Source organism: Acinetobacter sp. CIP-A165 (assembly GCF_000367985.1).
Lineage (GTDB): Bacteria > Pseudomonadota > Gammaproteobacteria > Pseudomonadales > Moraxellaceae > Acinetobacter.
Window position 1 is genome coordinate 1 of the sequence record NZ_KB849205.1, and the last position, 57,671, is coordinate 57,671.

Here is a 57,671-nt window from a genome sequence, read left to right on the forward strand (position 1 = left end):
CACCTGATCCCTTCCCGAACTCAGAAGTGAAACCTCTTCGCGCTGATGGTAGTGTGGCACTTGCCATGTGAGAGTAAGTCATCGCCAGCTTTTAAATACTAAACCTCCCAACTTATGTTGGGAGGTTTTTTATTGCGAAATGAAAAAAATATAAATTAAAGATTGAGTTCTCTTAAAACTGCTGCATTAAACTCAGGAATATCATCCGGGCAACGTGAGGTAATAAGCAGTTAATTGGAATGGTGGTTTAATGCATTTTACTTAGATTAATCTATCTATAGATAAAATTATTGTACGTCTGAAAGAATGAAAAAAATTAATCTATAATTATCAATTTTAATCAAAAGCTTGACTTGTTTCTCTTTAATTTTTTTTACTCATTAATAAAGTATATTTACAGAAAATTAATAGTATGGTTACATTAGGCATATTTTTTATAATGAAAAAAATCTTATTCCATATTGGGGTTGGGTTGGGGATATAAAGGAATGATGATGAATAAAAAACAGCTTATATCAAAGTTGTCTGTAATTGCTGTATCAATTTTATTAGCAAGTTGTGGTGGGGGAGATGGGTACTATGGTTCAAATAATAGTAATAACTCAGGTGGTGGAAATGGCCAAACTCCTGTAACTACTGTTAATATCGCAGATATTGTACTATATGATGCTAATAATTCAGTTGTGACCTCTATTACAGCAGCTGGTGTTACTGCGAAAGTTAAAGTGACAGATGCTTCAGGAAAGGGGCTAAGTAGCGCGATTGTTACATTTAGCGGTGATGGAGTTGTCTTTGGTACAAGCAATGGTGCTGTTCTTACAAATGCGGATGGCGAGGCGAGTATTTCAATCAAACCTCAAGATTTGAATGCTACGGGTGCATATCAAATTACTGCTATGGTGAGTTATAACGGTTTGTCAGCAACGACCAAACCTTATAACTTTGCTTTACAAGCAAGTAATATTGTTTTAGTCGGAATGATGGCTGCAAGTGGATCATTAGAATCTGGCGCTTCAACTAATATTACTTTAAAGACTCAAGATGCGATTACAAAAGTTAATCAAAATAATGTCACGGTAAATTTCAATGCGACATGTGGTACATTTGAGCCTGCAACAATCGTGTCCTCAAATCAAGGGGACGTGACAACTTCCTATAAGTCAATTGATTCTGCTGGTAAATTGTGTGAGGGTGAGCAAACCATTACAGCAACTGGCTCAAATATTCCAGAGTCTAAAGTTAAAGTTAGTATTGCTGCTATTGAGGCAAATTCAATCGTTTATACATCTGATGCAGTAAATTTAGGCATCAACAGCAGTGGTTCAGCTTCCTCTGGTCAAGTTGAATTTACACTTTATTCGAATGGTGTGCCTGCTGCAAATAAGGATGTTCAGATTGAGTTGTTACGTGCTCCTGAAGATTTAAGTTTTATATCTTTAGGAAATCAAAATATTAAGACAGTGAAAAGTGATCCAAATGGTAAAGTGATCGTCACTTTATATCCAGGCGATAAGCCTGGGCCGGTGGAAATAAAGGCAACATTAGTCTCTAATATAAATGTATTTGCACTATCTAAAAATGTTGCTGTATCAACAGGGCGTGCAACTCAAGATGGTTTTAGCTTATCAGTAAGTAAAAACTCTTTACAGAATAGAGTGGATGGCGACAGTGCAAATATTCAAGTTATGTTGCGAGATCGTAATGGTAATCCAGTACCAAATGGCACTGTTGTTAGCTTCGTAAGTGAGGGTGGGGTCGTTACGCCTAATTGTTCTACCGCTAATGGGCGTTGTTCGGTAACTCTATCCGTACAAAACCCTCGCCCTTTAGATAATCGCGTAACGGTATTAGCATATGTCGAAGGCGATAAGTCTTACAAAGATAAAAATGGTGATAATCGTTATACAGTAGATACTGATGAGCTCGTAAGTAATATTGGTGACTTCTTCTTAGATAATAATGAAGATGAAGCATATAATGCAAATGATGGCGAGTTTGTTTATAGACGTAATGCTGGAACAGAAGCATGTGCAGCATCTACTATTGTTCAACCAAACATTGCAAATACATGTAGTAAAAATTTAGATGCTATCCTTCGTCAACAATTATTATTTGCATTTGCTGAAAATACAGCAACCTTTACCAATGTAGGTGCTAGCGGTAATTTATTATCTTTTAATCTGTATGGGAATAGCGCTCAAAGTGTTCCTATGCCTACAGGTTCAACTGTGAATGTGACGGCTGAAGATAATACCAAAAACAATGATTTGTCTTGTGTGGCAGAGTTTGTTCAAGGTAGTTCACCAGTTGCAAGTGTATTTAATCTCTTAACACCGACAACATTTAAGAACAGTACGCAGACATTATATGGATATCGCTTAAAAGAATGTGCAGTAGGTGATACTTTCAAAGTTGCGGTGACATCCCCAGATGGTAAGGTTTCAACTATTTTTGTTGATTATCAATAAAAATTTAAATTTATTATAAAAAAACAGTGCTACGGCACTGTTTTTTTGTATCAATTACAGATTAATCATCTAACAAATCCATTTGTTTCGCTAATTGGTATAAATTATTTGAACGATTACCTGTACGACAAAACATTAAAATAGGTTTTGGTAATTCGTTGTAGTGGTTTGCAAAAGTACGAACATCTAATTCGCTAATTTGACCTGCAACGACAGGTTGATAGACATAATCTAATCCTGCATTACGTGCAGACTCCTCGATTTGAGCACTCGTCGGCTGTTCAGGACCGCCTTCCATATCTGGGCGATTATTGATAATGGATTTGAATCCTTTCTCTACGACCTGCTCGACGTGATCTGGTCCAATTTGACCTGCAAAACCAATATTCTCTGACATCTTGTCACTCCAAAAACAAACAAAACATTTTATGCTCTATCATAGCATTAAGCTTAATGTTGAGTTTAAATGTCTATAGTAAATAAACGATGAACCTAAAAAAGATAACGTAATGGAGCGCGCATGCACACCTACACTGTTGAGCCGTTGTATGTTCCAAGTGGTGATGAAACGATCGCCGCTGATTTTTATCTTCCTAAGACAAATATTAAACCTGCCGTAATTTTAATGGCACATGGCTTTGCAGGATTGCGTCAATTTAAATTAGTGCAATATGCACAACGTTTTGCTCAAGCGGGTTATGCCGTCATTCTATTCGACTATCGTTTTTGGGGGGGGAGTACGGGAAAACCAAGAGAATTGGTTTCCTTAACCGCTCAATTAGATGATTGGAAAACCATGATTCAACATGCATCTAACTGTAAGTTGATTGACAGCCGGCGAATTATTCTTTGGGGAACATCCTTGAGTGGTGGTTATGCACTGAGTTTGGCAAGTGACCTCAAAAACATCCAAGCAGTGATGGTACAGGTGCCCTATGTAGATGGTGCAGAGACGGCCAAGCATTACCCACTTCAGCGTTATCCTGAGGCTTTAAAGCGCTCTAGTCAGGACTACATGGGGTCTAAGATGGGGTTGGTACCTAAGACTCTACCTGTTGTTGATCAATATAGACTGTGTTTCTTACCGACATCTGATAGTTATTATGGTTATCATTCGATTATAAATCCTGACTATTACTGGAGTGGCGAAGTCCCAGCACGGGTATTTTTTAATTTGATGCGTTATCGCCCTATTCAGTTCGTACGTAAGATTAATATTCCTGTTTTATTTATTGCAGCGAAGCATGATACATTGATTCCGATTGAGTCGAGTCGTGAAGCTGCAACCAATATTGCTCCTTTTGTGAGCTACCATGAGTGGGATATGAAGCATTTTGATATTTATCACGGTTCTTGGTTTGAAAAAGCAGTCACAACCCAATTAGAATTTTTACATCAACATATTGGAGTGATGTAAATGATGATTGTCTGTGCATCATGTGGTGCAAAAAATCGCGTACCCGAAGAAAAATTAGCAGTTCATCCGAATTGTGGTCAATGTCATCAGGCATTATTACCTCAAGCGCCAATTGAGTTAAATGAACAAAATTTTAGTCACTTTATTAGTAATACCGATTTACCGGTTTTGATTGATTTATGGGCTGAGTGGTGTGGTCCATGTAAGATGATGGCACCACATTTTGCTCAAGTTGCTAAGCAGAATCCATATGTGATCTTTGCGAAGATTGATACTGAGGCAAATCCACGCTTAAGTGCTGCATTTAATGTCCGAAGTATTCCGACCTTGGTCTTGATGAATAAAACCACCGAGTTAGCAAGAATCAGCGGTGCATTACGTACGCCTGAGTTACAGCAATGGTTAGATCAGCAATTACAGCAACATTAAGAGAATGAATATGACGGAACGCTTGAATCATCCAGAGGGTACTTTATCACTGCAAAATATTGCAATGCCAGCTGATACCAATTGGAGTGGTGATGTTTTTGGGGGCTGGATTGTCTCTCAAATGGATTTAGCGGGTGCGATTCATGTTGAACGTCTGAGTAAAGGTCGTTGTGCCACAATCGCGATTAATCAGATGACTTTTTTGGTTCCAGTCAAAGTCGGAAATGTAATTAGCTGCTACACCAAAATCCTGAAAATCGGAAATAGTTCGGTGCAGGTACAAATTGAAGTTTGGAATAGTCATGATGACTCTCGAGATCCTGTGCGGATTACGGAAGGGGTCTTTACTTTTGTTGCTGTTGATGTGAATGGCAATAAACGTGTGATTTCTGATGAGGTTAAACAAGCTTATTTAGCGAACTTGTAAAATATAACGCAAACGGATATGAGCTTGATTATGTATGCTCTATCTTTTTGTTTTATATCATATTGGCATTTGGAGTGTAGATCATGGCTGAAGAACTCGTTTTGCAACAAGGTCATAAAGCTGAACAATATCAAAGTCTAGTGCCGCAGATTCAAGCGATTGTTGATGGTGAATCTGATGTGATTGCCAATCTCGCGAATATTTGTGCAGCATTAAAACAGCAATTTGATTGGCTATGGGTTGGTTTCTATCTTGTGAAAGACGATGAGCTGGTGCTAGGACCCTTTCAAGGGCCGATTGCCTGTACACGTATTGCAAAAGGCCGTGGTGTCTGTGGAACAGCATGGCAACAACAGCAAGTGATGATTGTGCCCGATGTGGATCAATTCCCCGGACATATCGCATGTAGTTCGGCTTCTAAATCTGAGATTGTATTGCCGATCATGAAAAATAGTGAGTGTGTTGGGGTTTTAGATATTGATAGCGATGAACTGGATCAATTTGATGATGTCGATGCTGAGTATCTTCAGCAGCTAATTTTAATCATTGAAAAGTTCATTTAGGGCAGGACACTGCAAAAAAATAAAGCCCAAATCATTTGGGCTTTATTTTTATCATTCAAAAAATTATTTTTTGCGTTTTGGCAGCCAAGCCCAAAGCATTTGGCATTGGATTGGTTGATTGCCAGCATCATCAATGACAGTGACAGGAATCAATAACTCGCCTTTTTCATTTTCAGCGATAAACTTTTGTTGATCAGCTGATAATGTTGCTGTCGCTGTTAAGCCACCTTGAGCAACTTTTAAATAATCGACATGCAAAGATTTAATCAACAAAATGCGACTATCTGGAACATGTAGACCAGTTAAAAAACCCGTTGCTGTTTCAGCCAATAGCGCCATTGCTGCGGCATGAACCCCTTTAATATGGTTTTGCATATTACGTTGGTTTTCAATACGCACAGTCACATGGTCTTTATCCACTTCTAAATAGCGAATATTTGCTGTTCCCACCATTGGAACAACGCGGCCAAAAGCTTTGCTCCATAGCGTGCTACGAATGCCTTTAGGAAACTTAGACGTGGTTTTAACCAGCGTATAAAGACGGTTATCTTTTGCCATAGTGAACCTATTGCTTAGTCTTTGAAATTATTAAATTGGAGTGGCAGACCAAATTGTTGTTCACGTAAAAAGTTCATGACTTGTTGCAAAGTATCGCGTTTTTTATCCGTGACACGAATTTTGTCGCCTTGGATAGAAGATTGCGCTTTGATGCCGCTTTCTTTAATGGCTTTATTAATTTTTTTTGCGGTATCTGAGTCAAGTCCATCTTTAAGCTTGACGACTTGAACCACATTTTTACCAGATGCGGTGGCTTTTTGAGGATCTAATGCTTGTACGTCAATCTTGCGTTTATAAAAATGGTTTTCGAGCATGCTATAGACTTGTTCACATTGGAAATCACTTTCAGTTGAGATTTTGATCTCCTTATTTTTTTCATTTAGCTCAATAGAAACATCCTGTCCACGGAAGTCAAAACGTGTCGCAATCTCTTTTTGAGTGTTTTGTACGGCATGATTGACTTCAAATAACTCTAATTCAGAAACAATATCAAAAGAAGGCATAGTTAGACCTTTACAAAGGGAAAGAATATTTGAGATGCTAAGGGGGTTTTCTTCATTTGCCAAGTGTTGTTTACATCAAAGGAGTGCGCAATGATCCGTAAACAAGAAATTACAACATTTGAGTTCCCAAAAGACGCTGTCATTTGGGATGTCCGAGATACCAAAGCGTATACAGAGGCTCATGTCAAAGGGGCAGTAAATCGCCCAATTGCTGAATTAACTGCGGATAGTTTGACTCAGGTTGCAGCGGATCAGCCGATTTATATTCTATGCGGGGGTGGCAGTAAAGCACCTCGAGCAGCAGAACTTTTAGAAGGTATTGATGGTTCTCGTGAATATGTTGTCTTGATGGGTGGCACACGTGCAGCACGTGATGCAGGCTTAGCTTTAGAGCAAGGTGCTTAATCGCTAAGAAAATTTGCCAAAATACTTCGGTATTTTGGCAAATTTAAAAAAATAAGAATCTGATTAAAATAATTTTTCTTAAAACGATAGTTTAGCCAGAATAATAAGGTTTTTTTACTTTAACTTTCTTTTGGAAACGTTGAGGATTGAGTTTATCTAATAAGCTTTGTGGAATTGGACAAAGCTCACCTAAAACCAATGCAGCTAATACTTCACTGCACAGCGGCGCAAACAAGAAACCTTTAGAACCTAAACCTGCAAAGGTATAGCACTCATTTGTATTTTGCATTTTGCCGACTAAAGGAAAGTAATCTAAGCTTTGTGCGCGCACAGATGCTCGACCTTGCCATAAGTCTGTCGATGGGAGCTGTTGCGCATATTCGGGAAAGACACTGTGGATAAGTTCATGGTTATGCACATGGTCTTCTGGTAATACTTCGGTATCGTCTCGATTTGGAAAAAAGGATGCGCCTAAGATCAGTTGAGTCGCTTCAAGCTGCATACAATAACCGCCATAGCTATAAGCTTGATCAAGAGGAAGCGGTTGATTGCTGTTATTTACCCAACTGACTTGTCCACGAATCGGTTTAAGTACTGGATAGTTTTCAAACAGATCGGCACTTTGTTTGGCACAACACACAATCACATGATCAGCCGATGCAAGTCGTTCTTGATCTTGCCATAGCTCGGTTTGGTTTTCTGATGGCTTTAAATCTGAGATCTTGGCTTTTAGTATCGTGATATTGGGATGCTGCAAAATCTCATCACGGAGTTGATGTGGGGAAACTGCGCCTGCTTGTCGTAATTTTAAACTGGAAAACTCAGTTTCAGGGAGAGTCTCTAGCGAAGAGTGAGCAGATAAAACATGATCAGGGTATTGTTCAACCAATCCTAAAAGTTCATCAGGATTTTTTAAAGCAATTTGTTGAACCTGAATCGGTCTAAACGCTTTGAAACGTGGATAAAAATTCAAAGCATGTTGCCAGCTTAAAGTCATCAAGTGTTCATGTGCTTGTTCAATTGGGCATAGCTTTGGGTTGAGTAAGGCGAGAGGGTTGCCTGATGCCCCTGAGAGTGGCTCATTTTGCTCGTAGATCGTGATTTGATGCCCACGTTGAGCAAATGCCCATGCACTACTTAAACCCGCGATTCCTGCGCCAATGATGGCGATATTTCGCTGCGTTGTTGTTTTGGATTCCGGTTGTTGTATCACCACATTTTCTTGGGCATTTCGCGATGCTTTTTCAGGTGGTGCAGCAGCATCAAGCCAAATGGCTTTAAGCATTTCTCGTTTATGACCAAAACCACGTGGGCGACTGATTTGAATACCCTGTTGCTTGAGTCCACGTTTCAGTACACCCGCAACACTAAATGAGGCAAAGGTTGTGCCCAAGTCAGATAAACGAACAATATGATTGAGTACATTTTCTTGCCACATATCTGGATTACACGAAGGGGCAAAGCCATCCAGAAACCAAGCATTTACAGCTTGGGTTTTAGGAATACTTGGAAAAATGTCCTGTGCATCGCCTAGCCACAAATCAAGACTAAAGCGCTCTTCAGGAAAATCAAGACGATGACAGCCAGCGATCGGTAATGGGTATTGTGCAATCAGCTTTTCGGCTAGCGGTTGTAGTTCAGTCCAAACATTGAGGGCACGGATGAGATCGGCTTTGCTGAGAGGAAACTTTTCTACGCTGATGGCATGTAAATGGCTGTGGTTATCAGGACGAACTTGTCGCCAAAGTTGCCATACCGCTAAAATATTTAAGCCTGTACCAAAGCCTGTTTCACCCACGCAAAAATATTGATAATCGTTGAGTTGGGAAAGACGCTCAGTGAGATCATTGCCATTTAAAAAGACGTGGCGTGTTTCTAATAAGCCATTGTCTTTGGAAAAGTAGACATCGCCGAATTGTTTAGAAATGGGAACTTCAATACCATCGATGAGTTCCCAGTCCAATGCAGCTGTTTGTAGTTTTGATGACTCAGACATAAATAAGTGTGTTGCGGTTTACCACTGACGACGGCGTTTAGTATAAACATAACTTGCGATAAAAAAGCCAAGAATGACACCGACCGCAATGGTCATCGCACCGTAGAGGAACATTTGTGCACTACGTTCACTTTGCAATACTTGGACTTGCACAATTAAACTGTCATTTTTTAACTGTAATTCTTGGTTTTGAGTCAGGGCTTCAAGATTGGCATTTTCAAGTTGCTTTAAACGACTGGCTTGATCTTGAATAAGCGCCTTATTTTTTGCTTCTTGTTGCTGTTTGGCTTTGGCAATTTGTTCTGCTGTCAACGGTTTGGTTACTGCGCTTGCAGTGGTTTGAACCGTTGATGATTCAACAGCCCAAACACTAGAAGTGAGTAAACAAAGAGCAAATAAGCTTTGGAATGCAATACGCATGGTTTACCCTTTTGGAAACGCTTTGTTAAAAGGTTTTACATCAATCTTGGCGTAAATCCCTTCTTTTAAAAAAGGTTCTTCTTCAATCCACGCATCAAGTGCTTCTCGACTATCAAACTCGACAATGATGGTGCTGCCAATAAAACCAGCTTGTAGGTCATCTGGGTCTTTGGGGTGTGCGCCAGCGGCAATTAAACGCCCTTCATCATCCAGTTTCTGTAGACGTGCTACATGTTGTGGACGAGTCGCTAGACGTTTCTCCAAAGTACCTTCACAATCAGTACAAGTGAGTACAAAATAGGGCATAGCAGTTGCTCAGTGATTCAGAATTTAGTCTGTGGTTTTAAAACGTTTTCTTAAGCAAAAGAGTATAACAGCAAGGTAACTGAGCGACACGATAATATCGCCAAAAGCGGTGAATTCTCCCCAATATTTTCCTTGTAAGAACATAAAACCAAAGAAGAAATGTAAAGCAGCTAACAAAAAGAACTGACCACACCACGCCCAGTTCAATCGTATCCATTCCTTTTTGTTTAACTCTAATACTGAACCGAGCATTTTTTGAATAATTGGCATTCGTTCTTTATTAAATAAAGGCGTAACCAAAAAGCCAATGCCGATACCGACATTGATAATGACCGCTTTCATTTTGATATAGGTGACGTCGCTGAAAACTAAGGTGATCCCACCAAAAATAACCGACATGACCACGATAAACCATTGCATCTTTTCCAGTTTAAATTTTTGGAAAATGAACAAACAGCCGTAAACAACCAGTGTGGAAATGAGTAAGGCACAGGTTGCAACAAGAATATGATTTTGATCCGTATTTCCTGCACTACCCACTAATTCTAATAATGGGTGATGATTATCTTTCGGGTCGGTAGTTTTATAAAAATAAAAGAAGATAATAATCGGAAGATAGTCGAGCAACGCTTTCATGTTACAGTACGGCAATGAAATAGGTCAGATAGCATAATACAAACCATGTTCGGTGTCGATTTACATACCCATAGCCTTATCTCAGATGGTACTTTGTCTCCAGAGCAATTGGTGCAGGCTGCTGTGGATGTAAAAATTCATACTTTGGCTTTAACCGATCATGACACCATGGATGGCTTGGCGCAGGCTCGAATGTATGCTCAAGACTATGATATTCAGATTGTTTCGGGCGTTGAAGTTTCTAGTCAATGGGCGAGAGAAAATACCAAAAAGAGTTATGGTGTACATATTGTTGCATTGAATATGCAAGACGAAACACCGATAAAGATCATGCTCGAGAAGCAGAAAAAAATACGCGCGGAGCGAGCAAAGGTGATCTGTTGTTTATTAGAGAAATGTATCAATTTTGATATTTACCCAGATGTAGTCGCCAAAGTGGATGGTCATGCGGATCGAGTGACTCGAACCCATATTGCAAAAACACTGGTGGAAAAGAATATCGTGAGTCGCCCACAGCAAGCATTTGATCGTTTTCTAAAAGAAGGCAAGAAGGCTTTTGTGAAATTTGATGGGGTGGGTTTAAAAGAAACCATTGAGGTGATTCATGCCAGTCAAGGTTTTGCCGTTTTGGCACATCCGACACGTTATGATTTATCTGCTACCAATATTCGCTATTTGATTGAGTTATTTGCTCAGAGTGGCGGTGATGCAGTCGAACTGCCACCGAGTATAGAGCCTGCTTCAACACGGCAAATGGTGGATCGAATGATTCAGCAGTTTGATTTGGCGGTTTCCATTGGCAGTGATTTTCATGGTGACAATATGCCTTGGATCAAGCTTGGACACACGCCGAAAGTAAATGAAGGGCAGCGAGGCATTTGGGAAAGTTTTAGATAAATTTTTAAAGCGAATTGTGCTTATATGATGGGTAATGGTTCTGAAAATAGTCCATTAAGTATTCTAAAAATAATTGAACTTTGGGTGGGATTAAATTTCTATTCGGAAAAACAGCATAAATTGAAGTGGGTTCAACTGGATACTGAGCGAGAACTTGAACAAGTTTTTCTGCTTTTAAGTCATCACTGACATGCCAAAGCGAATGATTGGATATGCCTAAACCTGATAAACAGGCTTGCCGAACGCCTTCACCTGAATTGGTTGTGAAATAACCAGCCACTTGGATGTGTTGCAGCTCTCCCATTTTTGTTATGAAATTCCAATGATCAGTTAAACCATGTTCATGTTGTTGCAAAATACAACGATGTAATTTGAGATCTGACAATGTTTGCGGCTGACCATATTTTTCTAAATATGTAGGCGAAGCGCAGAGTAAACGTGGATTTGATGTCAGTGCTTTGGCAATCAATGTTGAACTTTTTAATTTTCCAATGCGTATTGCTAAATCCATCCCATATTGAATCAGATCAATGTTTTGGTCATTTAAATCTAAGTGAATTTTCAGTTCAGGATGTAATAATGAAAATTCAGCGATCACTGGCATTAAAATTTTTGTGCCAAACGTGGCAGAGGTGGTGATTCTGAGCGTGCCAGAGAGGCATTTGTCTTGAACTTTTAGTGATTGCTGTAGGCTTGAAAATTCATGAAGCCAGATTCGACCATGTTCAAGTAAGGTTTTCCCTTCTTCGGTCAGACTGATTTTACGGGTGGTGCGATGCAACAAACGAAGTTGTAGATTTTGTTCTAATCGTTGAATTCGCTGACTGGCCACAGAAACAGAAATATTGGCTTCTTGAGCGGCTCTGCTGATGGAGCCTAAATCAGCAACTCGAATAAAAAATTGGAAATCTTCTGTATTCATTATCAATAAAACCAGAAAAGTATTTCTTGATTATCGTGGTTTTTTAAAAAATCTCATAGCGCTATTGTGATCTCAAGCGAATAAAACTTGATGAGAGAGGCGTAGGATGAAATATCATTTCTTAGGAAATTCAGGTTTAAAGGTATCCGAACTTGGATTTGGTGCAGGAACATTAGGCGGGAAAGGTCAGATTTTTTCAGCGTGGGGACAAGCCGATCAGGCAGAAGCCAATAGCATGATCCAACTTTGTCTAGATGCTGGTATTAACTACTTTGATACGGCGGATGTTTACTCTGATGGTGAGTCTGAGCGAATGTTGGGTCGGGCACTCACCTCAGAGCGACAGCATAATATTATTTCAACCAAGGTGGGAATTCGAAGTACTAATCAACTCAATGATGCAGGCTTTAGTCGAAATTATTTACAGCATGCCGTGGAACAATCATTGACGCGATTAGGAACAGATTATATTGATGTGTTGCAATTGCATCAGTTTGATAGCTTTACCTCCTTGCACCAATTGATGAAAACCCTCGATGAACTGGTGCGGAGTGGTAAGGTGCGTTATATCGGGGTGTCAAATTTCTCTGGTTGGCAACTCATGAAAGCTCAAGCGATTGCTGAACAATATGGTTATGAAAAATTTGTGGTGAATCAGGTCTATTATTCATTGATTGGGCGTGATTATGAGTGGGAACTGATGCCTTTAAATGATGACCAACACATTGGAGCTGTGGTTTGGAGTCCTTTAGGTTGGGGCCGTCTAACGGGTAAATTTGATCGGGAGCATCCGATTCCTGCTGAGAGTCGTTTGCATGATACGGCGCAGTTTGCTCCCCCAGTGAATGAAGCGCTGCTCTATGGTGTGATTGATATATTGACGGAAATCGCAGATGAAACAGGCCATTCGATTCCACAGATTGCATTAAATTGGTTATTGCAACGCCCAACGGTGTCCAGCGTACTGATAGGTGCTCGAAATGAAACACAGCTACGAGATAATTTAAAAGCTAAAGATATTCAATTGACGCAGGAACAGATGGATAGACTCGATCAGGTAAGTGCGATTTATCCACCTTATCCGTATTATCCTTATTGGAATGGACAATTTACTGAGCGCTTTAAATCCTTGGTTTCATCCCATTTTATTTAGTAGAGCATGACTGAGTTCATGATTAGAATGTAGCCCCCATGGCATCTTCGCGAAGGGGGCGATTTATTTTTTTATAATAAATTATGATCATGTGCCTGAATCGGCGGAGGTGTCGGACGACCGAGCGTACCGAGCAACTCAATTTCGATGTTTCGAACCATGGCATCAAGCGGTAGATCGTTACTTTGCGTGCCAAAAGGCTCTTCGATTTCGCTACTCAATGCATCTAAGCCTAAAAAGGTATAAGCCAAAATGCCAACCAAAAGTGGCGTTACCAGACCCAGTAAAGAACCTAAGCTAAAGGGTAACATCACACAGAAGAAATACACCGTACGGTTGAGCAGTACTGAATAAGCAAAAGGAATTGGGGTATTGGCAATACGATCACAGCCTGTTTGCATTTCACTTAACGCAACAACATGCTGGTTCATTTGCGTGTAAATAATATCTGAGATTTCACCGTCTTTGAGTGCTTGTAAAAGCTCCCACTGAATCAGGCTCAGCGTGTATTGAGGTGCATTATGTTGTTGATAAAGCTGTGTAAGCGCTTGTTGGCTTAAGCCACTGGTTTCGGTCAATTCCGTTGGATTTGCAGTTTGGTGGCGTAAGCGGTCACGCAGGACATTCGCAAATACAATTACATTTTGAATGACTCGTTCACGTCGGGCTTGGGTTAAAACGCGACAATCGCGATCAAAATGTCGTGCTGTGGCAATCAGAACACCCCATAGTTTACGTGCTTCCCACCAACGCTCATAACAGGCGCTGTTCTTAAAGCCTAAGAAAATGGAAAGCACAACACCGATCAAGGTGAAGCCAACTAAAGGAATCTCGGGGAAACGAAATAATTGTATATATTCAATGCCGCCAATGATGGCAGAGATGAGCATAACAAATCCGAGAGAAGGTAAAATTTTGGGTAAAATTGTCCCACGCCATGAGAATAAAACTTTAAAAATACTCGGCTGGTCACGAACAATCATGTTATTTGGATCATTAATTTTATCTGTCGATGTTCAGGCTTGCTTCAGCCTTTGTCAAGACGAGATTGTTTGATTTTAATAGGGTTGAGTAGTTGTTGTTCAGAAAATGAAAAATAGCCATCTGATGCAATAATAAAGTGATCAATGAGGTTAATTTCAAGTAATTTACACGCTTGCTTGAGTTGCTGTGTCAGGTAAATATCTTCTTGAGAAGGTTGAGCGATGCCATAGGGATGATTATGGGCAACCACGATTTGGCAGGCTTGCTGTTGTAAGGCATAACGCAAGGTCTGATTCAGTGAAACACTACATGAATGTTGCGAGCCAAAAAACAGTTTTTTGAAATGTAATTTTCTTAATTCAGCATCTAAACACAGCACCGCAAATACTTCTTGTTTTTCACCTTGCAGTTCATAGCGTAAATAATCAAGTACCAGGTTTGAGTGATCTAAACAAAGTCTTTGTTGATGAAAATGATTATTCAGATAACGCCGTCCAAGCTCTTTGACTGCCATGAGTTGTGCATATTTGGTTGAGGCGATGCCATTAAACTGGGACAAATCTTCAAGTGAAGCATCAAAAATTGGGTTTAAGCCGCCAAAATGTTGTATCAAAATACGAGATAATTCGACTGCAGAATGTTGCTTCGAGCCTGAGCGCAGAAAAATTGCCAGTAGTTCTGCATCGGATAAACTCTGTGCCCCTTGAAGTAATAAGCGTTCTCTTGGTCGTTCTTGTTCAGGCCATGCCTTGATGGACTGTTTAATCGATTGATTCATTGTTCAGTTCACTTTGATTTTATTGTGTTTATGACTTTTTTAAAAACCCATCACTTGGGTCTGATCGTATTTAATGCTATTGTGAGCGCCACTGCAACAGTAAGGTATCCTGTTTGTGAGCTTTGATCTAAGTGTTATTCCCCACAAAAACATTATATTAGCGGTCACGGGTGGCATTGCAGCCTATAAAAGTGCCATTTTAGTACGTCGTTTAAAAGACTTTGGTTTTGATGTCCGCGTGGTCATGACACATGGCGCACAAGCTTTTATTACGCCTTTGACCTTTCAAGCACTTTCTGGAAATCCAGTTCATACTGAATTGTTAAATCCAGAGGCAGAAGCAGGTATGGGGCATATCGAGTTGGCGCGTTGGGCTGATTTGATTTTAGTTGCGCCCGCAAGCTGTGACAGTATCGCTAAGTTTGCCAATGGCTTGGCCGATGATCTGCTCAGTACCTTGTATTTAGCGACCAAAGCACCTGTTTGGGTTGCACCCGCCATGAATCAACAAATGTGGGCTGCAAAAGCAACGCAGCGTAATTTGCAGACCTTGGTTGAAGATGGCGTGCATGTGATTATGCCTGACGCAGGTGAGCAAGCCTGTGGCGATGTTGGTTTGGGGCGTATGCCTGAGCCAGAAGATTTAGCCCGTCAAGTTGCAGCTTACTTTCATAAAGCACAGCGTGCGATCGCAGAGAAATTTGGTTTATTGGCGGGTAAGCGCGTCACGATTACAGCAGGTCCTACCCGCGAAGCAATTGATCCTGTCCGTTATATTTCAAACCATAGCACAGGTAAAATGGGCTTTGCGCTCGCAGCCGCTTGCTATGCAGCAGGTGCGAAAGTCACCTTGGTCGCAGGTCCTGTGAGTTTAGATACCCCCAATGGTGTGCAACGAATAAATGTCAGTTCTGCCATGCAAATGTTAGATGTCAGCATGAATCAACTGGCAGACGGTTGTGACATTTTTATCGCCACCGCTGCGGTTGCTGACTATCGCGTGGCGCAAGTGGCAGAACATAAGATTAAGAAAGCAGGTGATGAACTTGCGGTTGCTCTAGTGAAAAATCCAGATATTGTGGCAACCATCGCGCAGCAACAGGAACGTCCATTTATGGTCGGTTTTGCAGCAGAAACGCAAAATGTTGAAGAATATGCTGCGGGGAAATTGGTTGCGAAGAAGTTGGATATGATTGCGTGTAATGACGTCTCTCGTCCTGATATTGGTTTTGCTTCTGATGAAAATGCCATGACGGTATTCTTTGCCCAGTCTTACCATATGAAAAAGCGTGAATTAGAGAAAGCCTCTAAACAGGAAATTTCGCAGCAATTGGTTGAATCGATTGCTGACGCATTACGTCGCCGTTTGTAATTTATCATTGTTAGCATCTTTCGGATTTTCTTCTGACTGCAAGCTTGTTAATGTGGAGAAATAGCAACAAGAGGGCAGACAGATGCAACAGCAACGAAATTATGATCGTATTGCTCAAGCGATTGCCTATATACAGCAAAACTTCCAGCAACAGCCGCAACTAGATGAGGTCGCGGCTCATATTCATCTAAGCCCCGCCCATTTTCAGCGCTTGTTCAGTGAATGGGTAGGGACTAGTCCGAAAAAGTTTCTGCAATATATCAGTGTGGAATATGCCAAAAATATTTTAAAGCAACAGGGCAGTATCTTTGATGCAACTTTTGCAACAGGGCTTTCCAGCACCAGTCGGTTGCATGATCTTTTTATTCAAATCGAAGGTATGACACCTGCCGAATATAAACATGGTGGGCAAAACCTAAACATCCATTATCAGTTTGCAGAGACACTTTTTGGCGAGGTGTTGATCGCCTCAACGCATAAAGGGATTTGTGCACTCACCTTTGTGCAACATCAAACCGATGCGCTAGAACAATTAAAATCTCAATTTCCCCAAGCCATTTTTAAACAACAAGCTGACCAGTTTCAACAAAGTGCTTTAGTTCTTTTTCAAAAAGATCAGTGTCGATTGGCTGATATTAAATTGCATTTGAAAGGCACAGACTTCCAATTGAAAGTTTGGCAAAGTTTGCTCAAAATCCCAATGGGGCAACTTTCCACTTATGGCGCATTGGCCCAAGCCATTGAACATCCCAAAGCAGCGCGAGCAGTGGGTACCGCAATCGGCAATAATCCTGTGGCTTTTTTGATTCCTTGTCATCGGGTGATTCAGTCCACTGGAGCGTTTGGTGGCTATGAATGGGGAGCAACCCGAAAAATGGCAATGATTGGTTGGGAGGGAGTGCAAACACATGCAACTGTTTGATATCGAAGTTGATCCCAATCATAACCATTTACCTTATGACGGCACGGTACAGTATTATGGCAAAGTCGTTGAAGGTTTGAGTGCGGATGATTATTTTGAGAAGCTGATGCACAACATCGCATGGCAAAATGATCAGGCCATCATTTTTGGTCGGCAGATCACCACCAAAAGAAAAGTAGCGTGGTATGGTGATCGCGCATTTGAATACACCTATTCAAACATCAACAAATACGCTTTGCCTTGGACATCTGAGCTGATTGAACTAAAAGCATTAGTTGAACAATTAACAGGTGAAACATTTAATTCTTGTCTACTCAACCTTTACCATACAGGTGAAGAGGGAATGGCATGGCACAGCGATGCGGAAACAGATCTTAAAAAAGAAGGTGCGATTGCATCGTTAAGTTTTGGTGCGGAACGAAAGTTCGCTTTTAAACATAAGCAGACCAAGGAAAAAGTAGAATTGTATTTAGAGCATGGTAGTTTGTTGGTCATGAAAGATACCACGCAACATTATTGGTGGCATCGTTTGCCCCCGACTAAAAAAGTGAGTACGGCACGAGTCAATCTGACCTTTAGAACGATTATTAACTAACATTAAAAAAGGACTGAAAAATCAGTCCTTCTTTATATCGAAGCAATCGTTATAACGATTATGCTTGACCTTGTGCAGCACCTTCAGTTTGTAGGCGTTGCATATTCGCTTCAAACTCAGCATCAAAGTTGATTGGTGTAAGTAGCAATTGTGGGAAGCTACCTTTCGTCACTAAATCATTCACTGATTCACGTAAGAACGGGAATAGGATATTTGGGCAGTAAGCACCTAAGATGTATGGAAGACGATCTTCTTCTACACCATCAATCAAGAAGATACCTGATTGAGTAATATCAACGATGAACGCAGTTTCATTTTCGTTATTTGCTTGAACCACAACTTTTAAAGACACTTCATAGTGTGTTGGATCAATTTTTTCTGCGGCAGAAGATAAGTTGATATTCAGTTCTGGTTGCCATTGTTTAGTAAAGACATGTGCACCAGGAACTTCAAATGAAATATCTTTTGTATAAATACGTTCTAACGCGAGTTGTGGTTGAACTTGTTCTTCGCTCATCGTTTTTCCTTAAATTATGGAACTGTTGTTAATTAAGCCAATAATGGATCGAGTTTTCCTTCACGCTCTAAGGCATAAAGTTGATCAAAACCGCCAATAAACTGGTCGTTGATAAAAATTTGAGGCACTGTACGGTGATTGGTACGTTGCATTAACTCAATACGAACCTCAGGTGCTTCATTAGAAAGATTAATTTCTTTATAAGCAACACCTTTGCGCTCAAGCAATTGTTTGGCGCGTACGCAATATGGGCAAGAAAGCGTTGAATAAATAGTGACATTGGTTGTCATTTCATCTCTCCTTAAGCTTTGGTTTTACTTTTGACTAAAGGTAAGCCCTGAGCTTTCCAGTTGCTAATGCCACCGTCTAAGCGATAGCTGTCAGCATGACCCACTTTTTGCAATGCAGTGCCGGCCACTTGTCCTAAGTTACATATAAAGACCAATGGACGGTCACTTGCTTTGAGCTCATCAAGGTGGCTTGTGATCTGGCTATATGAAATGTTACGGCTACCACTGATGTGGCCTTCACGGAAATCTTTCGCATCACGTAAGTCGATCAAGATCGCGTTTTTCGCCTTGACTAAAATACCGAGAGATTGTGGTGAAATTTTACGACCATTGCGTTGTCCTTCTAAAACAAAGAACAATACGATGAGCACGGCAAGCGTACCAAATAAGAAGGGGTGATTCCCCATAAACTCAAACCAACGTTCCACAAGTCACCTAAAGTTAAAATCAAAACTGCCACTGAGTATAACTTATCTGTATGGTGATCAAAAACTTTAGTTCAAGGGCTCATTTGAATTAATGCTAATTTTTTTGCTGTGCTTCTTGAATCTCATCCAACAGTCGTAAGTAGCTATCTAAACGACGCGGTAAAATCTCACCTGCAACAACTGCTTGTTTCAAAGCACAATTTTTCTCATGGGTATGGGTGCAATTGCGGAACTGGCAAAGTCCTAAATGTGCCTCAATGTCAGGAAAACCAGTTCGTACTTTTTCTAGGCTTAAATGCCACAGCCCAAACTCACGAATTCCCGGTGAGTCGATCAATGCGCCGTTTGTTCCAAATTTAATCAAACGGGTTGATGTGGTGGTATGTTGTCCCAGCGCAGAGTTTTCAGAAATGATATTGGTTTTTTGCGCAGCGTCAGGAACGATGGTATTAATCAGTGAGCTTTTGCCGACACCTGACTGCCCAACGAAAGCGACCGTTTCATTGTCTATGCGAGCTGAAAGCGCAGATAAATCACCGTATGAGTGGCAGATAAGCGTTTCATAGCCCAAAGTCTCATATTCACTTAACAAGGTCAGAATCGGATCATTTTTTTTGAGTAAGTCGGATTTGTTTAGCACCAATAAGGCGGGAATATTGGCATCGGCACAAGCCACGAGATAGCGATCAATCAGTGTTGGCGCCGGTTCAGGTAGCGGTGAAAATACAATCACAATCAAGCTGATATTGGCAGCAACAGGTTTTACTTTGTGATAACGATCTGGACGTGTCAATAATGACTGTCTTGGATAGATCGCCGTGATAATACCAAGCCCCGTATTGGGATCCGCTTGCCACTTTACGCGATCACCTGTGACTAATAATTCGAGGTTGGTGCGAGTATGGCAGCGCCACACACTATCCATTTCAATCGATTTCCAAAATGGTGCAGGCTCACCTGCGTTCACTTGTGGGGATTCTGGGTGCTGTTCAGGCACAGATAAAGCTTGTACTTCGAGTTGACGACCATAATGTTGAACAACCAATCCATCAAGGTCTTGCGACGTATCAATGTCGTCTTGACGCGATTTGTGTTGTTTTTCAATACGACGTTGCTGCTGGTCAGTTAAACGACGCTTACGAATTAAAGCCATTCATATCCCAAAAATCCACATGTATAAGACCGCAAAAATAGCATGAAGTGATGAGAGAGTTACAGTCAAGTTCGCATTAATTTGCTACTATTGATGTTTTTCACACCTATTAGAAATATTATCCATGAGCAGCACCCCTGATACACGATTAATCTGGATTGACCTCGAAATGACGGGTTTAGATACGGATAATGACCAGATTATTGAAATTGCAACAATTATTACAGATGATCATTTAAATATTTTGGCTGAAGGCCCTGTGTTAGCGATCCATCAATCAGATCGCTTGCTCAACGCAATGGATGAGTGGAATACCAAACAACATGGTCAATCGGGGCTGATTGAGCGTGTCCGTCGCAGTAAATTGACTGCTGAGGATGCAGAACAGCAAACATTAGAATTTTTAATGAAATGGGTCAATGCAAAGACTTCACCGATGTGTGGCAATTCTATTTGCCAAGATCGCCGTTTCCTACATCGTTTAATGCCAGAGTTGGAACAATTTTTCCATTACCGTAATTTAGATGTCTCTTCAGTGAAAGAACTGGCTAAACGCTGGAGACCTGAAATTATGAGCGGTCTAAAGAAAAATGCATCACATCTAGCGATGGATGATATTCGTGATTCGATTGCAGAGTTGAAATATTATCGTGAATACTTTTTTATTATGAATAAATAAGCTTTCTCGAAGAATTTAAATAAAGGGGCGAAAGCCTCTTTTTTTATCGAACGTAAAAATTATTTGGGGGCGATGCTAAAATCGCTTAAACTCAGATTTTATTTTCGTGAACTATAAAAAGAGAGCAGACATGCAAAGCGATAATCCTATTTTAACTCGGGTAGAAACCTATAGTGATTTGGCCGAGCCGATGACCATTCAAGGCGCTATTCAAAAGTCAGTCCTGTTAACCGTGATCGCAGCGACACTTGGTATCGGACTATTTTTATATTGTGCCTTCACTGCTAATTTTTCAATTGCTTATGCCGCAACCATCGTGGGTATTGTAGGCAGCCTTATTCTTGGATTGCTCACAACTTTTAAACCGAATACGGCACCTCTATTGGCGATTCCCTTTGCTTTATTTGAAGGTGCATTTTTAGGTGGTGTTTCTTTCATTTTCCAAGTGAAATTTCCAGGTGTACCGTTACAAGCATTACTGGCGACCTTTGTCACTACATTGGTATTATTTGCCTTGTATAAGTTCCAAGTGATTCGTGCAACTGAGAAGTTTAAAGCAGTTGTGATTTCAGCTTCGATTGCGATTGCTTTGGTTTTTGTGGTGCAAATCTTTTTAAGTTTGGCATTGGGTTCTAGCATTCCTTATCTGTTTGAAAGTAATTGGTTAGGCATCGGTTTTGCGGCTTTTGTCGCGGTGATTGCATCGTTGAACCTGATCTTGGATTTTGATTTGATTGAACGTGCCACGGCGCAGGGCGCACCTAAAACATTTGAGTGGGTGTGTGGTATCGCATTGTTAGCCACTTTGGTCTGGATGTATTACTCATTTATGCGTTTATTGAGCCTGATCCAAAAGTAATGATCGTGCTTAGGTCAGTAAAAACACCAAACGCCTTCAATTGAGGGCGTTTTTTTATGCAAGATTGTAAAAAAGATGCATTATGCAATTTCGGAAAATGCTGAATATTGGCATTATGGGTGAAAATTTTTCGAGTGAGAATAAGATGTCACAAGGACTTTTAACTGGTAAGCGTTTTTTAATCGCAGGTGTTGCAAGTAAGTTGTCGATTGCTTATGGCATTGCGGCAGCTTTACACCGTGAGGGTGCAGAGCTGGCGTTTACTTATCCAAATGATAAGCTGAAAAAACGTGTTGATGATTTTGCCGCACAATTTGGTTCAGACTTGGTTTTCCCTTGTGATGTTGCTGTTGACGCAGAAATTGACAACACCTTTATTGAGTTAGCAAAACATTGGGATGGTTTGGATGGTGTAGTGCATTCAATTGGTTTCGCACCTGCACATACGCTAGATGGTGATTTCACTGACGTGACAGACCGTGACGGTTTCAAAATCGCGCATGACATCAGTGCTTATAGCTTTGTTGCGATGGCTCGTGCTGCTAAACCGTTGTTGCAAGCACGTCAAGGTTGTTTATTGACCTTAACTTATCAAGGTTCTGAGCGTGTGATGCCGAATTACAATGTCATGGGGATGGCGAAAGCATCTTTAGAAGCAGGTGTTCGTTATCTAGCATCTAGCTTGGGTGCTGATGGTATTCGTGTGAATGCAATTTCTGCTGGTCCAATCCGTACTTTGGCGGCGTCTGGTATTAAGTCTTTCCGTAAAATGCTTGATGCGAATGAAAAGATTGCACCTTTAAAACGTAATGTGACCATCGAAGAAGTGGGTAATGCTGCATTATTCCTTTGTTCACCGTGGGCTTCGGGTATTACGGGTGAAATCATGTATGTTGATGGCGGTTTCAATACTGTGGGTATGAGCCAATCAATGATGGATGATGAATAATTAGATTGATCTAAATCATATGATAAAGCCGCTTTGATAGCGGCTTTGTTTTTTTTTAAGAGATAATGCAATTCAAAATTTATAACGCCACAATAAATGACGAGTTTACGAGTCTGATTTGATTGCTAGGTTATGCAAGTCAATGCTATCTATAAATCTATACCCTGTATCAATAGACTCTTTCTCTAGATAATCGAAAGTCCCATCTGATAGGTATTTGTTTTGATATATATCGAAAAGCCCTGTTAATTTACAGATGTCATAGGTTATTTCAATACCTAATGCATTCAAAGTCTTCCTCTCAACACTATAACAGTCATCGAGAGCTTCATTTAAATGGTGTAAATGGAATTGAATGAAGTTTACATCGCCATCGCTCTTCAAAACGATATGGCGTAACATGTCATTATCTATAATGGTTGTTGTACTATCAGGGAAAAACATTCCCATACTCTGTGATGTAACTATTAAGTAATCAATCACACCACAAAAGCCAGTTGGAAACAGCTTTTTGATATCAAGATCTGGAAATGCTTGCATCGCCTTAGCTAGTAATAGATCTGCACCTTCATCAGTCTTTAAAAAATCAGAAATTTTCTTTGACTGCGTCAACGCTTTTTCAATAAAACCTTTTTTACCTGTTGCCTTCAAGTATTCTTTGGCCCAGCTTGCCGGGAGATTGTTTTTAACCTCACAAACGAAAAAATGAAACCCAAGAGAAGGCTCATAAGATACAATCAAGCAATCAATATCGGGTAAGTCTGAGCCATACAATTGTAATGAGATATCTTTAAATACGTGAAAGTTTTTATACTCATCAAAATAGCTGGCGACATTTTTGACTAGTGAGTTACCAATAACTGAGGCGCAGTTTGCCGAGAATAGATTGCTATTTTTTTGAGCATATTGCTTTAATAAAGCACTTACACCATCCTTTAGAGAAAAGCTAAACGGGAATAGAAAGTACTTATTATCCGAAGATAAATAGATAAATGTGCATCTAGATGAACTTGATATATCTCTAAGTATTCTCTTGCAGCTAATAGCGGAGATTTCAGTAGCCTGCTCAAGAGTATTTGCTAGCTCATTTTCTTGATATGTAATTACACAAGATAAATCGTTTGCTTTGGAATGATATCTTTCATACAAGGATAAAAATAGCAATTCTTTATATATCGAAATAAATTCTCGATATGAATATCCTCCCATATCAATATTACTGTCCTCAGGAATGTGAGAAAAGTAATGTCTTATCTTCCATTCTACTTCTAGCTTTATGGATTCTAAAGCCTGAACTAAATTTGAATTTTCGAAGTCCCATTGTTTAGCTCCTTTTAAAAGCGACACAATATCATCAATATCTAAGTGACTTTTAGCTTCAGAAACAGAGTTTAAAGCAAATGTTTGTCTTTCATAGACATACTGCCTAAATATAGTAGGGTCTTTGACAGAAACACTTATACTTCTTTCATTACCTGAGAACTCTATCGATGATTCGATTGAAAATGACATAAAGATATAATCTCTGAGTGAATGATAAGAATTTGAAAAATCAAAAACTCTCTCGAAAGGAATTTTATCAAGCTTATTTTCTGTAGAGCTCAATTTACTTAGCAGTTCTGGCACTAATATATCTAATACTGGCCTGAGGTTTTCGCCAGCTTCAAAATTTCCAGTTTTATACATGCCATCAATAAGCTCACCAATAAACATTATTGAAGATTCGCACGCTCCCACTTCAGCAACAATCCCCTTGAGCTCTTTTTCAATCACATCATCAACTATTTTTCTTAATTCTGGCTGCATTAGGGCTCTCTAATCAAACTTGAATTACTACAGTTATATCGCGAATTTGCTGCAAACCAACATAAAAATACTTAATAACCAATTGGATTTTCTATCTTATCTAGCTCAGCATATAAAACAGCAATATTTACGTCAACACAAAAGCTATGAACAACATCATTTTATAAGCTTTGATTTTATATTTAATTCAACAATGAGCGATCTATTGAAAATATACCAATAAGTATAATTAATCATTTGTCATCTCATACTTTATATGATAATTAATGCTGGTTTTTTGTTTAATCGAAAATTTTAAACAGAGTATCGATAAACATATTATTTTTATCGCTTCGGGGAAGGTCAGCATAACGTGAAGAAAATTGTAATTGTATTTGGTTTAGCAATGCTACTTTCGCTACAAGGCTGCGCAGCGGTTATGGCAAGTAACCAACCGCATAAAAAGAACTTGACCGTTTTAGAGGTCGGAAAACATCGTAATCACGTGATTTCTGAATTGGGTGCTCCTGTAGTATCAGAAACCCTCAATGGTGAACGAAAAGAAATTTATACCTTTCAGCAAGGCTATTCAAAAGCGGCAAGAATCAGCCGTACAATGTGGCATACCACTGCGGATATTGCCACGATTGGTCTATGGGAAATTATTGGTTCACCTACAGAGATCTACTTTAATGGTCAAAAACTCTCATATGAGGTTGTATTTGATGCCCATGATAAAGTGAAATCCTCTCAGTTGATTGATACCAATGTAAATGATCAAGCAGAATTAAAACAATAGCCTAGATAGACTATTGTTTGATCGGGCTTCCACCGAGTGCTTGCATCAAAGTGACATAGGCATTGTATTGATTTTGCTTGGTTTCGACCAAACTAAGTCGTGCATTACGGGTGGTTGCTTGAGCATCGAGTAAATTTTTCAAGGCAATTGCACCATTGCGATATCGTACTTCCGTTAAATGTTCAGTTTTTTCCGCCAGTTCTACATTGCGTTGTTGAAGTTGAACTTGTTGATCTAACTGGGTTCGATTGGATAAAGCATTTTCGACATCGGCAAAGGCTTGATAAAGACCTTGACGATATTGAGTAATGGCTTTTTCATATTCAAGATCACTAATCGCAATATCTTTCTTCATATCATTATATTGAAGGAAGGGTAGGCTTAAACTTGCACCCAAAGTTAACGCTGGATTTTGTAGCAGTTGAGTCAATGAAGTGCTTGAAGCACCTAAATTACCTGTCAGATTAATCGATGGATAATAACTTGCTTTGGTGGCATCTTTATTGGCAAGGGTTTTACGTAAACGTAATTCCGAAGCTTGCAGATCTGGACGACGAGATAAGATTTCCGCAGGCAAACCTACCCCGATATTAGGCAAAGCATTCCTTGGTAGCTGAGCTGGTTCTTGAATATTCAGTTGTTGTACAGGCTGATGTAACAGTACCGCAATCGCTGTACGCGCTTCTACACGTTGTTGTTCAATTTGGCTGAGACTAGCTTTTTGGCTTTGTACCGATTGTTCCGCTTGGGTCAAATCCAGACCTGATACCGCACCTGCTTTATATTGCGATTGTACCAAAGTGTAGATTTTCTGCGTGGAAGCTAAGTTTTGTTGAACTGTTTGATAGCGTTCATTCAGATAACCAAGTTGCCAGTAGAGTTTTGCTGTTGTTGCGACCAGACTTTGCGCCGTAGCCTGTAAGTCTTGTTCACTGGCTTGCGCTTCCCAACGACTGGCTTCAGTTTGATTTGCCAATTTTCCAAATAAATCTAACTCATAGCTCACACCCAAACTGGTTGATAGGCCGCGATCACTGCCATCTCCTGAGCGTAGGTCATAGTTATGACCTGTAGATACACTGGAACTGGTACGCAGTCCTTGTCTGTTTTCTGCCAATCCAGCTTGTAAACGGGCTTGTTTTAAGGTGATACCCGCAACGATAAGATCACTATTTTTAGCCAAAACCTGATCAACCAGTTGGTTGAGCTGGGCATCATTGAACAGTGTCCACCATTGATCGGTCAGATTCACATTTTGATTTTTTTGGGCATCGTACTGGAACTGTTGTGGTACTTGTACAGTGGGTGCGTTATAAGGGGTTTTGACGATAGCGGTACAACCTACAAGTGTTGTACTTAAGCATAAAGCAAGGCTAAGCTTCTTCATTTTTGTATCCTTAATAAGGCTGTAACGGTGTCTTACCGAGTTCTCATCCAACTTTAGGATAAGCTTTCAGCTAGACTTACTTTGGTTTCGCCCAAAGTAAGCAAAGGCATAGTCATCCGCAAAACCTGTCATATTCTTTCAATTATCTTAATCTATCGCAGAAACAATATTCTGTTGATACCACGCAGGTTGCGGATGACGTTCACGTGTATCTTATTTCTGGGATAGATTTTTTCGCTATTATTCTCTCGCTAAAGCGGCAACTGGATCGAGTTGAGCGGCATTTCGTGCTGGTAAGAAGCCAAAAACAATACCAATCAGACTTGAACAGACAAAGGCTGCGACGATTGACGTGGTTGAGTAACTCATTTCAATAATGCCTTTGGCGAAATGCCCAATGATTTGTCCAATGCCCAAAGAGAGCAGTACCCCGAGTACGCCACCCAACAAGCAGACCAGAATCGCTTCGATCAGAAATTGTTGCAAAATATCACTTTGTCGAGCACCAACAGCCATACGCACCCCGATTTCTTGAGTACGTTCAGTCACAGAAACCAGCATGATATTCATAACGCCGATACCACCCACCACCAATGAAATAACAGCAATGGCTGAAATCAACAAAGTCATGGTTGCTGTGGTTTGCTGGATGGTTTCACGGATACTGTCTGAGTTCTGAGTAAATACATCCTGTGCGCCATGACGCTGTTCAAGCAGTGTCAGGATGGCATTTTCAGCTGCACTACTTGGGTATTCATCTTTAATTCGTACGATGATGCTGCGAACATTGGATTGACCTAACATGCGACTCATGACCGTCGAGTAGGGCAGATAGACATTGAGGCTGTCTGAATTGCCCATGAAACCTTGCTGAGCATCAATCACACCAATAATTCGACTCGGCACACTACCCAGAAGAATCACTTGACCGACAGGATTGGTCCCATCCGCAAAAAAGGTTTTCTCAGTATTGGTATCAATCACCACATCTTGCGCACGTTGGGTAACGCCATCTTTGTCAAAAGGCTGACCTGATTTAAAGGTCATGCCTCGGACATAGAAAAAGTCTTCGCTGACACCATTGACCGTTGCTGATGCTTCGGTGTCTTTAAAACGCAAAGTCACACTGGTATTGGCAGATGGGCTGACACCATCGACATAGGGTTGTTCCGCGAGTGCATCTGCATCGGCAGGGACGAGGGTTTTGACTTGTGACGCTCTGGAGGTATCACCAAACCCCCGTCCTTGATAAACGGTGATGGTATTGGTACCGAGACTGCTAATATTTTCTAGAATTTGTTTTTGCGAACCATTACCCAAGGCTACAACAGATACCACGGATGCAATCCCGATGATAATGCCGAGCATGGTCAAAAAAGTACGCATTCGGTGTGCATTCATGGCTAAAAGTGCCATACGGAATGCTTCACCTAAACGATCAAAGAAAGATCGCCAAGCAGAGGTTTTCTTTTGCGGATTGCGTTGTAAGGGATGATGTTCTAAATCTGGATCGGTATTTTCAGGCGTATTGGCGCGGTCTGAAATAATATTACCATCACTGATTTCAATAATTCGTGTCGCATTTTTAGCGACATTCATATCATGGGTCACCAGAATAATAGTATGACCTTTAGCATTGAGTTCACGTAAAATACGCATCACCTCAACGCCACTGTTCTTATCCAATGCACCTGTTGGCTCATCTGCCAAGATCACATCGCCGCCGTTCATCAAGGCGCGAGCAATCGAAACACGTTGTTGTTGTCCGCCAGAAAGCTGGCTTGGTCGATGATGTAGGCGATCTTCAAGCCCAAGTTCGGATAATAACTCAGCAGAACGTTGCTGACGCAAATGACTATCTACACCTGCATAAATGGCTGGAACTTCTACGTTTCCTGAAGCACTCAGATCACCCAACAAATGATAGCGTTGGAAAATAAAACCAAAATATTCTCGGCGTAATTGTGCCAGTTCATCGGGTTCAAGCTGACGTGTTTCTCGTCCACTCACCAGATAACTTCCAGCGCTCGGCTTATCCAAACATCCTAAAATGTTCATTAGGGTTGATTTGCCTGAACCTGACTGACCGACGATCGCGACCAACTCACCTGCATAAATCTTTAAATTAATGCCTTTGAGGATCTGTACTGTTCCTTCGCCCGCAGGAAATTCACGCGTGAGGTCAGTGACCTCAAGTAGAGGCTGAGATGAATGTATTTGATTTTGAGTCATATTACATTCTCATCGCACGTTGGCTACTACGTTTTGCCGCTTCATTTGAGCTATCTGAAGCATCGGCAATCACTACTTGATCACCTTGTTTCAGACCTTTGATGACTTGCGCTGTGACACGATTATTGAGACCAATTAACACAGGTTGAGGTTGAATGCTGCCATCTGCTTGTAGCACACGAATCATGCTGGTTGATGCTTTGCCTTGTGTAATTAATTCTTGTTCATCCGCCGTCAAATCGAGGCGTTTCGGTTGTTGCGATTTTGCGCCATCTTTGGTTTCGGTTTTATCTGTTCCACGATCTTTTCGATTTGGACGTTTACTTGTTTGTAACGCTGAAGCTGGCACGGTAAGGACATTTTTTGCCTCAGCCAACACAATATAAACCTGCGCTGTCATATCAATACGTAATTTGCCATCTTCATTTGGCACATCAAACAGCGCGTTATAGTACACAGCAGAGCTGGTAGATGACGAACTGGTGTTGGTATTTTCGGTATTAATTGAATTGGGTGCAGGTTCGACTTGGCGTAATTTTGCGTAATGTTTTTTCTCACTATTGCCCAAAGTCGTAAAATAAACCGTTTGACCTTTTTCAACTCGCATTACATCCGCTTCAGAAATCTGCGCTTTAACCGTCATGGTGTCTAGCGTTGCAAGTTTCACAATGGTGGGTGCAGTTTGATTGGCATTCACCGTTTGACCTTCTTCGGTCACAATTGCCACAATCGTACCATCCATCGGCGCAACGATTTGGGTATATCCCAAGTCTTCTTTTGTGGTTGCAAGGGTTAGGCGTGATTGTTCAATCTGCGCATTGATGGCCGCGATTTGTGCTTGAGCCGTTTTGTAACTGGCTAATGCAGATTCTAGCTCAGCACGAGAGGTGGCATCTTGACTGAACATGGTTTGTTGACGTTTGTATTCTGCTTCTACTTTCGCAAGGTTGGCTTGTTGAACTGCCAATTGCGCTTGTTGATTTTTAATACTGGCTTCGGCCGTTTTAAATTCATTCTCTTGGCGAACAGAATCAATTTGGGCAATTAGTTGTCCTTGTTTAACTTGATCACCAAGTTGCACATACATCCTTTTAACCTGACCTGAGACTTGTGCGCCGACACTGACCATCTTAGTCGCTTCTAATACGCCTGTCGCTAAAACTGAACTTTCGATATCACCACGACTAACTTCAGCGGTAATGTACTGCGGTGCAGTTTCTTTAGGCTTTAACATGAGCCAACTGAGTAGGGCGATCACCAGAATGCTGACCACAATGATGATTGTTTTTACAGGTCTAACTTTTTTAGAAATCATTTTTGGCATGGTACAAGCGCGTAATTAAAAATTTTGTTTAGTATAAAAGTGAAATAAGGATAAAGCGTGAATATTTTTAATCTATAATGAGAATTATTCTCTATTTTCTTATTTGATCTAGCGCTTTGTATCGGTTTACGAAGATTGGGTAAATAAACTTGTGCCACAAAGTTTGCTAATCGCTTGCAACATTAAATGATTGCTGTTCTGTTTGGACATGCCTTTGATGGCAGCATCTATCTGCAATAATAAATCAGGCCATGTGAGAAACTGCTGCGGATTTAGACGACGTAGCGCCTGTTGATAGTTTGATACTTTGGTTTTCCAAATACCCAGTTGCAGGGCGTTTTGTGGTTGTTCAAACAGTTGCATCAATAAACGCATTTCCTTGCTCAGCGTCCATAAAATCAGACTGTCAGGCTCACCTGCTGCAATGAGGTATTGATAAATTTTAACAGATTGCGCTAAGTTTCCTGCCAGTAAGGCATCGCTTAAATCATACGTGGTATAACGCGACTGATCTTGCAAACAGGCATACAATTGTTCGGTCTGAATGTGTTGGATATCAGGGAAGGTGTCAGCGACACGCATCAAGCTATTTTTAGCAGCCAATAAGTTATGTTCATGATGCTGCATCAGCCATTGCCATGCCGCTTGATCCAACTGGATACCCAGTTTTTCTGCTTCAATATTTAAAATACGTTGTCGATCTTGAGGGTATGTCGCAGTGAGCGGCACCACCACTCCATTGGCTTCGACCACTTGGAAAAATGCAGATTTGAGATTGCCACTGTCTTGTTTTGGTAAAACAATCAGTAATAAATTATGTTCATTGTGTTGTATATAACTTTTGAGTTGTTTTAAGCCATTGGCATCGGGTTTGATATTGCCATGAACTTCGATTGCCAGTTGTTGAGAAAACAGTGACAAACTATTCAGGGCATTAAAGACATTTTTCCAATCATTGACACTGCTAATGTCATAACGCTGGCGTTCAACTTCTTGTTGCTGCCAGCTCTTACGAAAGGTGTCGAGCAGGTTCTGCTCAAGTAGAGGCTCTTGACCATGAATGATCCATGCACCGCGAGCATCTTTAACCCTTTTTAACGCTTGAACATAATCTAGTTTCATAGATACAGATTATGATTGAGCTTTAGGTAGGCGATTTGCTGCGATCTGACGCGTCACTTGCTGAGCTACATCATCAATCACAATACGATTCAGATAAGCTTCTTGTTGATTATCCGTGTTGACTGTTGCGACATCGTATTGGTAAGTGCGTGATGCAGTTAAAGTACGCGGTTCAGTAATTTTATTGCCTTGACGGTCTTCAATTTGAAAAGTCACTGTCAAACGAAGCAGAACCTCGGTCAATTTACCATTCAGTAATTGGCGGCGAGGGGTGTAATCCAAAATGCGTAGTACATAAGCATCATTTGAATTGCTCAGTTGTACGCCTGTTGCACTGAGATAAATACTCAGTCGGTTTTCCAGCTCATCAGTATAGTCAGGCAAAACTAAAGTCAGTTTGTTATAGACCAGTGGTGTTGCCGCTGGATTGTTGCCTTTTAAGTGAAAGCCACAGCCGACTAAGCCTGCACTTAGACCTAAGGTTAAAACAATAGCAGCTAAACGTTGTGCTAAGTGCATATCCATTCCTCATAGACAATGAGGGCGTATATAATACGCCCCTACAGTTTAAACGACTAAATTCACCAATTTGTTTGGTACAACGATTTCTTTTTTAGTTGGACCAGTTAAGAATTGTTGAACTTCTGGTAACGCTTTTGCCTGAGCCAATAAATCTTCTTTAGAGATATCGACAGCGACGTCTAACTTAGCACGAAGTTTACCATTCACTTGTACAACAATCGTTTGTGTATTACGGGTTAACGCAGACTCATCCACTTGTGGGAATTCAACTGTGGTTAAATCCATTCCAAACTGAGTTAACAAGGTTTGACTCAAGTGCGGTGCAAATGGCGCAAGTAAAGTCAACAATGTCGTAATAGCTTCACGCGCAACCGCAACGTCATTGTCATCTTTGATTTCAAACTTATTGCTAGCATTCAGCAATTCCATCAATGCTGCAATTGCAGTATTAAAAGCATGACGACGTTCGATGTCATCACCCACTTTTTGAATGGTTTCATGGGTTTTACGACGTAAGTCTTGTGCATCTTTTGAAAGTTTGCTGTGATCAATCGCCGTTGCTTGATTGTCTTTTTCTAAGAAAGCAGACGTTAAACGCCATACGCGTTTCAAGAAGCGGTTTGAACCCTCAACACCTGCATCAGACCATTCTAATGATTGATCTGGTGGTGCAGCGAACATCATAAATACACGTGCGGTATCTGCGCCGTATTGATCAATAATTGCTTGTGGGTCGATACCGTTGTTTTTCGACTTGGACATTTTTTCTTGTCCACCGATCACAACTTCTTGACCATCACCTGAATATTTAGCTGAAAGGATACGACCCTTTTCATCGCGTTCTAATTCGATATCGGCAGGGTTAAACCATGTTTTTTTGCCATTGTCAGCTTCACGATAGAAGGTATCTGCCAAGACCATGCCTTGCGTTAGCAAGTTGGTAAATGGTTCATTGCCTTGTACCACACCTTCATCACGCATCAATTTATGGAAGAAACGTGCATAAAGTAAATGCAGAATCGCGTGCTCTACACCACCGATGTATTGGTTGACTGGAAGCCAGTTTTGCGCAGCTTCAGGTTTAACTAGACCACCCGTAAAGTCAGGCGATGCGTAACGCGCATAGTACCAAGATGATTCTACGAAAGTATCCAATGTATCGGTTTCACGACGTGCATCGCCACCGCAGTTTGGACATTTTGTTTCATAGAACTCTGGCATCTTGTTCAATGGATTGCCAGAACCATCTGGAACAACGTCCGTTGGTAATACCACAGGCAATTGATCTTCTGGAACAGGGACTTGACCACATGTATTACAGTTGATCATTGGAATTGGACAACCCCAATAACGCTGACGAGATACACCCCAGTCACGTAAACGGAATTGAACCTTCGCGTTCGCTAAACCTTGTGGTTCTAATTTTGCAAGGAATGCATCAAAAGCCGCTTGGAGAGTTAAGCCATCAAATTCGCTAGAATTGACCAGTTTGCCTTCTTTAGAGCCATACCATTCCTGCCATTCAGTTGCCGTGTATTCAGCATCATCAGCGCCTTTAGCATCAATGACTTGCTTAATTGGTAGGTTGAATTTATTGGCAAATTCAAAGTCACGCTCGTCATGTGCAGGCACAGCCATTACCGCACCCGAACCGTATGACATCAACACGTAGTTTGCGATCCACACTGGCAACTCTTCACCAGTGACTGGATGCTTCACAAATAAGCCCGTTGCCATGCCTTTCTTTTCAGCAGTGGCTAAATCAGCTTCAGCGACTGAACCCATGCGACATTCTTCAATAAATGCAGCAAGTACAGGGTTACTTTCCGCTGCTTTCAATGCCATAGGGTGTTCAGCAGCAACCGCGACATAAGTTGCACCCATTAGGGTATCTGCACGAGTGGTATAAACCGTTAAGCTATCTGCATACACGTCAGGACTTGCAGAAGGGAAAGTGATTTCCATCCCTGTTGAACGACCGATCCAGTTACGCTGCATGGTCAAGACTTGTTGAGGCCAGCCATCTTTTAAGGTATCTAAATCGTCTAGTAATTCTTGTGCATAGTCTGTAATGCGGAAGTAGTACATTGGAATATCGCGTTTTTCAACCAATGCACCTGAACGCCAACCACGACCATTTTCAACTTGTTCATTGGCTAAAACGGTCTGGTCTACAGGATCCCAGTTCACGGTTGAAAGCTTACGATAGATCAAGCCTTTTTTATAAAGCTGAACGAATAACCATTGTTCCCAGTGATAGTACTCAGGGGTACAGGTAGCAAATTCACGATCCCAATCGACAGATAAGCCCAATTTTTTTAATTGGTCACGCATATAAGCGATGTTTTCAAAGGTCCATTTTGCTGGTGCAACTTGATGGGCAATCGCTGCATTTTCCGCAGGTAAACCGAATGCATCCCAACCCATTGGTTGTAGAACGGTTTCACCTTTGAGGCGGTAAAAACGGCTAATCACATCGCCAATCGTGTAGTTGCGCACATGGCCCATATGCAGTTTGCCACTTGGATAGGGGAACATCGATAGGATATAGCGATGTTTACCCTCTACAGTGTCTGCAACTTTAAAAACTTTGCGATTGTCCCAGTCTTGTTGAACTTGAGGCTCAATGGCACTTGCTTGATATTCGGCGTCAATGTGAGAAGTCGTCATAGGGATATGCGATACAACAAAATAAGTGGAAAATAATTGCTGCACAGCATAGCGCAAAACTGGGTGAAATGTCAGTGATTCGATGAGGATTTTATCATCAAGGCGCTGCTATCACGCCAATGCCTTGATGATCGAGTTACAATCTTTGTGAATGTTTTGATTAACGCTCAGAGGTGGTTGAAGCCTCAGATGGGGCTGGTGTTGGTGATGACTCTGTTGTTGCTGCTTGGTGATGCGATGCATCATGCTCTTCTTTCGCTGTATCCTGTGGTTTTGGAGTGGGTTGTTGTGAGTTTTTAGTGGCGTAGGTTGCGACTTTATCTAATCGTTTTGCACCTTTGGGTGGAGCTGTGGTGGTGTAATGGGTCGAGCCGTTTGCATCAACCCACTTATAATATTGTTGTGCATGAACTTGATTGGTACACAGTATGAGCATGGTTGCTGTAGCTGTGTATAAGCTTGTTTTAAAATAAGATACGCTCATATTTTTCTCCCCAAGAGAATGCTATTTAAATTCGATTAACAGCGATAAATCAAAAAAGTACCATGCCTCGTTTTCGATCAAAAGAAAATCAATTTTGGACAAATGGGCATTTAAAATGATCAAATTATTTTGTGTATTTTGAGTAAAAAAACAACAGCCAAGAAATATTATATAAAAACTGTTGCTTTATTCTTGACTTTGCTTAAGAAAGCTACAAAAATGCTTGCTTTAGTTTTATATGCGCTTATTTGATCACCCTTCGAATAAATGTCATGGCTTGCAATGGACATTCTTTCTAGCCGAGAGAATGATTTTTTGAAATATGTTTATCCCAACATGTTTTGATTCGAGATGTAATAACAGCTTATACGGCTGATGAGTCAGAAAATTTTTCCTATTGCAGCAAAAACGAGTAGAATACGCACACATACAAAAAGTGCATAAGTTAATGAATGAAACACAATTTATGCCTCCCATAAATTGTGTAAACATAGGGTGAATCACGTTGGAACTTTTATCTGGTGGTGAAATGCTCGTTCGTGCCCTCGCGGACGAAGGCGTAGAGCATGTTTTTGGTTATCCAGGCGGCGCAGTTTTACATATTTATGACGCGCTTTTTCAACAAGACAAAATCAATCATTACCTTGTACGTCATGAGCAAGCTGCTGGTCATATGGCAGATGCTTATTCACGCGTAACAGGGAAAACAGGTGTTGTTCTTGTTACTTCTGGTCCAGGTGCAACAAATACTGTAACTCCAATCGCAACTGCGTATATGGACTCAATCCCAATGGTGATTTTGTCTGGTCAGGTTGCAAGTCATTTAATTGGTGAAGATGCCTTTCAGGAAACAGATATGGTTGGGATTTCGCGCCCAATCGTAAAACACAGTTTCCAAGTGCGTCATGCCAGCGAAATTCCTGCCATTATTAAAAAAGCATTTTATATCGCATCTTCTGGTCGTCCGGGTCCAGTTGTGGTCGATATTCCTAAAGATGCAACCAATCCAGCCGATAAGTTTGCCTACGAATATCCTGAAAAAGTGAAGATGCGTTCTTATCAACCACCATCACGTGGCCACTCAGGTCAGATTCGTAAAGCAATTGATGAGCTGATTACCGCGAAACGCCCAATGATCTATACAGGTGGTGGTGTTGTTCAAGGTAATGCTTCTGGATTGTTGACTGAACTTGCACATTTATTGGGTTATCCAGTCACCAATACGTTGATGGGCTTAGGTGCTTTCCCAGGAAATGATCCACAATTCGTGGGTATGTTGGGGATGCATGGAACCTATGAAGCCAATATGGCGATGCATAATGCAGATGTGATTTTAGCGATTGGTGCGCGTTTCGATGACCGTGTTACCAATAACCCTGCTAAATTCTGTCTCAATGCCAAAGTCATTCACATTGATGTCGATCCAGCAACCATTTCAAAAACCATTATGGCGCACATCCCGATCGTGGGTGCGGTAGAGCCTGTGTTGCAAGAAATGTTGGCACAACTCAAGCAAATGAATGTCTCTAAGCCAAACCCTGAAGCGATTGCGGCATGGTGGTCTCAAATTAATGAGTGGCGTAAAGTTCATGGTTTGCGTTATGAAGCGGCTAAAAATGGTGAAATGAAACCACAACAAGTGGTTGAAGCATTGGACCGTGTGACCAATGGTGAAGCGATCATTACCTCTGACGTTGGTCAGCATCAAATGTTTGGTGCGAACTACTATAAATACAAACGTCCACGCCAATGGATTAACTCTGGTGGCTTAGGCACCATGGGTGTTGGCTTACCATATGCGATGGCAGCCAAGCTTGCATTCCCTGATCAGCAAGTGGTTTGTATTACAGGTGAAGCATCGATTCAGATGTGTATCCAAGAATTATCAACATGTAAGCAATATGGCTTAAATGTGAAAATTCTTTGCTTAAATAACCAAGCTTTAGGCATGGTGAAACAGTGGCAAGATATGAACTACGAAGGACGTCATTCAAGTTCTTATGTCGATTCATTGCCTGATTTTGCTAAGTTAATGGAAGCTTATGGTCATGTCGGTATCCAAATCGATCATGCAGATGAGCTTGAGTCTAAACTCGCTGAAGCGATGGCAATTAATGATAAATGTGTATTCATTAATGTCATGGTCGATCGGACTGAGCATGTTTATCCAATGTTAATCGCAGGTCAGTCGATGCAAGACATGTGGTTAGGAAAAGGGGAGCGTACCTAATGAGACATATTATTTCGGTACTCGTTGAAAACGAAGCTGGTGCGCTTTCTCGTTTGGTGGGCTTATTCAGCCAACGTAACTACAACATTGAGACTTTAAATGTTGCACCGACTGAAGATGAAACCTTATCTCGTCTGACCTTAACGACTTATGGTGATGACCATAAAATTGAACAAATTACCAAGCAGTTGAACAAACTGGTTGAAGTCGTGAAAGTGGTTGACCTGTCTGAAGGTGCACACATTGAACGTGAGTTGATGTTGATTAAAGTAAAAGCGTTGGGAGCGGCTCGTGCTGAAATCAAACGTACTGCTGATATCTTCCGCGCTCAAATCGTTGATGTAACGCCAACGACTTATACCATTCAGATCGCTGGTACTACCGACAAGATTGATGGTTTTATCGATGCATTGGCTGAAAATACCATCCTAGAGGTTGTACGCTCTGGTGTTTCAGGCATTGCGCGTGGCGAAAAAGTTCTAACAATTTAAATTTTTAAAAACCCTCATCCCAACCTTCTCCCTGAGGGAGAAGGAGTTCCCTCTCCTTGGGGAGAGGGTTAGGGTGAGGGGGAAATACCCAACATATTTTTAAAGTTTTCACGGAGAAAACAGATGCAAATTTTTTACGATAAAGACTGTGACTTATCAATCATCCAAGGCAAGAAAGTTGCAATTATTGGTTATGGTTCACAAGGTCATGCTCACGCACTTAACTTAAAAGACTCTGGCGTAGATGTCACTGTTGGTTTACGTGCAGGTTCTACTTCTTGGAAAAAAGCTGAAAATTCAGGTCTTAAAGTATCTGAAGTTCCAGCTGCTGTTGCTCAAGCTGACTTAGTCATGATCTTGACTCCAGATGAGTTCCAATCTCAGCTTTATCGTGATGTGATTGAACCAAATATCAAAGAAGGCGCGACTCTAGCATTTGCACATGGTTTCTCTATTCTTTATAACCAAGTTGTTCCACGTAAAGACTTAGACGTGATTATGGTTGCACCAAAAGCGCCAGGTCATACTGTACGTTCAGAATTCCAACGTGGTTCAGGTGTTCCTGATTTAATCGCGATTCACCAAGATGCGTCTGGTAATGCACGTAACGTTGCACTTTCTTATGCTTCTGGCGTAGGTGGTGGTCGTACTGGTATCATCGAAACTTCTTTCCGTGAAGAAACTGAAACTGACTTATTCGGTGAGCAAGCAGTTCTTTGTGGTGGTGCGGTTGAATTGGTGAAAATGGGCTTCGAAACTTTGGTTGAAGCGGGTTATTCACCAGAAATGGCATATTTCGAATGCCTACACGAACTTAAGTTAATCGTTGATTTGATGTTCGAAGGCGGTATCGCGGACATGAACTATTCAGTATCAAACAATGCTGAATATGGCGAATATGTAACGGGTACTGAAGTTATTAACGAACAGTCTCGTGAAGCAATGCGTAATGCATTGAAGCGTATCCAGTCTGGTGAATATGCGAAAATGTTTATCCAAGAAGGTGCGTTAAACTATCCTTCTATGACTGCTCGTCGTCGTCAAAATGCTGCACATGGTATCGAAGTGACTGGTAACAAGTTACGTGCGATGATGCCTTGGATTCAAGCGAACAAAATTGTTGATAAAGAAAAGAACTAATATTTAGTTTAATCTTTAAAAACCCTTGTTTTGATACAAGGGTTTTTTATTTGCTGTTGATAACAGAGTTATAACAATACAAATAAAAAATAGGCTTAATATTGTTCATGTTTTGATCGATTTAATACGTATATTTTGTATTTGATTGAGGCAATATCGTTGCATACTTTGGGGTATCTGCACGATTCACAGCATTAAAAGAGTAATCACTTAAACTTTAAAATAATCGAGTAAAAGATAAAGTTAGTCTTTAGATAAAAAATGGAATGGGAAAAACAATATTTTTTATAGGAATAAACTGTATTTTATGTTTTTATTCTATTGATTTATAAAGTGAAAAAGACTTGACCTTATGCTAGATGATGTTATTGTTAGGAAAAGTTTATGAAGATAAACTTCATATTTCTTTGAGTGTGAAGGATCGTTCTGATTTTGAGCAATTTGCTCAGTAAATAAAAAAAAGTACTGAATAATCATGGAAGTCCTTTATGGTACACGTTGATTACGATAGCACATTGGTCATCGTTTCCATTCTGGTTGCAGTCGTGATCTGTTACGCTGCAGTTTCAATGGAAGAGCTCGTTTTTAAAGCTGCTTATAAAAAGTTTGAAAAAAGCATTTTAGTAGCGAGTGGTCTGATTTTAGGCCTAGCGATATGGTCGATGCATTTTGTGGGGATGCTGGCTAGCCATTTGCCAGAAGGATACCATTTTGATGTTGGTTTGACGGTTCTCTCTTATCTGATTGGAGCGGTCGCCTCTGTCTTTGCGGTATGGTTGACTTCGCGTCAAACTTTACCTCTTGCTCGTTTGATTCTCGGCGCTGTTTTTATGGGGCTTGGGATATCTGGCATGCATTATACGGGGATGACGGCGCTCACCGTTGAATATCATCAGATGTATTATGATCCATTGCTTGTGATCTGCTCGATTTTGATCGCAATTAGTGGCTCAGGACTAAGTTTCTTTTTTATTTTTAAATATAAAGCTGCGGTGAATTATAGAATTACTTTAAAAGTAATTGTTGCTGTATTAATGGCATTGAGTATTGTTGGCATGCACTATATCGGCATGGCTGCAACGTACTTTAATGAAAACCTCGTTAAAGTAATTACTCCTGCACAAACTGAACAAAGCGTTTTATTATTCACGATTATTGTCATTACCAGTTTGGTTTTTGTCGCTGGTTTCGCGGTAGCTATATTGGAAGCTCGATTAGAGCAACGCAATCAACAACTCACTTTAATCAATAAAGAACTTGCGACACAGTCTTTACATGATGCATTAACTAAATTGCCCAATCGTTTATATCTAACCGATTATGCCGAGGTTGTTTTTACTCATCATCGTTTACGTGAACAGAAAGTGGCTTTTTTATATATTGATTTAGACCGCTTTAAATCTGTGAATGATGCTTTTGGTCATCATGTTGGTGATCAATTACTAATTCAAATGGCAAATCGTTTACATAATCAACTCAATGCCAATCAAAGGTTATTTCGTATTGGTGGTGATGAGTTTGTCTTGATTTCGGAAAACATCGACAGCAATGATGCGATGCAACTTGCAGAACGTATTTTATACTTCATTCAGGAAACCTATTTGATTGCAGGTAAAGATATTAATATCTCTGCGAGTCTTGGCATCGCGATGTATCCTGAGCATGGAACCAATGTGCAAGATCTCCTGATTAATGCGGATATTGCCATGTTGATGTCTAAAGATCAGGGACGTAATACCTACACCATGTTTCATGCGATGACGGATCAACAAGATGTCCGTAGTCAATCAAAATTGATCAATGATTTGTATAAAGCAGTGGATGAGCAGCAGTTCATTTTATTTTATCAACCTAAATTTACGGCAAATTATGAGGTATGTGGTGTTGAGGCACTGATTCGTTGGAATCACCCAAGTTTAGGATTGCTAACACCACACATGTTTATTGATGGGGCGGAGAAAACTGGTTTAATTATTCCCATGGGGTATTGGGCTTTGGAACAGGCTTGTCAGCAAATTCAGAAATGGGAACAAGAAAATAGTCCATTTTATCCCATTGCAGTCAATTTATCGGCGCTTCAATTTGAAAATAAAAAACTCTTTGGTGTCTTAGAACAACTGATTGAACAATATGCTATTCAACCTCAGCATCTGATTTTAGAAATCACTGAGTCAACTGCAATGCATCATATTGATTCGAGCATTCGTACCTTGGAGCGTTTACGTCAGCTGGGTATCCGTATTGCAATCGATGATTTTGGTACAGGTTATTCAAGCTTTTTATATTTAAAAGACTTACCTGTAGATGAGCTGAAAATAGATCGGGGTTTTATCATCGATTTACAGCCCAACTCTAAAGAAGAAGCAATTTTAGAAAGTATTATTCATCTTGCTGCAAAACTCGGTTTGACGGTAACTGCAGAAGGGGTAGAAACCCAACAGCAAGCTGATATTTTAACCAAGTTAGGTTGCCATCAGTTACAAGGATATTTATTGGGGACACCTGTCAATATTGAGAGTTTGGTGTTACATCGCCAACAGCACTTTGCTTAGGATATCGATTATTTATTCAATCTGAGATCGTATTGAAGCAAGATTGGATCTATTCTGAAGTGATCGCAACCTTGCCAATACATATAAATACTAATCAGAGCGTTGAACTAACCAATCATTCACTACAGGCCAAACGGTTTGTGGTGCTTGATTGCCTGAGACCAATCCCATGTGTCCGCCTGCGACGATTTTAAACTGCTTATCTTCACTGCTGATCAGATCCATTAAAGGACGTATCGCTTCAGTGGTGACGATGATATCGGTATTACCACCGACCGCGAGTACCGAGCAGTCGATATCTTTTAAGTTTGCAGTCTGTTCACCGAATTGAACTGAACCCGTCGACAACTCATTATCGATCCAGAAGCGTAAAATAATATCTCGCATAACACCACCTGGATAGGCCAGCATGTTATCGATAAAAGAGCTTGAGGTTGCATGGTTAATCACAAATTGGCGATCATTCAGATTTCTGACCAGCTCCCAATAGTTTTTAAAGTTACCGATAGGGTCTGTTAGTTTAAAACCAAGGGTGTTCTGCCAACCATGAATATGAAAGACACGGCTTGGGATTTGTTTAATACGAAAATTGGTGTTGTTGCGGATCCATTGCGCAGGAATGGTTAAGCGTTGGTATAGCTTGCCCATATAACCTGATTGATGGGTGTTAATCGGTGAGGCCAAGATGACTAAGTTTTTTATATTTTTATCTTTGAATAACGAGGTATAGCAAAGCGAAAGGGCACCGCCTAAACTCCAACCATATAGTGACAGTTGTTGCTGACCACTATGTTCCCGGATTTGTTCGATAAAGTCAGGCATAAACGTTTTTACGTAAGTGCCTAAATTGTATTTGGCTTGGCGTAAACTCGGTGTACAGAGGTGGTCCCACTTGTTTGAACAACTAAAAGCTTATTTATAAGTGATACTCTGCTCTAGTTAAGCTACCTTATTTTGTTGTGGTAGCTGGTCATAGTAAAACTCATCTGGAGTCATTTTGTCCAGACTCGAATGAGGTCGTTTCAAATTATAAAATTCAAAATATGCGTTTAATTGCTTCTTCGCATCCAAAACATTGCTGTAGGCTTTGAGATACACCTCTTCATATTTAACGCTCCGCCATAATCGTTCAACCATCACATTATCAACCCATCGACCTTTACCATCCATACTGATTTGAATGCCATTTGATTTCAATACATCAATAAATGCATCACTGGTAAACTGACTGCCTTGGTCTGTATTAAAGACTTCAGGTCGGCCATATTTTTCAATAGCTTCATTTAATGTTTCTATGCAAAATGTAACCTCCATACTAATCGATACTCTATGCGCAAGTACCTTGCGGCTATGCCAATCAATCACAGCACATAAATAAACAAAGCCTTTTGCCATAGGGATATACGTTATATCCGTAGACCACACTTGATTACTGCGCTGAATAGCCAATCCTTTGAGCAGATATGGATATTTACGGTGAGCTTGATTAGCCTGGCTTAAATTTGGTTTGCAATATAACGCATTAATGCCCATTTTCTTCATTAAAGTACGTGTATGACGTCGTCCTATATGATGTCCTTGACGATTCAATAAATCACGCATCATACGGCTACCTGCAAAAGGGTATTGCATATGTAACTCATCCATACAGCGCATCAGCTTCAGATCTGATTCACTCACAGGTTTTGGGCGATAGTAATAACAACCACGGGAGACTTTCAGCAGCTTAGCTTGCTTAGATACTGAAATCTGAAGTGAGTCATCGATTAACTTTTGTGGTTGAAGCGACCCAGTTTCTTCAACACACCTTCTAAAAAATCAATTTCTAATGCCTGCTCACCGATTTTTGCATGTAGTTTTTTTAGATCGATGGGTGGTTCTGTTGGAGCTTTTGATTGATCGAAAGCTTGCGAGGAAGCTGAAATCAGTTGATTTTTCCAGTCAATAATTTGGTTTTGATGAACATCAAATTCAGCACTCAATTCAGCAAGTGTTTTTTCTGCTTTAATCGCAGCAAGTGCTACCTTAGCTTTAAAGTCATTTGAATGATTTCTTCTTGGTCTACGTGTCATAAAATACTCCATATATTGATGTTTATAACATCATTTGGGGAGCAAAATATCACTTATAAGTGTTGTTCAAATTTCCTAATGTGGTTCCGTTAATTAGACCACTCAATTCAGTTTTATAAGTGATAAATCCGCTCTAAATATTTAAATTATGCTGCCATTACTTTTAGTAAATGTTGATCATAAAATTCATCCGGTGTTGCCTTATTCAAACTTGAATGAGGACGTATCATGTTATAAAAATCCAAATATTCAGCAATTGATTGTTTCGCTTGTTTAACCGTATCGTAAGCCTTCAAATAGACTTCCTCATGCTTCACGCTGCGCCATAAACGCTCAATCATTACATTATCCATCCATCGTCCTTTCCCATCCATACTGATACGGATATTTCGCAATTTTAACTCATTCAAAAATGCCTCGCTTGTGAATTGACTGCCTTGGTCTGTATTAAACACCTCAGGACAACCATATTTCACAATTGCTTCTTGCAACGCATCTATGCAAAAGCCTGTTTCCATACTGATCGATACACGATGAGCCAGTACTTTACGACTATGCCAATCTATAATTGCACACAGATAGACAAAGCCTTTAGCCATAGGAATGTACGTGATATCTGTACACCAGACTTGATTAGAGTGATCGATGACCATGTTTTTCAACAGATATGGGAAAATACGGTGTGCAAGATTAGGCTTACTGGTATTGGGTTTTGGATACAAGGCATGTATTCCCATCAAGCGCATTAAACGTCGGACTTTACGCCGACCTATTTGATGCCCTTGACGCTGTAGCATATCTCGTATCATTCGACTGCCCATAAATGGGTAGTCGAGATGAATTTCATCGATCAGGCGCATCAAACTCAAATCAGTTGATGAAATCTCTTTGGACTTGTAATACAACGTACTGCGATTGATTTGAATCAATTGCGATTGTTGTCGTACCGAAAGTTGATGGGTCTTATCGATCATTTTTTGCCGCTCAGCTGCCCTATTTTTCTGAGCGCACCTTCTAAAAAATCAATTTGCAATGCCTGATGTCCTATCTTGGCATGTAGAGCTTTGAGGTCAATCTCTGGTTCTTGTTGTGCTGTTGGTCGTGAAAAAATATTGACTGATTGCTCAAGCAGTTGATTTTTCCAATCGATGATTTGGTTTTGATGTAAATCGAATTGAGTAGAAAGTTCAGCGAGTGTGTGGTCGCCTTTAATTGCTGCGAGAGCAACTTTAACTTTAAACTCTGCTGAATGATTACGACGTTTTCTTCGTGTCATGGTTGACTCCAAAAACAAGCATTTCCCATGCTTATTGGGGAGTAGATTATCACTTATAGGCGTGGTCTAAAATCCTAGAACCACATCAATGGATGATACTCTTGGAAGTAAGGTGCTGGTGGGTCTTGTAAACCATATTTTAGAGCATGCTAGTTTTTTTGGAATCAATAGAGAAGCACTGTTATTGCAAGGTGGTCTGACAGAAGAACAATTAGGTGATTCGAATCAATGTATTCCGCTCAGCCATTTTGAAAAAATTATTGACTACATCTATAGTTATAGTAGCCAAAAAGATCCATTAATTGCTTTAAGCTTTTTCCAAAAAATGGACTCCACTGCTTATGGTGTATTAGGTCATTTAGTACCCTTGGCTTCTAGTTTGAATAAAGCAATTGAAACATTAAAAGAGTTTCAACCACTGATCGGCTGTATTGGTGATATTTCATTACAAGCAGAATCTGACGTGGTTTATTGGAAGTGGAAATGCAGATCAAACGATCCGATTTTTAGCCGTTGTGCCAATGAATATAACTTATCATGGTGGCTCAGTTTACTTCGTTTAGTCAGAAATGAAGAGTTTTCCATTCTCAAAGCTGTTCACTTTACGCACTCTTTGGCGAAGCCTGAATTACAAGCATATTATGAAACGTTCTTTGGTTGTCCTGTCTATTTTGATCAAGCAGAAACAGCTTTGTTATTGTCACCTAAATCATTAACCATGACATTGAAGACAGGAAATGCAGGTTTATATGACAGTGTCAGATTATTCGCGTCAAAGTTATTAGAGCAACAACGAGTTGAACAAAATTTTGCACAACAAGTGAAGGCACAAATTTATTTATTACTTCACAATGAGCGATTGTCTCGCGAAAATGTTGCAGAACAATTAGGTGTTAATGTAAGAACTTTAAGTCGGAAGTTGCAGCTTGAAGAAAGTTCATATAGCAAACTACTGGATGAAGTTCGTTTTGAATTAGCCGTCAATTATTTGGAAAGTTATCAGCATTCAGTTTCATTTATTTCAAAAGCATTAGGTTTTTATACCAGTCATTCCTTTATCTCTTGGTTTAAATTGCAGACTCAGTTAACACCAACTCAATATCGTAAAAATGCTAATTCTAAAGTGGTTGAAGACTAAAACTTATGCATGTTTAAAACAGACTATTTTTCAGTTTGTCCTATATTAGAAATGAGGTGACTCAGAAGCGTTATTTTTAAATGATGAGTTCATTATAGGATTTGAAAGGTAACTTTGTGAATCATCAATGAATTCTAGTTGCTAACAGTGACTCACTATAGTGTTGTAAGGATTAGCATGATTTTGATGATGAATAAGAACGTTAGTTCGGTATGAATATGGATATTTTTACTCAAAACTCGTGATTTTTAAATAATCGGGTTATTCACATAAAGATATGTTGAATTTGGGTAAATAAAGGGAGTGAATATGAAAATAAAACAGATTTATCAGCAATCTATCGGTTTGGTTTTACTCGGATGTTCAGTGACGGGTTGTGGAAGTGATCGTAATACGGTCGTAATCGATCCACCTGTTATTGGAGAAAGCTGTCCAAGTATTATCGATGAAAAGCAATTTACTGATGCTAAAACTTTAGAAAAAATGGTACAAGTCGGTCCTGACTTGGCGCAATTACGTTCTACTGGTAGTCAAGCACATCAACAGTTAATTAATTGGATCGAACTTGAAGCCAAGAAAATACCGGGTATGCAGCTAAAATCAGATCAATATGAGATTCAGCGTTGGCAACCGATGATTGTGGCTGAAAATGGTAAAGGTCGCAGTTTATTACGTTCTGGGCAATTGTCCGTGAATGGAAAAGAGATTGCGATTGCTGGGGCTGTTCCTTATTCATTAGGTACAACTTTAGCTGGCAATAGTGGCGATTTGGTTTTTCTGGAGAGCAATCAACCGATTACCGCTGAACATAAAGGCAAAATTATTGTACGAGCAATTCCAACGTCACAAGATCCTGTATATGCCAATATGGTTGCACCACCTTATGCATTTTTATTTCAGTTCGCAAAATATTTAAGCTCATCTCTGAACGAACTCAAAACACAGCGATATGACAAGCCTTTTCTAGCTGGTGAGTTAATGAATCAAGACTTAATTGCGGCTGGAAAAGTGGGAGCTGCGGGTTTGATTCTTGGTTTTGATGTACCTCGAGATCAGGTTAAAGACTACTTTGATCCGCACAACGGATTACATTATCGACTTCCAGCAGTATTTTTAGGTGTAGATGAATTTGCCGAAGTCAAAGCTTTAGCATCGAGCAATACCCAAGCAAAAATTGTGGTTCAGGCTGAACGAGATACTGCAACCACGCGAAATTTGATTGCCACTCTGCCGGGTTTAAGTGATGAAAAAATTGTATTTGTCGCAAATACAGATGGGAATACATGGGTACAAGAAAATGGCGTAAGCGGTATGATTGCAATGGCACAATATTTTGCAAAGCTACCGTTAAAATGCCGCCCGAAAACCTATGAATTTGCATTCAATACAGGTCATTTACATATGTCGAAAGAGGGAACCTTTCGATATATGGAACAACTCGATCAAGAATATAAACAAGGTAAAGTCAGCTTTGTTTTTGCAGTAGAGCATTTGGGAACGCGCGAAATCGTTGCTAAACCAAGAACCGATGGTAGTGTTGGACGAACGCTAGAATTTTCAGGTAAGCCAGAACCACAAGCTTGGTTTGTACCCGAAGATCATGTGTTAATGCAAAAAGTTGCTACTGAGGCAGCGCAAAGACGTAACTTACCCGCAGTGATGGTATCGACAGGGCAAGATATGCCGAATCCTCAACGTTTACCTAAACAATGTAGCTTTGGCGGTATTGGAAATGCATCTCATCAGAATTTAATTCCGACTATGGCTACGATTTCAGGGCCTTGGTCACTTTGGGCGCCTTCATTTGGCAAAGATGCAATTGATTTTAATTTGATGCGTGATCAGTTGTTAGCAATTGGCGACTCAGTATTAGCCTTGCAAAAATACAGTAAAACTGAAATTGATGGACCATATACCGCATGGAGAACCGCGAGTGAGCAAGGAAAGCTTGTTTGTTCACATAACACGAATAGCGGTATAGAGGATGCGCCAAGTACTGTGAATTGATGAAGAAATATAAACGTTTTGTCTAAGTTATAAGGAGGAAGTCGATAGGTTTCCTCCTTATTTGTTTGTATTAAATTAAAACTTTTCTCTCACCCAACCATATGCGGCTGCGAATGGTAGGGCTGTTCTTGCCAAATATGGTACATGCCATAAACCACCGTGATTTGCATTTTCCATAATCAGTTCTAATGGATGAGCTAATTGCTTATCTGGATTGGTCGCACTTTCTGGATTGTTTAGATCATGAATCCAAAGCGCAGCCATAATGGCATTGGTGGTTTCAGGATTGAAAGTTTCAACCTTAAATAAATCAGCACCCGAAAAAGCTGCTTTCAGAATTGGATTTTTAACGACTGAATGCGTTGTGGTAGACGGCGCAATATTGATGACAGTCTTCTGACCACGCGCACGTGTTGAAATAGCGAACCACTGTTGCAATCGCTTCGCGAGGGCGTAGTTTGGACCTTGTTCAATCACCATACAGTCGGAAATACCATATTGTTGACCATTATCTGACTTGATCAGTTGTTTCGAGTTTGGTTTAAAAAAGTGAGTGAGGGAAACATTATGAATGGATTTAGTGAGTAGTTTTTCTACGATCGGACGCTGTTTAATTTTATCCTGTATAGAATGCACGACTGCTTTTGGAATGGCATAGATATCGGTCGGCGTGAGCATAAACATGATACTGCTATCAGGTTTGTGTTGACTCACTTGTTCCATGATACTGATCATCGCAATCGAAACACGGACATGTTTTTCGCCATCTAGATATGCAATACCTGCCAAGTCTAAAGTCTCAGAAAAGGTGTTTAACCAATTGGCAATCTCTGGCGTTTGAGTCAGTAAATTTGCACCAAGTTGCTGCTTATCAGCGACCTTCATTTGCGGTGCGATTAAGGTGGCATTACCTTTTTCAATCACTTTAGTGATTTTTTCCCAAATGGCTGGATGGGGGAGGTCAATCGCTACAATATTAGCACGCCATTTTGCTAGCCAACTTAAAGGACCTGCTTCAGAACCTGCACCGAACAACACCATAGTGCGCTTTGATAAATCAAACCATTCAGGATGTTGATTGAGTAAGCGGAGCGCCTTGGCATGACTCGGTTCAATGACTTGTTGTTGTTCCCAAAGTTCAATTTGCTGTAATAGCGCTTCGCCTTGTAATTTTTTTCCATGATAGGGAATAAACCAAGGTTCAATGGTTGAGCTACCCGTGCCTTTTAATATAAAAGACTCAAAAGGTTGATCTTTAATATTTGCCATTGCACTAGTTAAAGTATGACTTTGTTCAGCACGATTAAAATTAAATAAACTTTTGGCTGTTTCTAGACCTTGCTGTGCAATACGTGCAGGATGATCGACGGATTCGATCCCGACCTTGACCAATTCGTGGAAATAAAATGGATAATTTTTTCGCCAGTTTTTCTCGCTAGCCAATTGTGCGGCATAACGAGAATCTACACTTTGTAATGCAGACTTTAAAATTTGTTTAGCAGTATGGGTGGTACTCGGTGATTTTTTCCCAGACTGTAGAGGGAATTGTATGCCATCATGGTCAAATTGTATTTTTTTACTCAATTGATTGCTCCACTTTACTCAGAATTCATTCATTATCTTGCACATCTTAGTAAGTTCAGGCGCTAAAGATGATGGCAAAAAGTGTATTAATAACGCTTAAGCTTTATTCGATTGATATTGAGGAAAATTTAGTCATAGGAAATTGAAATATGATTGTATTTTTCTATTTCACTGTAACCTTTCATACAGCCCAATCGAGACAAATAGGATTTAAAGACTTAACTTATTATTTTCAAAGCATAAAACTAAAAATAAAGAAAGAAGTAACGTAAATGGGGCATTTGATTATTGATTTGGGGCATTTAAACAGAATGAATCATGTAGCTGATATCCAATGCAGCGGATATTGAATACAAAACGCCGAAAGATTTTGGATTCGGCGTTAGCTTTTTTAACCTGAGAAATGCTTAGTTGAGATTTAATTTAAGATTCAGGCGTATAGTCTTGAATGACTTCAAGCGCAGCACGAAATGCTTCTTGAGTAGCTGGCGCACCGCAATACGGTAAGCTATGTAATAAAACTTCCTGAATTTCTTCGATACTTGCCCCATTGTTTAAAGCTCCACGAATATGACCTTTGAGTTCGGTTGGGCTTTTGAGTGCAGTCAAAAATGCAATAGTAATTAGCGAGCGATATTTACGAGGCAATACGCCTTCACGTTGCCATGTAGAACCCCAAGCATGTTCATTAATCCAATTCTGTAAAGGTTCAGTGAAAGGCACAGTATTATCCTGTGCTCGTTTTACGAATGATTCACCCATCACTTCGGTACGAACTTTTAACCCATTTTCAAAATCTTGTTGTGACATTTTTTTACTCTTATAAGGATGAGAACAGAATTGTATGTGTCCATTGATATTTTTCTTATAGTAACTAAATCATTGGACAAGCTAAAGTCGCTTATTTAGATCGTTGTATTTGAAGATAAAATGAACTCATCGAAAAGTAATGAAATCAAGCGGTTTAAATTTGAAAAATATTTATTTAACTATCTGATAAATATTAATTTACTCGATAAGTATTAATGCGATAGTAAAGAGGGATAATAAAGAGATGAAGGAAACGCCAAAAATTATTTCTTTTTTCATGTTCATGATGACACCTATTGATTTTCAATCATTATGTGAAACGAGATATATTTTATAATAAAAATGTGTATTTTACACATATTAGACGGGTGTTGGTTTGCTGTCAAGCTGTAATTTTGATCAAAAGTTTCATGTAAATCTCATGTTCTAAATCAAGTATGTCTGATTCATATTTTTAATACGCTTGGTAATTGGGCTTTAAGTAAACATAATCCGTCGGTGTTCAGTCTTAGAGCTGTGTATAGTTGGCATCTAAATAATATATAGGTCATTTAATGAGAGTCTAGATTTATAAAAACCTAATTCGGGCTTAATCTTAAAGCTCTTTAAGTTTGTTATATTGTTGAATTTTAAATGTTTTATATTTATTTAATTTACTTTGGGGTAAATTCTCCTCTTTTTTTTGAAAAAAACACTACAATCATAATCCTAACAAGGGTCGAATTCAGTTAGAATAAAGAAGAGTCTATTTGCTATTGATGTTGGGTCAAATGTGGAGATTGCATGAGTAAAGACACCTCAGCTTTGGTTGTTTCTGAGGACACGATGTTGTCTCATGATACTGAAACGACATTAGAGCATGTTGTCACTATTATGCCGCAGCTTATACATTGGTTGATCAAATCAGGTATTGGTTATAACGAGTTTACTGCGGCGTTAAAAGCACTATTTTATAATGAAGCAATAAAAGAATTAGATGCGATCAAGCAAAAGAAAACAGATTCTGCTATCAGTTTATTGTCAGGGCTAAATCGCCGTGATGTCAGAAACTTTTGCCAAACTTATGGCGAATATACACGTATAGACCAGTTCAATTTGCAGTTGCCAATCAGTGTGCCTGCACGTGTGGTGGGAATGTGGATTAACCAAAAATTGCCTCAGCAGATTCCTTTTCAAGGCGAAGAAAATAGTTTCGAAAGTTTGGTTAAACAGATTTCCTCAGAAAAACATCCAAAGTCTATTTTGTTAGAGCTAAAACGATTAGGAATTGTGGCCGAGGAAAAAGATAATATCGTGTTGCAAAATTCGAGTTTTACGCCTGATCCGCAAGCTGATGAGAGTAAGCAGCTCCTTACACAAAATATTTCTGATCATCTCGCAGCAGGTATCAGTAACTTGACTAAAAATACAAACTTTTTAGAGCAAGCCATTTTTGCAGATGAGTTGAGTCAAGACTCTGTAGATAAACTGAATCAATTAAGCATTGATCTATGGAATTTGATGTCAAAAGCACTTGTATCGGCAGCAATCGATTATTGTAAGACCGATGAAGGCGATACTGAAGCAAACAAACGATTTAGACTTGGTGTATACCAATATAATGAGTAAATAATTAAACCTGATCACTTTTTCTGTTTTTTTACTTTTCCAATTTTTTCTAATCCTCTCCATAAAATTGAATACGATATTCGATAACCAAAATTTTGTTCAAAAGGATCAAGTAAGTCTTTGATTTTATTATAAGGTGTTTTCATTACGAAAGCTTCAAAACTTTTTAAATCTTTGATTGTAAATGCTCTCCCATTGCAAATTGCAGGGAAGGGGTTTAGCTGTTGTGTTGTTTGCTCCAATAAAATCCAATTGTCTAAAGTAGATCTTGCAATATTGAACTGTTTGCAGACATTAGATTTATGTTTTGTCTGACGGTAAGCCGCCATCACTTTTTTTCGAAGATCTAACGAATATGCTCGCATAGAAGTTACTTGTTATTTCCTATCTTGATACTTATAACTTTGAAGAATCAAAAATAATTTAAATTCCTTTCAAACCATTGTTCATTGAGGCTTTTTACTGCTGCATCCGAACTTTACTGTACTGAATGTATCATCAAAAACAAATAATGTACATATCGCACATAATTAAAAATATTTTTTATTTGTTCTTTGATGGGTTTTATTTGTTAATTTATATTTTTATTAATAATAATCAATTTCTTACTTCGCTTATTCGTGGTTTTTTTGAATTTTTGTCAGACTATTGCACAGGGGGGGGCAATATGTTAGTTTTTTATTATGTGCATATTACACATTAAATATTGATTTTAATGATTCATTCCACAGAATGCTTAAAATCGAGGTTTAAAACTTTAAAAATCTATATTTATCAATACTAATTAGTCTTTATAAAGGGATGCGTAATGAAAAAAACTTTTCAATTATCGGTGATTGCCACTGCGTTGTTGACTGCAAATGCTTATGCTGCCGTAACAAATATTGGTGATGGTAATACTGCTAGTGGACCAGATACGACCGTTGTTGGTACTAATAACGCTGCTGCGAATACAACGGTAGTGGGTACAGACAACACTGTAACAGGTGGGGAAGGCTTTGTGGGAGGGGCTGGTAATACTGTAGATGGTTTTGGTTCTGCTGTCATCGGGAATAATAATACGACCCATGATCAGTATGCCGTTGCTGTGGGGAGTAATAATGAGGTCACAGGTGCTGGCGGTACGGCTGTAGGTAATAATATTACGATTCATGATAGTCAATCTACAGCGGTGGGTGGAAATAGTGAGGTGAAAGGCCAATATGCCAGTGCATTTGGTGACTCCGTCACGGTTGATGGTACAGGTGCAACGGCAGTTGGCTCAAGTTCGGAAGCAACAGGTGACTATGCAACAAGCCTTGGGTATGGTGCGCAAGCAACAGCAGATAATGCCATTGCAACAGGGAGTAACGCAGTTGCAAGTGGCGTAAACTCAATAGCGATTGGTAGTGGTGCAGAAGCAAGTGTCGAAGGTGGGGTTGCAATTGGTGCTGGTGCCAAAGTAACAGGTGCAAATTCTGTCGCAATTGGGGCAAATACCGTAGCAGATGAAGACAACACCGTCGCGATGGGTGATCGTCGTGTGGTTTATGTTGCAGATGGTATTAACAATCATGATGCGGTAAATCTTGGACAGTTAAATGCAGCACTTGCTGATATTGATACATCAGCGAGTCAAGAAGATTTAGATGCGATTAACGATAAAATTGCTCAGGAAAAAGCTGAACGCATCGCAGGTGATGCAAACTTACAAACCAAAATTGATAATGAAGCTCAAATCCGTGCAGATGCAGATGCTGCTGAAACCGCTGCACGTACAGCAGCAATTAATAACGAAGCCCAAATCCGTGCGCAAGCAGATGTAGAAGAAAAAGCTGCACGTATTGCAGGCGATGAAGCAGAAACAGCAGCGCGTATCGCAGGCGATGAGGCGGAAAAAGCAGCACGTATTACGGCAATTAATACCGAAAAAGCTGCACGTATAGCTGGCGATGAAGCAGAAGCAGCAGCACGTACTGTGCAAGTTAATCGCTTAGATGGTCGTATTGATGCAGAAACTGCAACGCGTAAAGCAGAAGTAAAGCGCTTAGATGGTCGTGTTGATCAATTAAATCAACGTTTAGATCGTGTAGAAACCACTGCAAATCGTGGTATTGCCATTTCTTTAGCAGCTCAACAAGCTATTCCAAGCCTTCAATCAGGGCAGGTCGCAGTCTTTGGCGGCATGGGCTATTACGAAGGTGAAGCCGCAGGTGCGTTTGGTGTGGTGACATCATTCAGTGATCGTTTCTCTGGAAGTGGTGCGGTCGGTGTTGCTGAGGGCGGCAAGTTTGGCGGTCGCGCGGGCGTCGCTTATGTCATCGGAGGGAACTAAGTCGTACTTGGTTATTAACACTGGGTTTGATTTAGTCATAATAAAAGGATGATGTAATGAAAAAAACTTTTCAATTATCAATAATAACAGTTGCCTTGCTTGCAAGTCATGCTTATGCAGCACCTGTATGGGAAGGGCCAACAGGAACTGGTACAGGTTTTAGTAACTCGATGGGAGGGGAAACAAATTATGCTAATGTAGATCCTTCATCCAATGGTGTTTTGATTGGTCAACGTAATGATGTTGCTAATACCAGTGTCGGCATTGGCTATGATAGTCAAGCCAAAGGGGAAAATAGCTTTTCTGCTGGTTCACTCAATAACTGGGAAGGTACGACAGGTGGTGGAGATTCTGCAATTTCGATAGGTCGTTCCACTTATGCTAAAGGTGATCAGAGTATTGCACTTGGTGCCACAGTTACAGCAGGAGGTACAGATAGTGTAGCTGTGGGGAATAGCCAAACAGTTAACGGTGATAATGCAACGGCAGTTGGTCGTGGTAGTCTCGTTAATGGCAACCAAGCTAGCTCTTTGGGGCACGTTGCTTGGACGGGTGGCGATGGTGCAACTGCGATTGGTAGCGAAACATGGGCAAATGCAGAAAATGCGACGGTATTAGGTTTTAATGCAGAAACAGGCGGTAAAAATGCATTAAACATCGGTCATGATGCACATGGCGGTGGGTTGAATGCGATTCATATTGGCTACAAAACAACAGGTAGTGCAGAAAATACGATTGTAATCGGTTCAAATGATCCAACGAAGCCAGGGCAGCCGTGGGCAGATGATAAGAATTCTGTGGCGATTGGTTATAATGCTGATACTCACAATGGTGGTGGTGGCAGTACTGAGGATACTGTGAGTTTTGGTGGTTTCTTTACTGGGGCTGTTCGTACAATCAGTCAAGTGGCTGATGGTATAAATGACCATGATGCGATCAATATCTCACAACTTAACGATGCAGTTGCGAGTTTAACCTCTGGTGCGGAACTGATTGCGCATGCAGATGATCAACTTGCTGTAGAGAAAAGTCAGCGTATTGCTGCTGATGCTGATCTGCAAGCTGCGATTGATAACGAAGCACAACTTCGGGCAGATGCAGATACGGCTCAGACTGCGGCGCGTATATCCGCAATTGATAACGAAGCCCAAATCCGTGCTGCTGCTGATGCAGCGGAAAAAGCTGCACGTATCGCCGGCGATGAAGCTTTAGCTGAAGCTCGTATCGCAGGTGATGCAGCAGAAGCCGCGGCGCGTACAGCAGCTATTAATGCCGAAGCAAATGCGCGTATTGCAGGTGATGCGGAACAAAGAGCAGAGCGCATCAAACAGGTAAATCGTTTAGATGGTCGTATTGATGCTGAAGCAGCAGAGCGTACAGCAGAAATCAAGCGTTTAGATGGTCGTATTGATCATGCGAGCCGTCGTTTGAATGATATTGAGAAAAGTGCATATCGTGGTGTCGCTATTGCATTAGCTGCTCAACAAGCAGTTCCAAATATTCGTTCAGGTCAAGTGGCACTCTTTGCTGGTGTTGGTCATTTCGAGGGTGAATCTGCTGGTTCTGTTGGTGTTGTGACTTCGTTTATTGCCAATCGAGTTTCTTTGAGTGGTGCTGTTGGCTTCGCGGGTGGAAATGAAGTTGGAGGACGAGTTGGCCTAAGTTATTCATTTTAGGTTTATCATGATCTAAATGAAGATTAAAAATATGAGAATTTGAGTTTTACGGATTGGCTATATGTCTGCTCAAACTCTCTGTTATTGAAGCTCCTCTTGGGTTGTCTTTTTCAGCATAAAGACAGCCTTTTTTTAGTATGTATATTGGATGAATTGAGGGGCTGTTGATGTATCTTAGTTATATGATATACCTCGGTTCCTGATAAAATGATGTTGGGGGAACAGATGATAGGACGTCATCTGCAACATATCTATAACAATGCTTATTGGGGCAATATGTATGACATCTATACATTCCAAACTTTGCTTGGTTTTAATAGGGACTTTTGTTTTTACTGGCTGTAAAGATGAAAATGGCAATTTAAATGTTGGGGTAAGCTTAGGCGGAACAGGGACAGGTGGATTATCTGTCGGTACCGAAAGCCCATTTCCAAAACCTCAACCTGATGTCAAGCCTGATCGTATGGAAGAGGATGGATTGCTATATGCGGTTGCCTATCCAAATCCGATCACTCAAAACTGTAATGGAATAGAACGTAAAATACAGTTTGTACGCCATTATTCTCCTCATATTCCAATGATAATGGGAGATCGGGTAGATCTATTTGGTATGAAGGATTCAAGCCCGACAAGATTTAAGCTTCAAATTATTGTTAAAAATACCACCTCATCACCAGTCTATGAATATATCAATAGTTGTAAGGCTGCTTTCCAGCTTACAGGTACAAAAACGCCAAAAACAACAGAATCGGATTATTGTTTAAATGATGAAACAGTAAATGTTTATCAGCCGAATGAGTCGAGAACGTATTTCTATACCTTTAATTTGCCGAATATTTTACAAAATTGGAAGGCAAGTTATCACGCAGAATATTCAAAAAAACTCTATGCAGGAGCTGATGGTGCAATGTTTGATAATGCGAGTATTAAGGAAAGAGTTCAATGTGATCCTTTGAATACAATGTTATTAATTGATGAATATCCATCGACTAGAGATGGTGCACCTCCATCATCAAATACAGGAAATACCAATAATTCTGGTTCTGATAATAACCAACCTGCGAATCCTACTCCAATTTTTGGAGGATATGATTTGGATGAAGACGATGCTGAATCACCTATTTTCGGTGGTTTTGGTTTGGGTGATGAGCCTTAGATTGTTGCTAAATGAAGCCATCACTATGATGGCTTTTTTATACAATGTTTGGGTGACGATTTAAGCGATTTTAGAATGAATTGCCCACAGAATATGATTTAAATTCTTGGGCCAAAGTGCTGGATCAATATGTAAACTAAAGAAGCCTAGATAAATAAACTTTGAAATCTGCTACAATTGCGCCAATTTTGAATTCTCACTTTTTCAGTTAGTACATATTAAAAAGATGTGTACATAACTGTGTGCATATTGAAGATTTTTCTCATGTTTAAAGATGAATTAGCGGCACAAGTTGCCCAACGTCGCACCTTTGCGATCATTTCCCACCCCGATGCGGGTAAAACCACCATGACAGAAAAATTGCTGTTATGGGGTAAAGCGATTCAAGTTGCAGGTATGGTGAAAAGCCGTAAATCTGACCGTGCAGCAACATCGGACTGGATGGAAATGGAAAAAGAACGTGGTATTTCGATTACCACCTCTGTGATGCAATTCCCTTATAAAAAGCACACCATTAACCTTCTCGATACACCGGGACACGAAGATTTCTCCGAAGATACCTATCGTACTTTGACCGCCGTTGACTCTGCGTTGATGGTGATTGATGGTGCAAAAGGCGTTGAAGAACGTACCATTAAATTGATGGAAGTGTGTCGTATGCGTGAC

Annotated in this window: 53 protein-coding genes, 1 rRNA gene and 1 pseudogene (1 of these 55 running past the window's edge); 27 read left to right on the forward strand and 28 right to left on the reverse strand. The window is 40.2% G+C overall.

Annotated features, from left to right (window positions below; genetic code table 11):
* Together rrf and F991_RS13805 are read left to right on the forward strand one after the other, a co-directional pair.
* Positions 1–90: ribosomal RNA gene (gene rrf / locus F991_RS16880) — 5S ribosomal RNA — on the forward strand; the annotation flags it as partial.
* A gap of 404 nt (positions 91–494) precedes the next feature.
* Positions 495–2,468: a hypothetical protein gene (locus F991_RS13805; protein WP_004672629.1), complete on the forward strand. Its 1,974-nt coding sequence runs from the start codon at positions 495–497 to the stop codon at positions 2,466–2,468.
* A 61-nt stretch (positions 2,469–2,529) separates the two neighbouring features.
* Here F991_RS13805 and F991_RS13810 read toward each other — a convergent pair whose 3' ends face one another.
* On the reverse strand, positions 2,530–2,865 hold the full coding sequence (locus tag F991_RS13810) for a protein tyrosine phosphatase family protein (protein ID WP_004672630.1): 336 nt from the start codon (positions 2,863–2,865) through the stop codon (positions 2,530–2,532).
* A gap of 123 nt (positions 2,866–2,988) precedes the next feature.
* On the opposite strand from F991_RS13810, the gene F991_RS13815 reads away from it, so the two are divergent.
* The 4 genes from F991_RS13815 (at position 2,989) to F991_RS13830 (ending at position 5,304) form a co-directional block, all read left to right on the forward strand.
* Positions 2,989–3,885, forward strand: a complete 897-nt coding sequence (locus tag F991_RS13815; RefSeq protein WP_004672631.1) for an alpha/beta hydrolase — start codon at positions 2,989–2,991, stop codon at positions 3,883–3,885.
* Positions 3,886–4,314, forward strand: coding sequence for a thioredoxin TrxC (gene trxC, locus F991_RS13820; RefSeq protein WP_004672632.1), 429 nt, complete (start codon positions 3,886–3,888; stop codon positions 4,312–4,314).
* Positions 4,315–4,324: 10 nt separating this feature from the next.
* Positions 4,325–4,741: an acyl-CoA thioesterase gene (locus tag F991_RS13825; RefSeq protein WP_004672633.1), complete on the forward strand. Its 417-nt coding sequence runs from the start codon at positions 4,325–4,327 to the stop codon at positions 4,739–4,741.
* An 83-nt stretch (positions 4,742–4,824) separates the two neighbouring features.
* Complete coding sequence (locus F991_RS13830; RefSeq protein ID WP_004672643.1) at positions 4,825–5,304, forward strand: GAF domain-containing protein; 480 nt, start codon at positions 4,825–4,827, stop codon at positions 5,302–5,304.
* A 63-nt stretch (positions 5,305–5,367) separates the two neighbouring features.
* On the opposite strand, the gene F991_RS13835 is transcribed toward F991_RS13830, so the two are convergent.
* Both F991_RS13835 and F991_RS13840 read right to left on the reverse strand, forming a co-directional pair.
* Positions 5,368–5,862, reverse strand: coding sequence for a DUF4442 domain-containing protein (locus F991_RS13835; RefSeq protein WP_004672644.1), 495 nt, complete (start codon positions 5,860–5,862; stop codon positions 5,368–5,370).
* 14 nt (positions 5,863–5,876) lie between these two features.
* Entirely contained in the window at positions 5,877–6,365 is a 489-nt protein-coding gene (locus F991_RS13840) for a YajQ family cyclic di-GMP-binding protein (protein WP_004672646.1), read from the reverse strand.
* Positions 6,366–6,455: 90 nt separating this feature from the next.
* Between F991_RS13840 and F991_RS13845 the strand changes: the two genes are divergently transcribed.
* Positions 6,456–6,770, forward strand: a complete 315-nt coding sequence (locus F991_RS13845) for a rhodanese-like domain-containing protein (protein WP_004672647.1) — start codon at positions 6,456–6,458, stop codon at positions 6,768–6,770.
* A gap of 91 nt (positions 6,771–6,861) precedes the next feature.
* On the opposite strand, the gene mnmC is transcribed toward F991_RS13845, so the two are convergent.
* From mnmC to F991_RS13865, 4 genes are read right to left on the reverse strand one after another with little or no spacing between them, the layout of a single operon-like run.
* Positions 6,862–8,766, reverse strand: a complete 1,905-nt coding sequence (gene mnmC / locus F991_RS13850; RefSeq protein WP_004672648.1) for a bifunctional tRNA (5-methylaminomethyl-2-thiouridine)(34)-methyltransferase MnmC2/FAD-dependent 5-carboxymethylaminomethyl-2-thiouridine(34) oxidoreductase MnmC1 — start codon at positions 8,764–8,766, stop codon at positions 6,862–6,864.
* An 18-nt stretch (positions 8,767–8,784) separates the two neighbouring features.
* Positions 8,785–9,186, reverse strand: coding sequence for an SH3 domain-containing protein (locus F991_RS13855; protein ID WP_004672649.1), 402 nt, complete (start codon positions 9,184–9,186; stop codon positions 8,785–8,787).
* Between the two features lie 3 nt (positions 9,187–9,189).
* Positions 9,190–9,492: a YciI family protein gene (locus tag F991_RS13860; RefSeq protein WP_004672650.1), complete on the reverse strand. Its 303-nt coding sequence runs from the start codon at positions 9,490–9,492 to the stop codon at positions 9,190–9,192.
* A 24-nt stretch (positions 9,493–9,516) separates the two neighbouring features.
* Complete coding sequence (locus F991_RS13865; protein WP_004672652.1) at positions 9,517–10,128, reverse strand: septation protein IspZ; 612 nt, start codon at positions 10,126–10,128, stop codon at positions 9,517–9,519.
* A 45-nt stretch (positions 10,129–10,173) separates the two neighbouring features.
* Here F991_RS13865 and F991_RS13870 point away from each other — a divergent pair, with 45 nt between their 5' ends.
* Positions 10,174–11,025, forward strand: a complete 852-nt coding sequence (locus F991_RS13870; RefSeq protein WP_004672653.1) for a PHP domain-containing protein — start codon at positions 10,174–10,176, stop codon at positions 11,023–11,025.
* A gap of 4 nt (positions 11,026–11,029) precedes the next feature.
* Here the strand turns inward: F991_RS13870 and F991_RS13875 are convergent, their stop codons facing one another.
* Positions 11,030–11,947 (reverse strand): LysR family transcriptional regulator, encoded by a 918-nt coding sequence (locus F991_RS13875; protein WP_004672655.1) that lies wholly within the window; start codon positions 11,945–11,947, stop codon positions 11,030–11,032.
* Positions 11,948–12,053: 106 nt separating this feature from the next.
* On the opposite strand from F991_RS13875, the gene F991_RS13880 reads away from it, so the two are divergent.
* Entirely contained in the window at positions 12,054–13,100 is a 1,047-nt protein-coding gene (locus tag F991_RS13880; protein ID WP_004672656.1) for an aldo/keto reductase, read from the forward strand.
* Between the two features lie 71 nt (positions 13,101–13,171).
* On the opposite strand, the gene F991_RS13885 is transcribed toward F991_RS13880, so the two are convergent.
* The gene (locus F991_RS13885; protein ID WP_004672657.1) at positions 13,172–14,083 is read right to left on the reverse strand and encodes a bestrophin family protein; all 912 of its coding nucleotides are present in this window, start codon (positions 14,081–14,083) and stop codon (positions 13,172–13,174) included.
* Positions 14,084–14,127: 44 nt separating this feature from the next.
* Positions 14,128–14,862 carry a RadC family protein gene (gene radC / locus F991_RS13890; RefSeq protein ID WP_004672658.1) on the reverse strand — a complete coding sequence of 245 codons (735 nt, stop codon included), beginning with the start codon at positions 14,860–14,862 and terminating at the stop codon, positions 14,128–14,130.
* A gap of 115 nt (positions 14,863–14,977) precedes the next feature.
* On the opposite strand from radC, the gene coaBC reads away from it, so the two are divergent.
* The 3 genes from coaBC (at position 14,978) to F991_RS13905 (ending at position 17,751) form a co-directional block, all read left to right on the forward strand.
* Entirely contained in the window at positions 14,978–16,234 is a 1,257-nt protein-coding gene (gene coaBC / locus F991_RS13895) for a bifunctional phosphopantothenoylcysteine decarboxylase/phosphopantothenate--cysteine ligase CoaBC (RefSeq protein WP_004672659.1), read from the forward strand.
* A gap of 82 nt (positions 16,235–16,316) precedes the next feature.
* The gene (locus tag F991_RS13900) at positions 16,317–17,156 is read left to right on the forward strand and encodes a methylated-DNA--[protein]-cysteine S-methyltransferase (RefSeq protein ID WP_004672661.1); all 840 of its coding nucleotides are present in this window, start codon (positions 16,317–16,319) and stop codon (positions 17,154–17,156) included.
* Entirely contained in the window at positions 17,143–17,751 is a 609-nt protein-coding gene (locus tag F991_RS13905; protein ID WP_004672662.1) for an alpha-ketoglutarate-dependent dioxygenase AlkB family protein, read from the forward strand. The genes F991_RS13900 and F991_RS13905 overlap by 14 nt, the downstream gene beginning before the upstream one ends.
* Before the next feature lie 58 nt (positions 17,752–17,809).
* On the opposite strand, the gene secB is transcribed toward F991_RS13905, so the two are convergent.
* The 4 genes from secB to rsgA form a co-directional block, all read right to left on the reverse strand.
* Positions 17,810–18,268: a protein-export chaperone SecB gene (gene secB / locus F991_RS13910; protein ID WP_004672663.1), complete on the reverse strand. Its 459-nt coding sequence runs from the start codon at positions 18,266–18,268 to the stop codon at positions 17,810–17,812.
* Between the two features lie 32 nt (positions 18,269–18,300).
* Positions 18,301–18,558, reverse strand: coding sequence for a glutaredoxin 3 (grxC, locus tag F991_RS13915; RefSeq protein WP_004672664.1), 258 nt, complete (start codon positions 18,556–18,558; stop codon positions 18,301–18,303).
* 11 nt (positions 18,559–18,569) lie between these two features.
* Complete coding sequence (locus F991_RS13920; protein ID WP_004672665.1) at positions 18,570–18,986, reverse strand: rhodanese-like domain-containing protein; 417 nt, start codon at positions 18,984–18,986, stop codon at positions 18,570–18,572.
* Positions 18,987–19,080: 94 nt separating this feature from the next.
* Positions 19,081–20,139 (reverse strand): ribosome small subunit-dependent GTPase A, encoded by a 1,059-nt coding sequence (gene rsgA, locus F991_RS13925; protein WP_004672667.1) that lies wholly within the window; start codon positions 20,137–20,139, stop codon positions 19,081–19,083.
* Positions 20,140–20,263: 124 nt separating this feature from the next.
* On the opposite strand from rsgA, the gene orn reads away from it, so the two are divergent.
* The 3 genes from orn to F991_RS13940 all read left to right on the forward strand — a co-directional run bounded on the left by orn (position 20,264) and on the right by F991_RS13940 (position 22,626).
* A complete protein-coding gene (gene orn / locus F991_RS13930; protein WP_004672669.1) occupies positions 20,264–20,818 on the forward strand; it encodes an oligoribonuclease in 555 nt (184 codons plus the stop codon).
* A gap of 130 nt (positions 20,819–20,948) precedes the next feature.
* Complete coding sequence (locus tag F991_RS13935; RefSeq protein ID WP_004672670.1) at positions 20,949–21,677, forward strand: Bax inhibitor-1/YccA family protein; 729 nt, start codon at positions 20,949–20,951, stop codon at positions 21,675–21,677.
* 145 nt (positions 21,678–21,822) lie between these two features.
* On the forward strand, positions 21,823–22,626 hold the full coding sequence (locus tag F991_RS13940; protein ID WP_034595711.1) for an enoyl-ACP reductase FabI: 804 nt from the start codon (positions 21,823–21,825) through the stop codon (positions 22,624–22,626).
* Positions 22,627–22,731: 105 nt separating this feature from the next.
* On the opposite strand, the gene F991_RS13945 is transcribed toward F991_RS13940, so the two are convergent.
* A complete protein-coding gene (locus F991_RS13945; RefSeq protein WP_004672672.1) occupies positions 22,732–24,432 on the reverse strand; it encodes a hypothetical protein in 1,701 nt (566 codons plus the stop codon).
* Between the two features lie 352 nt (positions 24,433–24,784).
* On the opposite strand from F991_RS13945, the gene F991_RS13950 reads away from it, so the two are divergent.
* Positions 24,785–25,210, forward strand: coding sequence for a hypothetical protein (locus F991_RS13950; protein ID WP_004672673.1), 426 nt, complete (start codon positions 24,785–24,787; stop codon positions 25,208–25,210).
* A gap of 10 nt (positions 25,211–25,220) precedes the next feature.
* Here F991_RS13950 and F991_RS13955 read toward each other — a convergent pair whose 3' ends face one another.
* The 7 genes from F991_RS13955 to F991_RS13985 all read right to left on the reverse strand — a co-directional run bounded on the left by F991_RS13955 (position 25,221) and on the right by F991_RS13985 (position 34,951).
* Positions 25,221–26,597, reverse strand: a complete 1,377-nt coding sequence (locus F991_RS13955; RefSeq protein ID WP_004672676.1) for an efflux transporter outer membrane subunit — start codon at positions 26,595–26,597, stop codon at positions 25,221–25,223.
* Positions 26,598–26,837: 240 nt separating this feature from the next.
* Positions 26,838–28,829 carry a MacB family efflux pump subunit gene (locus F991_RS13960; protein WP_004672677.1) on the reverse strand — a complete coding sequence of 664 codons (1,992 nt, stop codon included), beginning with the start codon at positions 28,827–28,829 and terminating at the stop codon, positions 26,838–26,840.
* A gap of 1 nt (position 28,830) precedes the next feature.
* The gene (locus F991_RS13965; RefSeq protein ID WP_004672678.1) at positions 28,831–30,153 is read right to left on the reverse strand and encodes a MacA family efflux pump subunit; all 1,323 of its coding nucleotides are present in this window, start codon (positions 30,151–30,153) and stop codon (positions 28,831–28,833) included.
* A 126-nt stretch (positions 30,154–30,279) separates the two neighbouring features.
* A complete protein-coding gene (holA, locus tag F991_RS13970) occupies positions 30,280–31,275 on the reverse strand; it encodes a DNA polymerase III subunit delta (RefSeq protein ID WP_004672679.1) in 996 nt (331 codons plus the stop codon).
* Positions 31,276–31,284: 9 nt separating this feature from the next.
* Entirely contained in the window at positions 31,285–31,794 is a 510-nt protein-coding gene (gene lptE / locus F991_RS13975) for an LPS-assembly lipoprotein LptE (RefSeq protein WP_004672680.1), read from the reverse strand.
* 48 nt (positions 31,795–31,842) lie between these two features.
* Positions 31,843–34,467 carry a leucine--tRNA ligase gene (gene leuS / locus F991_RS13980; protein WP_004672681.1) on the reverse strand — a complete coding sequence of 875 codons (2,625 nt, stop codon included), beginning with the start codon at positions 34,465–34,467 and terminating at the stop codon, positions 31,843–31,845.
* Positions 34,468–34,627: 160 nt separating this feature from the next.
* Positions 34,628–34,951, reverse strand: a complete 324-nt coding sequence (locus F991_RS13985) for a DUF4124 domain-containing protein (protein WP_004672682.1) — start codon at positions 34,949–34,951, stop codon at positions 34,628–34,630.
* Between the two features lie 505 nt (positions 34,952–35,456).
* Between F991_RS13985 and F991_RS13990 the strand changes: the two genes are divergently transcribed.
* The 4 genes from F991_RS13990 to F991_RS14005 all read left to right on the forward strand — a co-directional run bounded on the left by F991_RS13990 (position 35,457) and on the right by F991_RS14005 (position 41,364).
* Entirely contained in the window at positions 35,457–37,181 is a 1,725-nt protein-coding gene (locus tag F991_RS13990) for an acetolactate synthase 3 large subunit (protein WP_004672683.1), read from the forward strand.
* Entirely contained in the window at positions 37,181–37,672 is a 492-nt protein-coding gene (gene ilvN / locus F991_RS13995; RefSeq protein ID WP_004672684.1) for an acetolactate synthase small subunit, read from the forward strand. Before F991_RS13990 ends, ilvN begins: the two co-directional genes overlap by 1 nt.
* 123 nt (positions 37,673–37,795) lie before the next feature.
* On the forward strand, positions 37,796–38,812 hold the full coding sequence (gene ilvC, locus F991_RS14000; protein ID WP_004672686.1) for a ketol-acid reductoisomerase: 1,017 nt from the start codon (positions 37,796–37,798) through the stop codon (positions 38,810–38,812).
* A gap of 488 nt (positions 38,813–39,300) precedes the next feature.
* The gene (locus tag F991_RS14005; RefSeq protein ID WP_004672688.1) at positions 39,301–41,364 is read left to right on the forward strand and encodes a putative bifunctional diguanylate cyclase/phosphodiesterase; all 2,064 of its coding nucleotides are present in this window, start codon (positions 39,301–39,303) and stop codon (positions 41,362–41,364) included.
* Between the two features lie 90 nt (positions 41,365–41,454).
* Here F991_RS14005 and F991_RS14010 read toward each other — a convergent pair.
* The 3 genes and pseudogenes from F991_RS14010 to F991_RS14025 all read right to left on the reverse strand — a co-directional run.
* Positions 41,455–42,240: pseudogene (locus tag F991_RS14010) on the reverse strand (alpha/beta fold hydrolase); the annotation flags it as partial.
* A gap of 63 nt (positions 42,241–42,303) precedes the next feature.
* Positions 42,304–43,448 (reverse strand): IS3 family transposase gene (locus F991_RS17290; protein WP_155757138.1). Its coding sequence is split into 2 segments (ribosomal slippage): positions 42,304–43,184 and positions 43,184–43,448, totalling 1,146 coding nucleotides; the frame shifts between segments, so codons are not numbered across the junction.
* A gap of 134 nt (positions 43,449–43,582) precedes the next feature.
* Positions 43,583–44,712, reverse strand: a protein-coding gene (locus F991_RS14025; protein WP_100222370.1) for an IS3-like element ISAcsp5 family transposase whose coding sequence is annotated in 2 segments (ribosomal slippage) — positions 43,583–44,460 and positions 44,460–44,712 — 1,131 coding nt in all. Because the reading frame shifts where the segments join, the coding sequence is not laid out codon by codon here.
* 88 nt (positions 44,713–44,800) lie between these two features.
* On the opposite strand from F991_RS14025, the gene F991_RS14035 reads away from it, so the two are divergent.
* The gene (locus F991_RS14035; protein WP_004672692.1) at positions 44,801–45,850 is read left to right on the forward strand and encodes an AraC family transcriptional regulator; all 1,050 of its coding nucleotides are present in this window, start codon (positions 44,801–44,803) and stop codon (positions 45,848–45,850) included.
* A 309-nt stretch (positions 45,851–46,159) separates the two neighbouring features.
* Positions 46,160–47,857 carry a zinc-binding metallopeptidase family protein gene (locus F991_RS14040; protein ID WP_004672693.1) on the forward strand — a complete coding sequence of 566 codons (1,698 nt, stop codon included), beginning with the start codon at positions 46,160–46,162 and terminating at the stop codon, positions 47,855–47,857.
* A 75-nt stretch (positions 47,858–47,932) separates the two neighbouring features.
* On the opposite strand, the gene F991_RS14045 is transcribed toward F991_RS14040, so the two are convergent.
* Together F991_RS14045 and F991_RS14050 are read right to left on the reverse strand one after the other, a co-directional pair.
* On the reverse strand, positions 47,933–49,441 hold the full coding sequence (locus F991_RS14045) for a hypothetical protein (RefSeq protein ID WP_004672694.1): 1,509 nt from the start codon (positions 49,439–49,441) through the stop codon (positions 47,933–47,935).
* 423 nt (positions 49,442–49,864) lie between these two features.
* Positions 49,865–50,251 carry a carboxymuconolactone decarboxylase family protein gene (locus F991_RS14050; protein WP_004672696.1) on the reverse strand — a complete coding sequence of 129 codons (387 nt, stop codon included), beginning with the start codon at positions 50,249–50,251 and terminating at the stop codon, positions 49,865–49,867.
* A gap of 783 nt (positions 50,252–51,034) precedes the next feature.
* Between F991_RS14050 and F991_RS14055 the strand changes: the two genes are divergently transcribed.
* The gene (locus F991_RS14055) at positions 51,035–51,859 is read left to right on the forward strand and encodes a hypothetical protein (RefSeq protein ID WP_004672698.1); all 825 of its coding nucleotides are present in this window, start codon (positions 51,035–51,037) and stop codon (positions 51,857–51,859) included.
* A 14-nt stretch (positions 51,860–51,873) separates the two neighbouring features.
* Here the strand turns inward: F991_RS14055 and F991_RS14060 are convergent, their stop codons facing one another.
* Positions 51,874–52,224, reverse strand: coding sequence for a COG3415 family protein (locus F991_RS14060; RefSeq protein WP_004672699.1), 351 nt, complete (start codon positions 52,222–52,224; stop codon positions 51,874–51,876).
* Between the two features lie 443 nt (positions 52,225–52,667).
* On the opposite strand from F991_RS14060, the gene F991_RS14065 reads away from it, so the two are divergent.
* The 4 genes from F991_RS14065 to F991_RS14080 form a co-directional block, all read left to right on the forward strand.
* Positions 52,668–54,173, forward strand: coding sequence for a YadA-like family protein (locus tag F991_RS14065; protein WP_004672700.1), 1,506 nt, complete (start codon positions 52,668–52,670; stop codon positions 54,171–54,173).
* Between the two features lie 56 nt (positions 54,174–54,229).
* Positions 54,230–55,849, forward strand: a complete 1,620-nt coding sequence (locus tag F991_RS14070) for a YadA-like family protein (protein ID WP_004672701.1) — start codon at positions 54,230–54,232, stop codon at positions 55,847–55,849.
* A 280-nt stretch (positions 55,850–56,129) separates the two neighbouring features.
* Positions 56,130–57,005 carry a hypothetical protein gene (locus F991_RS14075; protein ID WP_004672702.1) on the forward strand — a complete coding sequence of 292 codons (876 nt, stop codon included), beginning with the start codon at positions 56,130–56,132 and terminating at the stop codon, positions 57,003–57,005.
* A 264-nt stretch (positions 57,006–57,269) separates the two neighbouring features.
* Positions 57,270–57,671: the beginning of a peptide chain release factor 3 gene (locus tag F991_RS14080; RefSeq protein WP_004672704.1), read on the forward strand. It continues 1,188 nt past the right edge of the window; the window shows 402 of its 1,590 coding nt (coding positions 1–402); its start codon is at positions 57,270–57,272; its stop codon lies off the right edge, out of view.

Coding starts and splice junctions, on each gene's coding strand:
- F991_RS13985 (WP_004672682.1), bottom strand. CDS start 34,951: ATGAGCGTATCTTATTTTAAAACAAGCTTATACACAGCTACAGCAACC.
- F991_RS14060 (WP_004672699.1), bottom strand. CDS start 52,224: ATGCGAGCATATTCGTTAGATCTTCGAAAAAAAGTGATGGCGGCTTAC.
- F991_RS13825 (WP_004672633.1), top strand. CDS start 4,325: ATGACGGAACGCTTGAATCATCCAGAGGGTACTTTATCACTGCAAAAT.
- F991_RS13940 (WP_034595711.1), top strand. CDS start 21,823: ATGTCACAAGGACTTTTAACTGGTAAGCGTTTTTTAATCGCAGGTGTT.
- F991_RS13860 (WP_004672650.1), bottom strand. CDS start 9,492: ATGCCCTATTTTGTACTCACTTGTACTGATTGTGAAGGTACTTTGGAG.
- F991_RS13855 (WP_004672649.1), bottom strand. CDS start 9,186: ATGCGTATTGCATTCCAAAGCTTATTTGCTCTTTGTTTACTCACTTCT.
- ilvN (WP_004672684.1), top strand. CDS start 37,181: ATGAGACATATTATTTCGGTACTCGTTGAAAACGAAGCTGGTGCGCTT.
- F991_RS14050 (WP_004672696.1), bottom strand. CDS start 50,251: ATGTCACAACAAGATTTTGAAAATGGGTTAAAAGTTCGTACCGAAGTG.
- F991_RS14040 (WP_004672693.1), top strand. CDS start 46,160: ATGAAAATAAAACAGATTTATCAGCAATCTATCGGTTTGGTTTTACTC.
- F991_RS14035 (WP_004672692.1), top strand. CDS start 44,801: ATGGATGATACTCTTGGAAGTAAGGTGCTGGTGGGTCTTGTAAACCAT.
- F991_RS13845 (WP_004672647.1), top strand. CDS start 6,456: ATGATCCGTAAACAAGAAATTACAACATTTGAGTTCCCAAAAGACGCT.
- F991_RS13830 (WP_004672643.1), top strand. CDS start 4,825: ATGGCTGAAGAACTCGTTTTGCAACAAGGTCATAAAGCTGAACAATAT.
- F991_RS14070 (WP_004672701.1), top strand. CDS start 54,230: ATGAAAAAAACTTTTCAATTATCAATAATAACAGTTGCCTTGCTTGCA.
- grxC (WP_004672664.1), bottom strand. CDS start 18,558: ATGACAACCAATGTCACTATTTATTCAACGCTTTCTTGCCCATATTGC.
- rsgA (WP_004672667.1), bottom strand. CDS start 20,139: ATGGCTTTAATTCGTAAGCGTCGTTTAACTGACCAGCAGCAACGTCGT.
- F991_RS14005 (WP_004672688.1), top strand. CDS start 39,301: ATGGTACACGTTGATTACGATAGCACATTGGTCATCGTTTCCATTCTG.
- F991_RS14075 (WP_004672702.1), top strand. CDS start 56,130: ATGACATCTATACATTCCAAACTTTGCTTGGTTTTAATAGGGACTTTT.
- F991_RS13960 (WP_004672677.1), bottom strand. CDS start 28,829: ATGACTCAAAATCAAATACATTCATCTCAGCCTCTACTTGAGGTCACT.
- leuS (WP_004672681.1), bottom strand. CDS start 34,467: ATGACGACTTCTCACATTGACGCCGAATATCAAGCAAGTGCCATTGAG.
- F991_RS13835 (WP_004672644.1), bottom strand. CDS start 5,862: ATGGCAAAAGATAACCGTCTTTATACGCTGGTTAAAACCACGTCTAAG.
- radC (WP_004672658.1), bottom strand. CDS start 14,862: ATGAATCAATCGATTAAACAGTCCATCAAGGCATGGCCTGAACAAGAA.
- F991_RS13935 (WP_004672670.1), top strand. CDS start 20,949: ATGCAAAGCGATAATCCTATTTTAACTCGGGTAGAAACCTATAGTGAT.
- secB (WP_004672663.1), bottom strand. CDS start 18,268: ATGAGCGAAGAACAAGTTCAACCACAACTCGCGTTAGAACGTATTTAT.
- F991_RS13900 (WP_004672661.1), top strand. CDS start 16,317: ATGCAACAGCAACGAAATTATGATCGTATTGCTCAAGCGATTGCCTAT.
- lptE (WP_004672680.1), bottom strand. CDS start 31,794: ATGCACTTAGCACAACGTTTAGCTGCTATTGTTTTAACCTTAGGTCTA.
- F991_RS13875 (WP_004672655.1), bottom strand. CDS start 11,947: ATGAATACAGAAGATTTCCAATTTTTTATTCGAGTTGCTGATTTAGGC.
- F991_RS13810 (WP_004672630.1), bottom strand. CDS start 2,865: ATGTCAGAGAATATTGGTTTTGCAGGTCAAATTGGACCAGATCACGTC.
- F991_RS13870 (WP_004672653.1), top strand. CDS start 10,174: ATGTTCGGTGTCGATTTACATACCCATAGCCTTATCTCAGATGGTACT.
- F991_RS13840 (WP_004672646.1), bottom strand. CDS start 6,365: ATGCCTTCTTTTGATATTGTTTCTGAATTAGAGTTATTTGAAGTCAAT.
- F991_RS14055 (WP_004672698.1), top strand. CDS start 51,035: ATGAGTAAAGACACCTCAGCTTTGGTTGTTTCTGAGGACACGATGTTG.
- ilvC (WP_004672686.1), top strand. CDS start 37,796: ATGCAAATTTTTTACGATAAAGACTGTGACTTATCAATCATCCAAGGC.
- orn (WP_004672669.1), top strand. CDS start 20,264: ATGAGCAGCACCCCTGATACACGATTAATCTGGATTGACCTCGAAATG.
- F991_RS14065 (WP_004672700.1), top strand. CDS start 52,668: ATGAAAAAAACTTTTCAATTATCGGTGATTGCCACTGCGTTGTTGACT.
- F991_RS13965 (WP_004672678.1), bottom strand. CDS start 30,153: ATGCCAAAAATGATTTCTAAAAAAGTTAGACCTGTAAAAACAATCATC.
- F991_RS13880 (WP_004672656.1), top strand. CDS start 12,054: ATGAAATATCATTTCTTAGGAAATTCAGGTTTAAAGGTATCCGAACTT.
- F991_RS13955 (WP_004672676.1), bottom strand. CDS start 26,597: ATGAAGAAGCTTAGCCTTGCTTTATGCTTAAGTACAACACTTGTAGGT.
- F991_RS13885 (WP_004672657.1), bottom strand. CDS start 14,083: ATGATTGTTCGTGACCAGCCGAGTATTTTTAAAGTTTTATTCTCATGG.
- mnmC (WP_004672648.1), bottom strand. CDS start 8,766: ATGTCTGAGTCATCAAAACTACAAACAGCTGCATTGGACTGGGAACTC.
- F991_RS13865 (WP_004672652.1), bottom strand. CDS start 10,128: ATGAAAGCGTTGCTCGACTATCTTCCGATTATTATCTTCTTTTATTTT.
- F991_RS13945 (WP_004672672.1), bottom strand. CDS start 24,432: ATGCAGCCAGAATTAAGAAAAATAGTTGATGATGTGATTGAAAAAGAG.
- trxC (WP_004672632.1), top strand. CDS start 3,886: ATGATGATTGTCTGTGCATCATGTGGTGCAAAAAATCGCGTACCCGAA.
- F991_RS13905 (WP_004672662.1), top strand. CDS start 17,143: ATGCAACTGTTTGATATCGAAGTTGATCCCAATCATAACCATTTACCT.
- F991_RS13805 (WP_004672629.1), top strand. CDS start 495: ATGAATAAAAAACAGCTTATATCAAAGTTGTCTGTAATTGCTGTATCA.
- F991_RS13815 (WP_004672631.1), top strand. CDS start 2,989: ATGCACACCTACACTGTTGAGCCGTTGTATGTTCCAAGTGGTGATGAA.
- holA (WP_004672679.1), bottom strand. CDS start 31,275: ATGAAACTAGATTATGTTCAAGCGTTAAAAAGGGTTAAAGATGCTCGC.